General features: G+C 44.2%; 56 protein-coding genes (1 of these 56 running past the window's edge). 49 read left to right on the top strand and 7 right to left on the bottom strand.

The window, feature by feature from the left end; translation table 11 throughout:
* Both D1151_RS03995 and D1151_RS03990 read right to left on the bottom strand, forming a co-directional pair.
* Positions 1-429, bottom strand: the 5' end (the start) of a protein-coding gene (locus tag D1151_RS03995) for an amidohydrolase family protein (RefSeq protein WP_161908035.1). It extends 759 nt beyond the left edge of the window; only the first 429 of its 1,188 coding nucleotides appear in the window; the start codon lies at positions 427-429; its stop codon lies beyond the left edge, outside the window.
* A complete protein-coding gene (locus D1151_RS03990) occupies positions 423-1,292 on the bottom strand; it encodes an MFS transporter (RefSeq protein ID WP_161908034.1) in 870 nt (289 codons plus the stop codon). The genes D1151_RS03995 and D1151_RS03990 overlap by 7 nt, the downstream gene beginning before the upstream one ends.
* A 292-nt stretch (positions 1,293-1,584) precedes the next feature.
* Between D1151_RS03990 and D1151_RS03985 the strand changes: the two genes are divergently transcribed.
* The 14 genes from D1151_RS03985 to D1151_RS03930 all read left to right on the top strand — a co-directional run bounded on the left by D1151_RS03985 (position 1,585) and on the right by D1151_RS03930 (position 15,302).
* Entirely contained in the window at positions 1,585-2,265 is a 681-nt protein-coding gene (locus tag D1151_RS03985; protein ID WP_161908033.1) for a helix-turn-helix domain-containing protein, read from the top strand.
* A 25-nt stretch (positions 2,266-2,290) separates the two neighbouring features.
* Entirely contained in the window at positions 2,291-3,121 is an 831-nt protein-coding gene (locus tag D1151_RS03980; protein WP_161908032.1) for a TatD family hydrolase, read from the top strand.
* Between the two features lie 99 nt (positions 3,122-3,220).
* Positions 3,221-4,969: a SpoIIE family protein phosphatase gene (locus D1151_RS03975; protein ID WP_161908031.1), complete on the top strand. Its 1,749-nt coding sequence runs from the start codon at positions 3,221-3,223 to the stop codon at positions 4,967-4,969.
* A 51-nt stretch (positions 4,970-5,020) separates the two neighbouring features.
* Positions 5,021-6,442 carry a tRNA lysidine(34) synthetase TilS gene (gene tilS / locus D1151_RS03970; protein ID WP_161908030.1) on the top strand — a complete coding sequence of 474 codons (1,422 nt, stop codon included), beginning with the start codon at positions 5,021-5,023 and terminating at the stop codon, positions 6,440-6,442.
* A gap of 88 nt (positions 6,443-6,530) precedes the next feature.
* Positions 6,531-8,591, top strand: a complete 2,061-nt coding sequence (gene ftsH / locus D1151_RS03965) for an ATP-dependent zinc metalloprotease FtsH (protein ID WP_161908029.1) — start codon at positions 6,531-6,533, stop codon at positions 8,589-8,591.
* Between the two features lie 9 nt (positions 8,592-8,600).
* On the top strand, positions 8,601-10,184 hold the full coding sequence (locus tag D1151_RS03960) for a PucR family transcriptional regulator (RefSeq protein ID WP_161908028.1): 1,584 nt from the start codon (positions 8,601-8,603) through the stop codon (positions 10,182-10,184).
* A 22-nt stretch (positions 10,185-10,206) separates the two neighbouring features.
* Positions 10,207-11,028, top strand: coding sequence for a type III pantothenate kinase (locus tag D1151_RS03955; RefSeq protein ID WP_161908027.1), 822 nt, complete (start codon positions 10,207-10,209; stop codon positions 11,026-11,028).
* The gene (dusB, locus tag D1151_RS03950) at positions 11,021-11,983 is read left to right on the top strand and encodes a tRNA dihydrouridine synthase DusB (RefSeq protein WP_161908026.1); all 963 of its coding nucleotides are present in this window, start codon (positions 11,021-11,023) and stop codon (positions 11,981-11,983) included. The genes D1151_RS03955 and dusB overlap by 8 nt, the downstream gene beginning before the upstream one ends.
* Before the next feature lies 1 nt (position 11,984).
* Complete coding sequence (locus D1151_RS03945; protein WP_161908025.1) at positions 11,985-13,262, top strand: hypothetical protein; 1,278 nt, start codon at positions 11,985-11,987, stop codon at positions 13,260-13,262.
* A 284-nt stretch (positions 13,263-13,546) separates the two neighbouring features.
* The gene (locus D1151_RS17015) at positions 13,547-13,762 is read left to right on the top strand and encodes a hypothetical protein (RefSeq protein ID WP_306770848.1); all 216 of its coding nucleotides are present in this window, start codon (positions 13,547-13,549) and stop codon (positions 13,760-13,762) included.
* 4 nt (positions 13,763-13,766) lie between these two features.
* Positions 13,767-14,381, top strand: a complete 615-nt coding sequence (locus D1151_RS17130) for a hypothetical protein (protein ID WP_330588276.1) — start codon at positions 13,767-13,769, stop codon at positions 14,379-14,381.
* A complete protein-coding gene (locus tag D1151_RS17010) occupies positions 14,320-14,736 on the top strand; it encodes a hypothetical protein (protein ID WP_330588283.1) in 417 nt (138 codons plus the stop codon). Before D1151_RS17130 ends, D1151_RS17010 begins: the two co-directional genes overlap by 62 nt.
* 75 nt (positions 14,737-14,811) lie before the next feature.
* A complete protein-coding gene (relB, locus tag D1151_RS03935) occupies positions 14,812-15,036 on the top strand; it encodes a type II toxin-antitoxin system RelB family antitoxin (RefSeq protein WP_161908024.1) in 225 nt (74 codons plus the stop codon).
* Positions 15,037-15,038: 2 nt separating this feature from the next.
* Positions 15,039-15,302, top strand: a complete 264-nt coding sequence (locus D1151_RS03930; protein ID WP_161908023.1) for a type II toxin-antitoxin system RelE/ParE family toxin — start codon at positions 15,039-15,041, stop codon at positions 15,300-15,302.
* Between the two features lie 78 nt (positions 15,303-15,380).
* On the opposite strand, the gene D1151_RS03925 is transcribed toward D1151_RS03930, so the two are convergent.
* Complete coding sequence (locus D1151_RS03925) at positions 15,381-16,877, bottom strand: PLP-dependent aminotransferase family protein (RefSeq protein ID WP_161908022.1); 1,497 nt, start codon at positions 16,875-16,877, stop codon at positions 15,381-15,383.
* Between the two features lie 171 nt (positions 16,878-17,048).
* Between D1151_RS03925 and D1151_RS03920 the strand changes: the two genes are divergently transcribed.
* The 11 genes from D1151_RS03920 (at position 17,049) to D1151_RS03870 (ending at position 28,577) form a co-directional block, all read left to right on the top strand.
* Complete coding sequence (locus tag D1151_RS03920; RefSeq protein ID WP_161908021.1) at positions 17,049-18,242, top strand: amidohydrolase family protein; 1,194 nt, start codon at positions 17,049-17,051, stop codon at positions 18,240-18,242.
* Between the two features lie 22 nt (positions 18,243-18,264).
* Positions 18,265-19,503 carry a nitrate/nitrite transporter gene (locus tag D1151_RS03915; protein ID WP_161908020.1) on the top strand — a complete coding sequence of 413 codons (1,239 nt, stop codon included), beginning with the start codon at positions 18,265-18,267 and terminating at the stop codon, positions 19,501-19,503.
* 527 nt (positions 19,504-20,030) lie between these two features.
* Entirely contained in the window at positions 20,031-20,354 is a 324-nt protein-coding gene (locus tag D1151_RS03910) for a hypothetical protein (RefSeq protein WP_161908019.1), read from the top strand.
* A complete protein-coding gene (locus D1151_RS03905) occupies positions 20,341-22,338 on the top strand; it encodes a V-type ATP synthase subunit I (RefSeq protein WP_161908018.1) in 1,998 nt (665 codons plus the stop codon). Before D1151_RS03910 ends, D1151_RS03905 begins: the two co-directional genes overlap by 14 nt.
* The gene (locus D1151_RS03900; protein ID WP_161908017.1) at positions 22,335-22,805 is read left to right on the top strand and encodes a V-type ATP synthase subunit K; all 471 of its coding nucleotides are present in this window, start codon (positions 22,335-22,337) and stop codon (positions 22,803-22,805) included. Before D1151_RS03905 ends, D1151_RS03900 begins: the two co-directional genes overlap by 4 nt.
* An 18-nt stretch (positions 22,806-22,823) precedes the next feature.
* Positions 22,824-23,405 carry a V-type ATP synthase subunit E gene (locus D1151_RS03895; protein WP_161908016.1) on the top strand — a complete coding sequence of 194 codons (582 nt, stop codon included), beginning with the start codon at positions 22,824-22,826 and terminating at the stop codon, positions 23,403-23,405.
* Positions 23,406-23,417: 12 nt separating this feature from the next.
* Positions 23,418-24,425 carry a V-type ATPase subunit gene (locus tag D1151_RS03890; RefSeq protein ID WP_161908015.1) on the top strand — a complete coding sequence of 336 codons (1,008 nt, stop codon included), beginning with the start codon at positions 23,418-23,420 and terminating at the stop codon, positions 24,423-24,425.
* Positions 24,418-24,741 (top strand): V-type ATP synthase subunit F, encoded by a 324-nt coding sequence (locus D1151_RS03885; protein ID WP_161908014.1) that lies wholly within the window; start codon positions 24,418-24,420, stop codon positions 24,739-24,741. Before D1151_RS03890 ends, D1151_RS03885 begins: the two co-directional genes overlap by 8 nt.
* The gene (locus D1151_RS03880) at positions 24,742-26,529 is read left to right on the top strand and encodes a V-type ATP synthase subunit A (RefSeq protein WP_161908013.1); all 1,788 of its coding nucleotides are present in this window, start codon (positions 24,742-24,744) and stop codon (positions 26,527-26,529) included.
* Positions 26,513-27,880 (top strand): V-type ATP synthase subunit B, encoded by a 1,368-nt coding sequence (locus D1151_RS03875; protein WP_161908012.1) that lies wholly within the window; start codon positions 26,513-26,515, stop codon positions 27,878-27,880. Before D1151_RS03880 ends, D1151_RS03875 begins: the two co-directional genes overlap by 17 nt.
* A 10-nt stretch (positions 27,881-27,890) precedes the next feature.
* Positions 27,891-28,577: a V-type ATP synthase subunit D gene (locus D1151_RS03870; protein ID WP_161908011.1), complete on the top strand. Its 687-nt coding sequence runs from the start codon at positions 27,891-27,893 to the stop codon at positions 28,575-28,577.
* A gap of 73 nt (positions 28,578-28,650) precedes the next feature.
* Here D1151_RS03870 and D1151_RS03865 read toward each other — a convergent pair whose 3' ends face one another.
* Together D1151_RS03865 and D1151_RS03860 are read right to left on the bottom strand one after the other, a co-directional pair.
* Positions 28,651-29,247, bottom strand: a complete 597-nt coding sequence (locus tag D1151_RS03865; protein ID WP_161908010.1) for a hypothetical protein — start codon at positions 29,245-29,247, stop codon at positions 28,651-28,653.
* Positions 29,244-29,834, bottom strand: a complete 591-nt coding sequence (locus D1151_RS03860; RefSeq protein ID WP_161908009.1) for a hypothetical protein — start codon at positions 29,832-29,834, stop codon at positions 29,244-29,246. The genes D1151_RS03865 and D1151_RS03860 overlap by 4 nt, the downstream gene beginning before the upstream one ends.
* A gap of 421 nt (positions 29,835-30,255) precedes the next feature.
* On the opposite strand from D1151_RS03860, the gene D1151_RS03855 reads away from it, so the two are divergent.
* Complete coding sequence (locus tag D1151_RS03855) at positions 30,256-30,708, top strand: PaaI family thioesterase (protein WP_161908008.1); 453 nt, start codon at positions 30,256-30,258, stop codon at positions 30,706-30,708.
* Positions 30,709-30,794: 86 nt separating this feature from the next.
* On the opposite strand, the gene D1151_RS03850 is transcribed toward D1151_RS03855, so the two are convergent.
* Positions 30,795-31,541, bottom strand: a complete 747-nt coding sequence (locus tag D1151_RS03850; protein WP_161908007.1) for an EFR1 family ferrodoxin — start codon at positions 31,539-31,541, stop codon at positions 30,795-30,797.
* A 146-nt stretch (positions 31,542-31,687) separates the two neighbouring features.
* Here D1151_RS03850 and D1151_RS03845 point away from each other — a divergent pair, with 146 nt between their 5' ends.
* The 15 genes from D1151_RS03845 to D1151_RS03775 all read left to right on the top strand — a co-directional run bounded on the left by D1151_RS03845 (position 31,688) and on the right by D1151_RS03775 (position 46,412).
* Positions 31,688-32,344 carry a response regulator transcription factor gene (locus tag D1151_RS03845; RefSeq protein ID WP_161908006.1) on the top strand — a complete coding sequence of 219 codons (657 nt, stop codon included), beginning with the start codon at positions 31,688-31,690 and terminating at the stop codon, positions 32,342-32,344.
* Entirely contained in the window at positions 32,344-33,744 is a 1,401-nt protein-coding gene (locus D1151_RS03840) for a HAMP domain-containing sensor histidine kinase (protein WP_161908005.1), read from the top strand. The genes D1151_RS03845 and D1151_RS03840 overlap by 1 nt, the downstream gene beginning before the upstream one ends.
* 79 nt (positions 33,745-33,823) lie before the next feature.
* Complete coding sequence (locus D1151_RS03835; protein WP_161908004.1) at positions 33,824-34,480, top strand: hypothetical protein; 657 nt, start codon at positions 33,824-33,826, stop codon at positions 34,478-34,480.
* Positions 34,481-34,502: 22 nt separating this feature from the next.
* On the top strand, positions 34,503-35,198 hold the full coding sequence (locus tag D1151_RS03830; protein WP_161908003.1) for a hypothetical protein: 696 nt from the start codon (positions 34,503-34,505) through the stop codon (positions 35,196-35,198).
* Positions 35,199-35,212: 14 nt separating this feature from the next.
* Positions 35,213-36,088 carry a hypothetical protein gene (locus D1151_RS03825; RefSeq protein WP_161908002.1) on the top strand — a complete coding sequence of 292 codons (876 nt, stop codon included), beginning with the start codon at positions 35,213-35,215 and terminating at the stop codon, positions 36,086-36,088.
* Positions 36,075-36,917, top strand: coding sequence for a hypothetical protein (locus D1151_RS03820; protein WP_161908001.1), 843 nt, complete (start codon positions 36,075-36,077; stop codon positions 36,915-36,917). The genes D1151_RS03825 and D1151_RS03820 overlap by 14 nt, the downstream gene beginning before the upstream one ends.
* A gap of 21 nt (positions 36,918-36,938) precedes the next feature.
* Positions 36,939-37,628 (top strand): ATP-binding cassette domain-containing protein, encoded by a 690-nt coding sequence (locus D1151_RS03815; protein WP_161908000.1) that lies wholly within the window; start codon positions 36,939-36,941, stop codon positions 37,626-37,628.
* Complete coding sequence (locus D1151_RS03810) at positions 37,625-38,209, top strand: DUF5028 domain-containing protein (protein WP_161907999.1); 585 nt, start codon at positions 37,625-37,627, stop codon at positions 38,207-38,209. Before D1151_RS03815 ends, D1151_RS03810 begins: the two co-directional genes overlap by 4 nt.
* A gap of 512 nt (positions 38,210-38,721) precedes the next feature.
* A complete protein-coding gene (locus D1151_RS03805; RefSeq protein ID WP_161907998.1) occupies positions 38,722-40,278 on the top strand; it encodes a DEAD/DEAH box helicase in 1,557 nt (518 codons plus the stop codon).
* On the top strand, positions 40,205-41,734 hold the full coding sequence (rlmD, locus tag D1151_RS03800) for a 23S rRNA (uracil(1939)-C(5))-methyltransferase RlmD (protein WP_161907997.1): 1,530 nt from the start codon (positions 40,205-40,207) through the stop codon (positions 41,732-41,734). Before D1151_RS03805 ends, rlmD begins: the two co-directional genes overlap by 74 nt.
* Before the next feature lie 478 nt (positions 41,735-42,212).
* On the top strand, positions 42,213-42,524 hold the full coding sequence (locus tag D1151_RS03795; protein ID WP_161907996.1) for a hypothetical protein: 312 nt from the start codon (positions 42,213-42,215) through the stop codon (positions 42,522-42,524).
* Positions 42,525-43,036: 512 nt separating this feature from the next.
* Positions 43,037-43,216, top strand: a complete 180-nt coding sequence (locus D1151_RS17220) for a helix-turn-helix transcriptional regulator (RefSeq protein WP_306770844.1) — start codon at positions 43,037-43,039, stop codon at positions 43,214-43,216.
* A gap of 47 nt (positions 43,217-43,263) precedes the next feature.
* The gene (locus tag D1151_RS03785; RefSeq protein ID WP_161907995.1) at positions 43,264-44,772 is read left to right on the top strand and encodes a class I SAM-dependent DNA methyltransferase; all 1,509 of its coding nucleotides are present in this window, start codon (positions 43,264-43,266) and stop codon (positions 44,770-44,772) included.
* Entirely contained in the window at positions 44,756-45,805 is a 1,050-nt protein-coding gene (locus D1151_RS03780) for a PIN domain-containing protein (protein WP_161907994.1), read from the top strand. The genes D1151_RS03785 and D1151_RS03780 overlap by 17 nt, the downstream gene beginning before the upstream one ends.
* Before the next feature lie 67 nt (positions 45,806-45,872).
* Positions 45,873-46,412, top strand: coding sequence for a restriction endonuclease subunit S (locus tag D1151_RS03775; RefSeq protein WP_161907993.1), 540 nt, complete (start codon positions 45,873-45,875; stop codon positions 46,410-46,412).
* Here the strand turns inward: D1151_RS03775 and D1151_RS03770 are convergent.
* Entirely contained in the window at positions 46,409-47,080 is a 672-nt protein-coding gene (locus D1151_RS03770) for a restriction endonuclease subunit S (protein ID WP_161907992.1), read from the bottom strand. The two genes, D1151_RS03775 and D1151_RS03770, sit on opposite strands and share 4 nt — an antisense overlap.
* 15 nt (positions 47,081-47,095) lie before the next feature.
* Between D1151_RS03770 and D1151_RS03765 the strand changes: the two genes are divergently transcribed.
* From D1151_RS03765 to D1151_RS03730, 8 genes are all read left to right on the top strand, one after another.
* Positions 47,096-47,290, top strand: coding sequence for a hypothetical protein (locus D1151_RS03765; protein WP_229056766.1), 195 nt, complete (start codon positions 47,096-47,098; stop codon positions 47,288-47,290).
* Between the two features lie 90 nt (positions 47,291-47,380).
* Positions 47,381-48,367: a site-specific tyrosine recombinase/integron integrase gene (xerA, locus tag D1151_RS03760; protein ID WP_161907991.1), complete on the top strand. Its 987-nt coding sequence runs from the start codon at positions 47,381-47,383 to the stop codon at positions 48,365-48,367.
* 12 nt (positions 48,368-48,379) lie between these two features.
* Positions 48,380-49,591 carry a restriction endonuclease subunit S gene (locus tag D1151_RS03755; protein ID WP_161907990.1) on the top strand — a complete coding sequence of 404 codons (1,212 nt, stop codon included), beginning with the start codon at positions 48,380-48,382 and terminating at the stop codon, positions 49,589-49,591.
* A gap of 55 nt (positions 49,592-49,646) precedes the next feature.
* The gene (locus D1151_RS03750; protein ID WP_161907989.1) at positions 49,647-52,808 is read left to right on the top strand and encodes a type I restriction endonuclease subunit R; all 3,162 of its coding nucleotides are present in this window, start codon (positions 49,647-49,649) and stop codon (positions 52,806-52,808) included.
* 12 nt (positions 52,809-52,820) lie between these two features.
* The gene (locus tag D1151_RS03745) at positions 52,821-54,887 is read left to right on the top strand and encodes a DUF262 and DUF1524 domain-containing protein (protein ID WP_161907988.1); all 2,067 of its coding nucleotides are present in this window, start codon (positions 52,821-52,823) and stop codon (positions 54,885-54,887) included.
* Positions 54,888-54,918: 31 nt separating this feature from the next.
* Positions 54,919-55,965: a virulence RhuM family protein gene (locus D1151_RS03740; protein WP_161907987.1), complete on the top strand. Its 1,047-nt coding sequence runs from the start codon at positions 54,919-54,921 to the stop codon at positions 55,963-55,965.
* Between the two features lie 99 nt (positions 55,966-56,064).
* A complete protein-coding gene (locus D1151_RS03735; protein ID WP_161907986.1) occupies positions 56,065-56,469 on the top strand; it encodes a (deoxy)nucleoside triphosphate pyrophosphohydrolase in 405 nt (134 codons plus the stop codon).
* A 2-nt stretch (positions 56,470-56,471) separates the two neighbouring features.
* A complete protein-coding gene (locus tag D1151_RS03730; RefSeq protein ID WP_161907985.1) occupies positions 56,472-57,626 on the top strand; it encodes a DEAD/DEAH box helicase family protein in 1,155 nt (384 codons plus the stop codon).
* Positions 57,627-57,671: the final 45 nt, after the last annotated feature.

Genomic DNA, 57,671 nt, shown 5'->3' with positions numbered 1-57,671 from the left:
GCCTGCTTCTGTGGGTGAAAGAATCATGCCGCTTGCCAAAATATCAGGCGCCATGACCAGACCTTCCTTTACAGCGCGGGCAATACCGATTACTATGTTGTTCCGGTCGCCCACGTCGCGTACTGTGGTGTAACCCATCCGCAGGTTATCCTGCGCCAGACGAAGAGCCCGCATCATGCGGTAGCTTTCCTGCTGCACATTTTCTTCAAAGACGTCCATGCCGCAAAGATCTAAGTGCAGATGTGCTTCGATGAGACCGGGAATTAAAGTTTTTCCGGTTAAGTCGATGACCTCAGCCGCAGTGATATTCGCTGTTTTAGCAGGCTTGATTTCCTGAATCAAACCATTTTCTATGATTACGTCGCCAAACTGATCCGAAAAACCTTCGGTCAGCTGCGGAACAAGTCTTGCATTTCTTAAAACTAACATGCAGATGCCTCCCTGCTATTTTTTTTATTTATGCCTGCGAGATAACGATTCCAAATCAAGAGTGCGGCAATACCAACGACCATTACAATGCCGACGCCGATAAAGTAATATTTATAACCCAGCTCGGTATAAGTGTCAAGAACGTGACCTGCAAGGGTTGGGCAGATAACTTCAGGCAGATAGCCAAGGGTGCAGACAACGCCAATGGCAGTACCAGCTACGCTGGCTGGTATGCCACCTTCTTCCATCATGGAGAAAACGATGCCGTAGTTCAGATACATGCCAAGGTAGATGATAGCGCAGACGACAATGAAGAACGGTACACTCATATTTGGAAGCAGCGCGATGATAAATGTGCTGACACCCATGAGGAAAAAGCCAATAAACATAACCTTACTTCTGCCCAGTCTATCAGCTAAAATGCCGCCTCCCATAGAGCCATAGGCCTTACTTTGTTCGTGCTCAGCTGCAATACCGCGAAGGCCTTTTAACAGGGCAGGCCAGAAGGCAAACAGGGAAGTAAACCCCCAAATCAGATAGATGACAACCAGCATACCGTAGCTTGGGTGCATCAGATGGAGAAGCCCTGCGGCGCCTGTTAAAATCAGAGAAACAGACATAATCTTTCTTGGTGAAACCATGTCCGCGACGACGCCGCCAAAGAGATAAGAGATGGCGCCAAGAATTCCGAAAATGGAGCCAAAGGTTCCCATCTGCGTGTTGGTAAGATGATACGTTTCCAGATAAGCATCGTAATAGTAGGACCTGAAATACGGCAGACCGTAAATCAATGACCCGGCGATTGTAAGAATTACTAGACGCCAAATGTTGTTCTTTAATTTAGAAGTGATATTTTCGTTCATTTAAGTCTCCTTTCCATAAATTCTATCACAAAATAGAAGTTGGATATCATTTCAAAAAAATTATAAAATAATGTGCCGAAGCTGACAAATTATCAGAGATTTCTTTTTAAGATAGATTTAAAAGCTTTTTTTTTCGTGTTACGAGAAAAAATGGAGAATAGAGCAGATTACAAAAAAATATGCAAATCATCATCGCCATTTTTATAGAATTTTCAATTTATATGAGAATTTTTGCTGGTAAATGGAGAAATCTGATGATAGAATAAATGCAGCAGAGAAAGGAGAAGTGTCCGTGTCTGATAAGTTTTATCAAAATTTAGGCGCAAAACTGCGTGTCTATAGAAAAATACAGCAGATAACGCTGAAACAGCTTTCGGAAGCACTGAATAAAAGTCTTGCGACCGTTTCTAAGTATGAAAAAGGCGAGATTGTCGTAGATTTAGAAGTTTTGATTGATTGGTGCAGATATTTAAATGTTGACATAGCAACGCTGCTTCCGAGCTCGAAAGAGACGGAAACAGATAAGCAAAGGTATGCTGGGAATTATATAGACAGGCTGTATCTCTACAGCTATATGGGACACAAAAACAAGCTGCATATTGATGTAATTGAAATAGATAACACAAAGATGCGCGCCACTCTTTATTTAGATGTTGCGGATGTCTCTAATATTTACGAAAGCAGTTTTATCTATTTCGGAGAAGTGATTTATAGTGATATCAGCATTAATTTTGTGTTTTTTAATGCTTCACCGCCGTTTGATATGCTGACTTTTAGTATGCCAACGCTTTCAGAGGAACAGGATTATCGGATTGGAATGATGAGTTCCATGACCTTTACATATCAGAACATTGCCATCAAGGTACTGGCAAGCTGCGCACCGGTGACGGATAAGATGTTTTTGATAGAAAAGCTGCAGCTTTCCGGGGAAGAGTTTAGGAACATGAAACAGTTAAATTTTTTTAAGATATAAATTTAAGATATAAAGAGGTAATTTTATGTTATTTGATTCACATACCCATTTAAACAATGAACGGTACAGCGAAGCAGAAGTGCTGCAGCTGATGGAGGAAATAGAAAGCTCGGAGGTTTCTTATGTCATGGACGTGGGCTTTGACCTTGAAAGCTCTGTGCTGGCGGTAAAACATGCAGCAGAAAAGCCTTGGTGCTATGCGACAGTAGGCTTTCACCCGCATGATGCAAAAAACTTGGATGACATGACCTTGGAACTGATTCGCGGTCTTGCGAAAAAAGAAAAGGTACAGGCGATTGGTGAAATCGGTCTGGATTTTCATTATGATTTTTCAGAGCGAGATGTGCAGCGGTACTGGTTCAGAAGACAGATAAAGCTTGCAAATGAGCTGAAGATGCCTATCGCAATTCACAGCAGAGAAGCAGATCAGGAGACGATGGACATTTTGAAAGAAGAGGGCGCTTTTTCGGAGGAACGGCAAAGCTGGTTTCCGAAGAGGAAAGGACCAGACGGAGCGTTTTTACCAGACAGCAGGGTGCTGCTTCACTGTTTCTCCGGCAGTAAAGAGCTTGCTAAGCAGTATGTGAAGCTGGGTGCCACTCTTTCTATTTGCGGACCGGTGACGTTTAAAAACAATCGCAAGACCCAGGCGGTCGTGCAGGAAATTCCATTAGAATTTCTGCTAGTAGAAACCGATGCACCGTACTTAACGCCGGAGCCTTTTCGTGGACATCCCAATAAAAGCCCTTATGTGGAACACACAGCAAGACGCCTTGCTGTGTTAAAGGGAATTTCTTATGAAGAGGCAGCAAGCATTACCTGCGAAAATGCAAAAGTTTTTTACGGAATTAAATAGACACACAAAAATTTCCTGCTTCGACACCCTGCTTCGACAGCTTCCTGCACAGCTTTTGTGCTATTCTGTCATTATCAAAGGAAGCAAAGGGGAAAAAATATGGAATTTATAGGAAATCAGATTCATGTAAAGACGATTTTAGCCACTTTGACAGTGGCTTTTTTTCTTGGGAGAATCAGACTGTTTGGGGATACTTTTCCAGCCGCTATTGCGCTGATTGCGGTAATGGTAGCAGTGTCGACGGTGTATATTTATTTAATACCGGTTTTGGTTGCGGCGATACTCACAAATTCCGCTGCTACAGGAGATTTCTATGGGGACATTATCGCAGTATTTCTGTGCGGACTGTTTTTTCTGTTCTTTCACAAAATCAGATTTTCTATTCATCAGACAACGGCAGCAGCGGTCATCGCTGTGGCGGTAGGAAATTGTCTTTACTACTCGGCAGCGCACATTCTTTATTTGCTGGATTTTCAGGTTTTGCTGAAAGAAGCCATTGCGGTGATGATTTACATAAGAGTTTTTAATACAGCAGCGAAGATGATTTTTGTAGGCAAAGAGCAGCGAGCAGTTTCAACGGAAAAGGCGGAGATTGCCCTTACGATTTTAACTGTTTCTATCGTCGGCGCTGTAGAGTATTCTCTTCTGGTGATACCTCTTTGGATTTTTGTAGTACTTGTGGTGCAGTACTGCAAAGGTATGCGGCAGGCGCTGGCGTATACGGCTGTGATGGCAGTCTTTGCAGTCTGTCAGGGGCAGGAGTTAGCAAAACTCATGACAGCGATTATGACAGCTGTGGTGGTGTCATGGTTTCTGGCTGCTTTTGTCGATGGAAAATACCGAAAAGGGATTCTGGCAATGGTGATGTTTTTTACGGTCTGCAGCCTGTGCAGAGAAGAAATTTTTGGACTAGTAGCGGTGATATCGCTGTTTATCACTATCCCTCAGAGCCTTCTGGTAAAATGCTGGTGTGCTGGGGAGCAGCGGCTCATGCCGGAAGTTTTTAGCGAGGCAGATATGCAGCTTTATGCTGCCCAGGGGGATTTGAGGAAGAAAAAACAGGTTTTTACTGCGCTGAGTAAACTTTACGCTGGTGATGTGGAAAGTCATCAGATTATCTCCTACCAGTTTGCAGGCATGGCGAGAACCGTGGATAGCCTCTTGACAGATCTGCAGATACAGAGGACGCACGCCGGCGAAGCGGAACGTGTGAAGCCGGTGATCATCGGAGAGGCGTCTTATGCCTTTGAGGCGGTATCCGGAGACAGCAGTCTTTCTTTCTCCTTTGGGAAGCAAAAACAGGCTATTATTATCAGTGACGGGATGGGAAAAGGAAGCAGGGCGGCAGCGGAAAGCAATCTGGTCGTTAAGACCCTGTCTCAGCTTTTGGAAGCTGGGTTTGATGTGGATTTGGCAGTAAAGACGGTAAATGGAATTCTTATGACGGAAAATGGGGGAGACATGTTTGCTACGGTGGATCTTGCCATCATCGATAAAGTGACCGGAAGAACGCAGATTTACAAAATGGGTGCAGCTTCAACCTTTGTGAAACACGAGGGAAAGGTAGCCACGCTGAAAAGACCTGCACCGCCTGTTGGCATTGTGGAGGGGGTAAGTCTTGCGTATATTGACGTGCGGTTAAAGAAAGGCGACCTTTTGGTGATGGTTTCAGATGGTGTGACCGACTGCGACAGACAGGATACAGGATGCCAATGGCTGCAGGAGCGGCTGTCTCAGATTGGAACCAAAGACCCGGGAACCATTGCAGAGCTGATTGTAAATAAGGCGGCGGAGAAATACGGACTTAGGGAACGAGATGATTTAACGGTGGTGGTTGCAGCAATTTAGATGCTTTTCGTATTTTGCTTTCAAAATGAAGTGAAATATGATATACTTTTAATGATGAAAAAACAAATTTTAGAAACCATACAAAGACATAATTTAGTCAAACTACATCAGCACATCGTTTTAGGACTGTCAGGCGGTCCTGATTCGGTGTGCCTTTTTCACGTATTTTTAGAGCTGGCGAAGGAGATGGACTTGCACCTTTATCCGGTTCACGTCAACCACAAATTTCGTCCCGGCGCTGCGGAGGAGGATCAGGCTTATGTGGAGCAGCTTTGCGAGACGGCAGGGTTTTCTTGCAGAACTTTTGTCATCGACTGCGTAAAGCTGGCAGAAGAAGAGCATTTGACGCCGGAGGAAGCGGGCAGAAAGGCGCGCTATTGCGCTTTTGCAGAGGTGGCAGACCAGCTTGTAAAGAGAGGCATTTCCCGCAGTGAAATTGTTATTGCTGTTGGCCACAATGCGGACGATCAGGCTGAAACGATTTTGTTCAGACTTCTTCGCGGTGCGGGCACTGACGGACTTTCCGGCATGAGATACTCCCGCTTTGATGAGACGGGGAATCGCATTATCAGACCTCTTCTCGACGTAAAACGAGAAGAAATCATGGCGTACTGCAAAGTGCAGAACCTTTTACCGAGGATGGATTCCACCAATGAGGAGGAAAAATATACCAGAAACAAAATCAGACTCAGTCTAATTCCGCATCTGGAACAGGAATACAATCCGGCGGTGAAGGATACAATGATTAGGATGGGGAAAGCGGCGGCGTGCGACAGTGATTTTCTATGGCAGCAGGCACAGGACGTATACGAAAAACTGGTGAAGAAAAGCAGTGAAACCCATGTGCTGCTCGATGGCCGCAGTCTTAAGAAGCTTCATCGGGCAATCAGACAGCGGGTGCTTGCCAGAGTCTGTGCGGATTTAGGACTTTCTCAGGATTTGGCGTGGACCCATTTTGAAAATTGTGAAGCCATCGTTTTTCATGAAGGACCGTCAGCCAGCTGCAGCCTGCCGAAAGGCTATCGCCTGCAGAAGTGGTATGAGGATATTGATGTGATGCGTCCGTTTATTGAGGCGGGGGAGAATCTTCCTGCGCTGGAAGTTTATGTCCTTAGTAAAGACGCCTATGATTATTTGGCACCGGCTGAAAATCGCAGAGCGGTCTTTGACTATGATGCATTGACACAGATGTATGACAGTCAGGACTTACTGCCTGAAAAATCTATGACATTGGGCTTCCGGCAGCCGGGCGACTATATCGCCCTAAGCGAGGGAAAGACAAAGAAGCTGCAGGATTACTTTGTGGACCAGAAAATTCCTAAGTCTCAGCGTCCAGATGTTCCTCTTCTGAAAATAGGCAGAGAGGTTTTGTGGGTGCTTCCCTGCGAAGCAGACCCAAAAGGAAGATTTTCGGGAAAATATAAGCTGTGCGGGACAACAAAAAAAGTGATTTGTATTGAAATAATTTGTTAAATATGATAAAATTATAAAACTGTTTTGTTAAGAGAGAACAATTTTTTCAGAAAATTGCTATCAATAGACACGGGAGGAGAAAACTAAATTGAAAAAATTCGTAAAGAATATCAGTATTTATTTAGTGATTTTTGCACTGGTACTGGCAGCGGCTTTCTTCTATAAGGGAGGCGGCAGCGCAGAATACAAGCAAGTCAAGTTTTCGACACTGTCCAACTACTTAGAAAGCGGCAGAGTTACCGAAATCGAAATCGAGGACAGAAAGATCACTGCACAGATTGGAAAAGACAAGTATGTCTACACCTTTGCGGCAAATATTACGGATATCGACTGGATTGAGGATACGTATATTTTCCCGCAGGTACAGGAAAAGAAACTGGAATACAAGGGCGGACCGAAGCCTTCTTCTGGTTCTGTGATTCTGAATCTGCTGCCGACTCTGATTATGGTAATTGCTTTGGGATTCCTGTTCTACCTGATGATGAATCAGGGCGGAAACGGCAAAGCCTTTTCCTTTGGAAAGAGCAAGGCGAGACTTTATAAAGGTGATGGCAAACGAATTACCTTTAATGATGTAGCAGGTCTTGATGAAGAAAAAGAAGAACTTGAAGAGGTAGTAGATTTCCTCAAGGATCCTAGAAAATACAAAGAAGTCGGCGCAAGAATTCCAAAGGGAATTCTTCTTGTGGGGCCTCCGGGAACCGGTAAAACCTACGTTTCCAGAGCGACTGCGGGTGAAGCTGGCGTGCCGTTTTTCACCATCAGCGGTTCCGACTTTGTAGAAATGTTCGTAGGTGTCGGTGCGTCCAGAGTCAGAGACCTCTTTGACCAGGCGAAGAAGAACGCACCTTGCATTGTATTCATCGACGAAATCGACGCAGTAGGTCGAAAGAGAGGCGCAGGTCTTGGCGGCGGCAATGATGAAAGAGAACAGACCTTGAACCAGTTACTGGTTGAAATGGACGGATTTGGAGAAAATTCCGGCATTATCATTTTGGCAGCGACCAACAGACCGGATGTACTGGATCCGGCTCTGCTCAGACCGGGGCGTTTCGACAGACAGATTGTCATTGGCGTTCCAGATATCAAAGGCAGAGAAGAAATCATCAAGGTTCACTCAAAGAACAAGCCGTTATCCGACGAGGTTTCTCCGAAGATTCTGGCAAGAAGAACGCCGGGCTTTACTCCTGCGGATCTTGAGAACTTGCTGAATGAAGCTGCTTTGATTACGGCAAGGAGAAATGGCCGCAAAATCAGAATGGCAGAGATTGAAGAAGCTGCAACCAAGGTAATGGCAGGACCTGCGAAGAAGAGCAGAGTGATTAGCGAGGAAGAACGCAAGCTGACAGCCTATCATGAAGCCGGTCACGCAGTGGTAATGCGTACCCTGCCAAATTCCGACCCGGTACATCAGATTACCATCATTCCGAGAGGAAATGCCGGCGGATTTACCATGTCTCTGCCTGAGAAAGATAAGGCTTACGAGACCAAGAAAGGCATGCTCAATGCCATCAAACATCTTCTTGGCGGTCGTGTTGCAGAGCAGCTGACACTGGATGATATCAGTACTGGTGCCAGCAACGATATTATGCGTGCGACCGAAATTGCAAGAGGTATGGTTACCAAATACGGTTTCAGTGAAAAAATCGGACCTGTTAACTACAGCGATTCCGATGAGGTATTCCTAGGTAAGGATTTCTCCACCAGAAAGAATTACTCTGAGGGGGTTGCGGCAGAAATTGATAACGAAGTCAGAAACATCATTGAAGACGCTTACAATGAAACTGTAAAAATTTTAGAAGAAAATATGGATAAGCTGGAAAGAGTAGCGCAGGCGCTTTTAGAAGTGGAAACTCTGGACGGCGAGCAGTTCGAAGCTCTTTATACTGGAGAAGTCGACGCAAAGCAGCTGGCTGACATGGTGAGAGCAAAAGACGAAGAAATCCGCAAAATCAACGAGGAAGAGGCTGCTGAATTCGAAAGAATCCGCAAAGAAGAAGCGGAAAGAGAAGCAGCAGAGCTTGCAAAGTATGATACGGATTATATGGAAGAAGCAGAATCATCTGATTCCGATGGCGAAGAAATAAAGGAAACTGAAAGCGGCGAGGCGGAAGCTGATCCTGAAGAGGAGCATAAGGAAGAAGAATAGAGGTAATGTATGAAGATCACTGTAAATGATTGTTTGAGTTTAGAGGCATTCAGCCCCAGTATTCTTGCAGCAGGAAAGCGTAATATTGGAAATCGTGTGCGCTCTGTGTCGGTCATGGACGCAGTCAGCGTGGAAACTGCTGTTAAAAATAACGGTGTGCGTGAGCAGATTGTTCTGACATCATTTTACGGAATGCATGGCAAAGAAAAACTCCAGTGTGAGGTCATCAAGGGACTTGCCAAAAGCGGTGTCAGTGCGCTGGTTATTTTTCATGTAGAAAAGGGACTGACCAGCACTGACAGCGAGGTCATAGAAACGGCGGAAGCTGTTGGTCTGCCGCTGATTGTGATTCCTCAAAATAACAAGGCGGAATATTCTGATGCCATCGAGCAGATTATGGATAAGCTTTTATACGGAGACAATTTCAAGAACAGTCTTATCAACAACACCATCTACCATTTACTGAACTTTGAAAAACACAAGACCTTTCAGGCGGCGCTGAGAGAGGCGGCTGTCAGCAATGATTTTCAGGTAGTGCTGTTATCTAAGGATTTTAATCCGATTCTGTCTATTGAAACGAGGCAGAGAACTACCATCGCCGACGCCATTCGCCTAGGTAAGGAACGCGATGTTGAAAAAGCTGGTATTTACACTTTTATCGATGTTAACGGCGTACTGACCTATTGGGGACCAATTACGATCAATAAAGAAAAATATTTCCTGTTTATCGTAGATAATGAGGATAATTACTCAGCAGGTGAAATCACCAAGCTGTCGGAGATTATAGAGCTTGCTATGGGCATGTGGAAGTACACGCCGGAGAGGGACGTGCGGGCAGAGCTGATTAAAGCGCTGATTCGCGGCAACAAGTCTTTAGCGTATTCCCTGAAGGACGAAATGAATGTCAAAGCTGACAACATCATCAGTGTCTTTTACGCAAAGGGCATTGAGAATAATCAGGGAAACAGTGTTATCAGCGATTTTGAAAAGCGGGAAGGCATTGAAGTGCTTCGTATTACCGAAGGTGAAGAAACCTATGGTATGATTTTAAAAAACGAAGAGAAGCGGGAGGACGAGGAAGTATCCCGGAAAACCAGCTGTCTGAACCTCTTTGATAAGCTGAAAGAAGGCAGTAAGACGGTGCGCATTTTCCATGCTACGGGCATTGACGGAATCGAGGGTGCAGGAGACGCATTCCGACTGATTAGTGAAACCTGGACTTTTGTGGAGAGCGTATTCCCATATAAGAGAGTGTTCACCAAATACGAACTTGCACTCGTATCGAACTGCATTAATCTGCAGGTGCAGGGAGGTTATTTGAAGAAGAATTATATGGATCTTTTAGAGCCATTTAAAAAGGAAATGGGTGAAAACAAGGCAAAGCAGCTTCTGGAGACTTTGGAAACCTTTGTCCTTGATGCAGGCATGAACAGCGGAAAGACTTCCGAGTTCATGGGAATTCATACCAATACCGTGCAGTACAGACTGAAACGGATTAACGAAGTTTTGGGCGCAGAAATCACCGGAAACAGAGTCATTCCGGGACTTACCATGGCGCTTGCCCTAAAGCGGCTTGACCGAGTTGTGAAGTAAAATATGAAGGAGATATACGGAAATGCTTTTAGCTTTTGACGTTGGAAACAGTAATATCGTACTTGGCGTATTTAAAGACGGAAAGCTGATTACCAACTGGAGAATTAAGACTGATACGAACAAGAGTGCCGATGAATATGGCATGATTGTCAACCAGCTGTTTGCTTACGAGGGTCTGAAGACTTCTGAGGTCAAAGATGTGATTATTTCAACGGTTGTGCCGTCCGTGCTCTATACGCTGCAGCATCTTTCTGTGAAATATTTTAACAGACGTGCTATCACTGTGGAGTCTGGCATTAAGACTGGTCTAATCGTAAAATATGACAACCCTAAACAGGTTGGTGCTGACCGAATTGTCAACGCCGTTGCAGCAGTACATAAATATGGTGGACCGCTGATTATTATTGATTTTGGTACAGCGACCACCTTCTGCGCTATTACGGAAAATGCCGAGTATTTGGGAGGCACTATTGCACCGGGACTGAAGATTTCCTCTGAGGCGCTTTTTGAAAAGACCTCAAAGCTGCCGAAGGTTGAGCTGGAGGAACCAGGGCACACTATCTGCAAGAATACCATTCAAAGTATGCAGTCGGGACTTGTTTACGGTCATATGGGCATGGTGGATTACATCGTTAAGATGATGAAGAAGGAACTGGAAGTTCTGACTGAGTCGGATAAGCCTGTGACAGTTGTTGCGACGGGAGGGCTTTCCACTCTCATAGATAGTGGTGTTTCCTGTATCGACTATGTAGATAAAATGTTGACCTTAGAAGGTCTGGAACTAATTTATCAGAAGAACAAAAAGGCTAGCAAGCCATGTAAAGGAACGAAAGAAAATGAATAAATCCTTGCAGATTGGAAATGTAACTTTGGACAATCCATTTTTGCTGGCACCACTTGCAGGAATTACAGACGCTCCCACTCGCAGAATCTGCCGCGAGATGGGGGCGGCTTTGGTATATTCGGAAATGGTCAGCGGAAAGGGGCTCTTTTATCGCGGGCAGAAGAGCGAGCAGCTGCTTTATGTAGATCTGCATGAAAAGCCGGTAGCTTTTCAGGTCTTTGGCAGCGAGCCGGAGATTATGGCATTTACAGCAAAGAAGTTGGACTCCTACGAAAACGCTATACTGGATATCAATATGGGTTGTCCGGTGCCCAAAATCGTGAAGAATGGAGAGGGCTCTGCTCTTCTGAAAAATTTGGATTTGATTCACGATTTGATTGCCGCTATGGTGGCAAATACAAGCAAACCGGTTACCGCAAAAATTCGCATTGGTTTTGATTCTCACTCTATCAATGCGGTAGAGACGGCAAAGGCAGTAGAAGCTGCGGGGGCAGCGGCTATAGCAGTTCACGGCAGAACCAGAGAGCAGTATTATAGCGGAGAGGCTGACTGGAGTCAAATTGCTGCCGTCAAAGCAGCAGTGTCTATTCCTGTCATTGGAAATGGTGATGTGGTGGACGCAGCTTCCGCCATGGCGATGCTTTCTAGAACTGGCTGTGACTTTGTCATGATTGGAAGAGGTGCACTTGGAAATCCTTGGATTTTTAGAGAAGTGACCGCCGCATGGCGTGGAGAAGAAGTGCCTCCGCCACCAGAAATTACCGAAAAAAAGCAGGTGATGAAAAGGCATTTTTGTGATATGATTGAATTAAAGGGAGATCGCGTTGCAGTTCGCGAAATGCGTAAGCATATGGGCTGGTATCTGAAAGGTCTTCCGGGAAGCGCCGCCATTCGCGGGAAAATCAATCAGATTGATGACGCAGACGCTTTATTACAAATGATAGGGGAGATTTAACATGAGAAAGAAACTTTTTATCTGTTTGCTTGCGGTTATGATGGTAATCGCATCCCTTTGCCAGACCGTATTTGCAGATTTTATGGACGATGTAAAACAGTCGCCCAATGCAGTAGTCATGGTAAGTGTGGACAATGAAGATTGTCTGGAACTTGAAAATTTAAAGGATTTGAAAGTGCGCCTCACATGTCCGGGCGCAGGACTGGATATGACTGTACCTGTGGAAGAAGTGCAGATGGATGGTGAAACCATGGGACTTTGGCTGGGCTTTCCATCTGAAAAAATCAGCGATGCAATCATGAACAAGCTGGCGGAGATGCAGGGAGAACTGGATTTAGGCGAGCTGGAAGAGGACCCTAAGCTGGACATGACGAGCATGGAAGATGCAGGCGATGTCATCGAAGATATTGAGAATCTTTTGACCGAAGTGGAAATCACTGTGGAGGGACTGCCGGAGGGACACTATGTAGTGGACGGTTCTGCAGCTATTTTAACCCACGAAATCTGCAAAGCTGCAATCGACATGATTATGGAAGCGGCAAGGGAAGAGTTTGGGGAAGTAAATAGCTTTTCTGAGCTTTTTGATAAACTGATGAAGCAGCTGGGTCTTGATCTTGATGAAGTTTTAGATACTTCAGCCTGGACCCAGGAGGACTGGGAAATCCTTGAAGAGATGGGTATTACAGAAGCGGACATCGAGAACATCAAGACTTTGATTGCAAATCTCGACCCCCTGATTGAGTACATAACCAGCGAGGAATTCAGCGGTATTCTTATCGCAAACGCGTATCTTGTCTGCGAGTGTCCGCAAATTTGTGACTATACTGTGGAACACCGCTATTACGAACGTGTAGACGGAAAATTAAAGCTTGTCGGAACTGTTAACGAAGGTGAAAAAGCGAATAACTATTATTTGATGGGAACCGAAGGAGACATCATCTACGCAAAGGATTTTAAGCAGCCGGTATATCAGGGAAAGACCTACGAGTATCTGGGAAGCTACAGTGACTATGCGTTGTATGATGATTACAATTGGAAGTATTATCGTATGAAGTCGCTGACCCTTGGTGACTATGAATCCGGTTCGGGTCTGGTGCTGCGTTATGTCTATGATAAAGATGGCAGTGCAGCTGCTGGCAGCACAGCAGGTACGTCCGGCAAGGGCGATGGGCAATCCGCGCCGGCGACCGGTGATGAACTGCCGCTGGGTACCTATGTGTTGGTGCTGGCTGCAGCTGTTTCGGCAGTTGTTACAATGAAAAAAATGAAACTTCTGTAATGACGAATCTGACCGCAGAGACGAGAAATAGCATCTCTGCGGTCATGTTTTATATGTACAGGATTTTAAAAATGGTCGTAATGAGTTGCAATAGACTACGTGCAGTAACGTTGTGATTTTCCAAAGAAATATATAGCTTTTCTCTTGGAATTGTTGTTTTATGAAATATAATAAAAATTGGAAATTAAAAAAAAATAGGTTATAGAAGGGAGAACAGATACATTTGGACAAAATTTTTAAACTGAAAGAGCATGGCACCATGGTCAGGACGGAAATCATGGCGGGTGCCACTATTTTTGTATCGATGGTATATACTGGCAGTGAATCCTGCTATGCTGGCAGACGCAGGCATGGACAGTGCCGCAGTATTTACGGCAACGGCAGTTTCGGCGGCGGTAAGTACCCTGTTTATGGCGTTTTTTACCAACTACCCCATTGCGCTGGCGTCGTTTTTTGTGGAAGGTATCGTCTTTATGCAATTTCAGAGAGCGGCTCATTAACGATGTGCCAGCCAATTTAAAGTACGCCATTACCGGCGGCGTTGGGCTGTTCATTACTTTTATTGGACTGCAGGGTGCAGGGATTATTGTTGCTAGTCCATCAACGCTGGTGGATTTAGGTGATTTCAGTTCTCCTCAGCTTGTTCTTGCTATTGCGGGCACCGTTCTGGTGGCGGTACTTTACAGATTTAATGTAAAGGACTATATCCTGATTGGGATTCTGGCAACATGGGCTATGGGCATGATTGCAGAAAGCTGCGGCTGGTATACGGTGGATCCGGAGGCGGGCGTGTACTCTCTGTTCCCTAGCTTGTCAGCAGGACTGGCGCTGCCTGCTGCACTGCATTTTCTGACATTTGATTTCAGCTGGGTGGCAGACCATGTGATTCATTTCTGCTTTATTACCTTCTCATTTTTATATGTCGACCTCTTTGATACGGTAGGGGGGTCTAATCGGTATTGCATCCAAGGGAGATATGCTGGACGAAGAAGGCAATCTGCCAAAGGCAAAGGGAGCGCTTCTCGCCGATGCCTGCGGTACCGTTGCAGGCGCAGCGCTGGGAACTTCTACGGTAACCAGTTATATCGAATCCAGTGCGGGCGTTGCCAACGGCGGTAGAACAGGACTGACTTCTGTGAGGACGGCAGTTCTGTTTGTCGCAGCCTTGCTGTTTTCTCCGATTTTCCTGGCGATTCCGTCTTTTGCAACGGCACCGGTTCTGGTTTGGGTCGGACTTCTGATGATGGATTCCATTAAAAAAATTGACTTCAGCGGCGATATTGCAGACACCGTCAGCGGCTTTTTCACCATGATTATGATGCCGTTTACTTACTCCGTATCCAACGGGATTATGTTCGGCATTCTGACCTGGGTATTTCTGAAACTGGTTACAAGAAAAGGCAGAAGTATCCCGCCGGTTATGTGGATTTCAGCGGCGCTGTTTGTGCTCAGAATTGGAACGCTGGTGGCGTAATGGTTTCCTTGACAATTGGGAAGAATATGATACAATAAGGTTAACTACAAATGTATGACGTTGGAGGTGTGGGAAGTGAGTGTGATTAGCGTCAGAGTAACAAATGATGAAATGACAATGCTTGAGAATGTGAGTAAACTGTATGGATGTGGGGTATCCAGCATGATCAAACAGATTGTTTTTGATAAATTGGAAGAGGAATATGACTTGCAGATCATTGAAAGATATGAGAAAGAAAAGGCAAGTGGAACGCTGGAAACAAGACCTATTGAAGCGCTGTGGGAAGAATTGGAGCTGTAGGTATGTATAGAGTTGAGACGACTCCAACTTTTGACAAGCAATTTGGAAAGTTAGATAAATCCGTACAGCAGTTAATTGCTAAATGGATAAGGAAACACTTGATAAACTGTGAAAATCCACGAGCACAAGGAAAAGGACTCACTGCCAATTTAAAGGGATATTGGAGATACAGAATTGGGGGCTATCGATTACTGGTTGAAATTATAGATGAGCAGCTGGTAATTATTGCGGTAGACATCGGACATAGAAGAGAAATTTATAAATAAGAATCTTGTTGTCCTCAGATAATAACCAAAACACCAGCCGGAACGTTCGGCTGGTGTTTTTCGCTGCATGTTTTACTTTCATCTGCGCCCGCGCACTGCGGCAACAGCGGCGGACAGCCTGCCGACACCTTCTGCGATTTCTTCCTCGGTTACGTTGCCGTAGGCGAGACGGAGGAAGTTGTCTCCTTTGTTCATGAATGGGAAGAACAAATCGCCGGGCATATAGGAAATGCCCAGCTCATGGGCTTTGTACAGAAGTGCCTGTGGGTTGATATCTTCGTCTAGGCAGCACCAGAGGGCAGTACCGCCCTTTGGAACCTGAAACCTGTAGGCAATTTCATCGTAAGAAGAAAGTGCACTGCAGAGGCAGTCTCTGTTTTTTTTCCCGAAGTCGCAAAGAGTGTCGATGTGGTCATAGATGTAGCCTTTTTTGATAAATTCCGAAGCCAGATACTGACCGATAGGATTGACGAAGATCCGGCTGTTTTCCATCAGCATGGAAAACCTGTTTACTGTTCGCTCCGGTGCGACCATATAGCCCACCCTTACGCCGGGGCAGATGGTGGCGATAAAGGAATTGACGTAGATGACATTTCCCATGGTATCCAGAGATTTTAGGGACGGAATGGGAACTCCTTCATAGCCAAGAACGGAGTCGCAGTCTTCTTCCACGATGGGAATGTCGTATTTATAGGACAATTCCAAGAGCTCATATCGTCTGGAAAGACTCATGATGGTGTTTGTTGGAAAATGGAAGGTTGGTATGGTGTAAATCATGCGAGGTCTGTACTTTACAATGAGACCTTCCAGATACTGGGTCTGCATGCCGTTTTCATCCATGGGAATGGTGATGACATTCAGGGCGAGAGACTGCAGCACCTGCAGCATATCAGGGGAGATTGGCTCTTCGCAGATAATGGTATCACGTGCAGAGAGAAAAATTCGAGCAGCAAACTGCAGCGCTTCGTAGGTTTCGCCCACAATTTGAATTTCCTTGGGAGAAACGTGAATGTGCCGCTTTTCTAAAAGGGATTGAATGCTTTGAATCAGCTGAGGCAGCCCTTGGGAAGGTGCAAAGTCACACCAGTCGAAGCGGCCCTTTTCAGAAAGCTCGCTGAGAATCTGATTCAGCTGTTTTCTCGGATAAAGGTCAGGGGTAATGATATCAGCAGCCATGGAAATCAGCGGCACGTTGGGGCTGTCGACACCGCTGCTGTAAAACAGTTTGGCGAAAAGGTTGTCCATTTGCAGATACTCCTCTTTTAACATGAAACTCAGTGCGCCGGGATATCTGCTGCTTTTAAAGCTGCCGCCCCGTTTAAAGTCGGCAGGCTGACTGTACGTTACAAAATAGCCCCTAGGAGAGATGGAGGATTTGATTAGATCCTCGCTGATTAGTTCTTCGTAAGCCTTGACTATGGTATTTCTATGCACGCCAATATTGGCTGCCAGTGTTCGCTCCGCCGGCAGCTTGAATCCATTAGCAAGCTCACCAGAAAGAATCCTCTGCCGAATGTCATTTCGGATCTGTGCGTAGACCGGCGTGTGGGCTTTTCGATTGATAGAAATTTTCATTTGGCACCCTCCGTATAGTCCAAAAGTCGTATGATTTCTTCTTTTTTTATTATAAACCCAAAAAAACGGCAAGTAAACAGAAATTTGGACTATTTAAAAGGGTACCATTTGGAACTTTTTATTTTTGACAGGGAGTATAAACTGATAAAAACGAAACAAGGAGGTAGACCCATGATTGTCATTCGTAATTGCAGATTGGTAAATGCTTTGACAGAAGGCTATGACGGCAGTACGACAGATGTATATGTAAAGGGAAATAAGATTGCACAGATTCAGGCAGCAGGCACGCCCTATGAGGCAGATGAGCCGCTGACGGTAATTGACGGCACGGGGAAGACCCTAATTCCCGGACTGATTGAAATGCACGCGCATTTATATGGTTTTATCTTTAATTATTATGAACTGCAGTGTATGCCGGAGGGTAAGATTATTTTTGGCGTAGTGGATTTTGCTAATGAGTATTTGAAGCAGGGCTTTACTATGATTAGAGATTGCGGCAGTTCATATAATGCCGTGGCAACCGTAAGAAATGCCATCGAAGAAGGGATTATCAAAGGACCGAGACTGGTGCCTTGCGGTCTGATTATCACACCTACAGAAACAGGAAATGACTGCTTCAGTGATTTGTATTTGGAAGCGGACGGACCTTGGGAAATGAGAAAAGCGGTGCGCACAGAACTGCAGAAGGGCAACGACTTTATTAAGCTGATGGTTAGCGGTGCTTTTATGAACGAAGGCGCAGAGCCGGGTATTCAGGTTGCGGAGTTTGATGAGATTGAGGCGGCAGTGGCTGCGGCAAGGCGCAAGAATACTTATGTGTGCGCCCACTGCCACGGGGCAGGCTCTATCAAAGATGCCATCAGAGCAGGAGTCAGAACAATTGAACACGGTACTTTCCTCGACGATGAAGGGCTGCAGATGCTGAAAGAAAGCAAGGACTGCTACCTGGTGCCTACAGGTGCAGTAGGACTTTACTGTTTGGATACTAGCAACCCGGACATCACACAGGAACTTTATGAAAAGAGCAAAGCGGCGGCACAGATTGAAATCGATAACATCAACAGAGCGTATCGCGGAGGTCTGAAACTGGGTTTTGGTTCAGACATAGACCTTGAGGCGCTTCGCAAACACCCGGGCTATGAATTTATTGCAAGAAAAGAATATTACAATTTTGAAGATCTGGACATTCTGATTCAGGCGACAAAGAACAGCGCGGAGATTATGGGTTACGGCGACGAACTGGGTACAGTGGCGGTCGGAAAACTTGCGGATCTTGTGCTGGTTGACGGTAATCCTGACGAAGATATTTACGTCATGACAAAACCGCCGGTACACGTTTTGAAGGATGGAGAAATTCTAGTATAAAAAAGGAGAAATGACGATGAATATGAGAAAGAAATTAGGACTGGTCGTAATCGTGACCTTTTCCTGTATCGTACTGCTCATCCCTTATCTGGCGTACGATTTTTACAATCAGTTTTTGAATACATACGGCGTGACCGACACACAGATGGGCTGGCTTTTGACCATATACGGCGCGTCAGCTGTTCCGAGTTATTTTATCGGTGGTTGGGTTGCTGATATTTTCAACCCGAAAAAGCTGGTAATCGCATCTTGCGCACTGACAGGTCTGGTTGCCTTTGGCGTAGCCGTCAGTAGTTCTTATACCATGCTGGCGATTCTGTTTTTCCTCTTTGGAATTACTGCAATCACGCTGAACTGGAGTGCATACCTGAAAATTATCAAAATGCTTGGAGATGAAGACGAGCAGGGAAGACTTTTCGCTATGTCGGATATCGCTTATGCTGCGCTGTCGCTGGGTCTGCAGTATATCGTTCTTGCCATTATCACATGGGCGTTGGCAGACAATCCAAACGGATTTAAGGCAGCGTACATCATCTACGGCGCGCTGGCTATTATCGTTGGCGTTGTGGTACACTTTGCGATTCCGAACATGAGCTACGAAAAGGAAGGCAAGGGAATCAAAGAGGACCTACGCCTCATGGGACATGCCGTAAAGCTTCCAATCACCTGGTATTTATCCTTCTTTACACTGGGATATTTTCTGATTCGCTCTAATATTACCTACTTGAATCCTTATTTGACAGATGCTTTTGAAATCAGTATTCCTTTTGCCCAGGCATTTTCAGCAGCGATTAGAACTGGCATTCTAATGATTTTCTCGCCAATCGGAGGTACTCTCCGCGACAAAGGGCATACGGCAAGTTCCATGATTAACAAGCTGTCTATCGGTTGTATTATATTTTCTGTGGTGCTGATGTTAATTCCGCAGGGAAGACCGTACGTCATCTGGGTTATGCTTGCAGCCATTCTGCTCCTTGCCTGCAATGCGATGATGTCAAATTTCCTCTATACCCTGGTAACCACTGCAAAGGTGCCGAATCTCTATGTAGGAAGCGTATTCGGTATCGCCTCTGCAATCGGATATTCGTCCGATCTGTATCTTTACACCATTTGCGGTCATTATCTTGATACGATGGGTAACGCCGGGTATAAGGTTGTCTGGTTTGTCGGCGTCATAGGCGGACTTTTGATGTTTGCGATGGGGCATGCAATTAAGAAGACTTATGGATTTGAGCCGCTTGATGAAGAGGAAGCTCATTAAGATATCCGGTTAGACACCTGCTGCACTGCTGTCTGTTTTTTAGACACCGGTGTGGCAGGTGTCTATTTTTTTTCTGTGAAATTCTGGTAAACTGCAGATAAGTAAATCAATTAAGCCGAGCAAAGAGGAAAAAATCATCCAAAAAACATCCGAAAATAGCATATTTTAACCAATTAAAGCGCTTTATCGCATAACAGCGCGAAAGTGTTGGAATTTGGAGATTTTTGTTTTGAGCAGGAGGGTGTATTGGAAAAAGAACATGGAATTGTTAGGAACAGGCGCTTTTTTATCTTGACTTTGACAAGATGTCGGAGGTAATATGGGCAAAGATTCGCATTTTGGTGTTTTGAAAAATGAAAACTGCCAGCTGGCGCAGAAACGGGATATTTGAACTTGTTTTTGTGTATAATACAAAAAAGATATAGAAAGTTTGTAATTGCTGTGATTGTTTAGCAAATGGAATTGGTGGTATAATCAAATTAGGTAAAATCTTCCTGATGCTAGGAAGATGCTATGGAGGTGGGAGAATGTTTGTCGAAGAACTGGAAAAAATCAGGGAAAGCGAATCTTTAGCGGATAGCCTGATAAAGCAGGCAAAACAGGATGGAAAAAAGGCTTTGGAAAATGCAAGGTGCAAAGCGGAGCAAATCATCGAAGACGCAAAAAAAAGCAGCAGTTTGCGAAAAGAAGCTCTTATCGCAGAGGGAGAAAGCATTGCAGGCAGCCAGTATGAGGAGGCGCTGAATCGCTGCAGGCAGCAGTGTCAGGAAATGACAGAGCAGGCCGCTTCCCGCGAAAATAGGGCAATTGAATTGATAATAGAAAGGATTGAGAGCGGTGTCCATTGTTAAAATGAAAAAGGCTGCTGTCATCGGTCTTGATACAGAAAAGGAAAGTCTCATCGCAGATTTGATGGATTTAGGCGTGATGCAGATTACCCAGCGAGAGGAAAGAGAGGAAGCTTTAGAAAACTATTCTTCTAAAGAACTGCCGCAGGAGGTAAACGAAAGTCTTCTGGCTGCGCTGGAGCTGAAAATCAATGAGACATCTCTGGCACTGGAAACGCTGCAGAAGTTCAACACGCAGAAGGAACCTCTCTTTTTCACCCGGCGGGCGATGAAGAAGAAAGATTTTGCAGACCTCTGGGAAAATAGAGAGAAGACTTATGAAGACGTGGCGCATATTTTGGCGCTCAATGACAGACGGCATAAGCTAAGAGAACTGATTAACAAGAAGCAGGCAGACCTTGCAGCCTTGCGCCCATGGCTGGTATATGACCTGCCTCTTGAACAGCGGGCGACGACAAATACGAGAATTAATCTGGGTATGCTTCCTGCTGCGGCTGATGTGGAAAGTCTGCGGCAGAGAGTTTATGACGGCAGAGAGGCAGTATTCTTAAAGGAAATCAATCGTGATAAGGATTTGATTTATCTGGCTGTTGTCACCCTGAATGAAAATGATGAAGAAGTGCTGAATATCTTGAAACAGCACGGTTATACACCGGTTCCCTTCGAGGATTTTTCGGGGACTGCAGAGGAAAATCTCAGGCGAATTGCTGAAGAGATTGTGGCAGATGAAGGAGAATGCTCCCGCATAGAAGAGGAAATCACAAAACTTTGTCCGCTGAAAGAATCTGTCGAGGCTGTTTACGATCGACTTATTGTGGAACGTGATAAAGAAAAGGTAAAGGAGAAGCTCCTCAATACCAAACGTACTTTTACACTGGAAGGATGGGTGCCGGAGCCCTGTCAGGAAGCGGCAGCCAAGACGCTGGAAAAACACGGATGCTGCTATGCGTTCCGTGATCCGAAGGAAGACGAAAATGTGCCTGTACTGACAGAAAACAGCGGACTGGTGGATCCTTTTGAAGCCATTACGGAAATGTATTCCTTACCGGATTATCGAGGCGTAGATCCGACCAAATATTTTGCTTTTTTCTATGCCATGTTTTTTGGCATTATGCTCAGTGATGCAGGATACGGCATTGTCATTGCGATTGCCTGCTTTGTAGTGCTGCGCAGATACGCACTGGAGGGTATGACTTACCGCATGATCAAGATGTTCTTCTACTGCGGACTTTCCACAGTGTTCTGGGGTGCGCTCTTTGGCGGCTGGTTTGGAGATTTCTTCCAGGTAGCAGCACGAGTCATGTTTGGCAAAGAAATCACCATACCAGCGCTTTGGTTTAATCCGATTGAAGATCCAACCAAATTGTTGATCTGGTCGCTGATTTTCGGGGTGATTCATCTGTTCCTGGGAATGGGTATTAAAGCATCCATGCTGATAAAAAGAGGACAGTGGAAAGATGCAGTCTTTGATATTTTTTCCTGGTATATGGTTATTGGCGGTGCGGCCATGTGGCTTGCCGGCAGCAGTATCAGCCAGGCACTGGTAAAGCCGGGCATGTACATTGCTGTTTTAGGCGCAGCGATTCTGCTTTTGACTGGCGGAAGAAACAACAAAGGCATTGGAAAAATTACAGGCGGCTTAAGCTCTCTGTACAATATCACCAGTTATATCTCGGATATTTTATCCTATTCAAGGCTGTTGGCTTTAGGCCTTGCCACCGGGGTTATTGCAAACGTGGTAAACACTATGGGCTCGCTGAAAGGCAGCGGTCTTGCAGGGACTATCATACTGCTTATTGTATTCGCTTTTGGACACACTTTCAATCTGGCAATCAATGCACTTGGGGCGTTTGTCCATTCCAGCAGACTGCAGTATATTGAGTTCTTTGGAAAATTCTATGAAGACGGCGGTGATGAATTTGACCCGCTGCGTAAAAATACAAAATATGTTCGTGTAGTTGAAGACACAGATGGAGGTAGAAAATGATTACGGGAAATGTTTTTGCACTGATGGGTGCAGCAGTTGCAGCGCTGGCAGGAATTGGAAGCGCAATGGGTGTTGGTATCGCAGGTCAGGCAGCAGCAGGTGTTCTTGCTGAAGATCCGAAAAAATTTGGTAAAACCTTAATTTTACAGGCGCTGCCTGGCACACAGGGTATTTATGGTCTATTGATGGCATTTCTGATTTTTATCAGAATTGGACTTCTAGGCGGTGGCATGGTTGACCTTACAGTTTCTCAGGGACTGTATATTCTGGCTTCTGGCATTCCAATCGGTCTTGTCGGCATCTGGTCCGGTATTGCGCAGGGTAAAGCGGCAGCAGCAGGTGTCATGCTTCTGGGTAAGAGATCCGATCAGATGGCAAAGGGTATTATTTATGCTGCTATGGTAGAAACCTATGCGATTTTTGCTCTGCTGATTTCTATCTTAATGCTCTTTAACCTTGGAATTTAACGGATAGGACGTGAGATCATGAGCATAGAAAAGATTACATCAAAGATTACCGCAGACGCGAGGGAGCAGGCACTGACCATCGCGGAAGATGCGAAAATGCAGTGTGATGAAATCCTTGCAAATGCAGAGAAAGAGGCAGCAGCCATTTTAGAAGATGGCGAAAAACGCGGTCTGGAAGAAAAAGAAAAACGGATCCAGAGAAAAAAGGCGGTGGCGGATATTGACGGACGCAAGTTGGTTCTGGAAACGAAACAAAAGCTCATTGCATCTTGCTTTGAAAAGGCGGAAGAAGCGCTGCACAATATGGAGGAAGAGCGGTATATTGCTTTTCTTGCGAGGGTTATTGCCAGTACCGAAGAAGTTTCCGGCGAAGTGATTTTGAGTGCAGGCGACAGAGCGCAAATCGGCGATAAGCTGATTGCAGCGCTGAAGGAACAACTGCCCCAGGGTAATTTTACTTTGGCAGAGGAAACCAGAGAGACCGGCGGTGGACTGTTTCTGAAAAAAGGGCAGGTATATCTCAACTGCACGATTTCCGCATTTTTAGAGGAAGCAAGGGAGCAGCTGATCGGTCAGGTCGCACAGCAGTTATTTCAGTAAGGAGAACGTGCTATGGCAAAGCGAAAAATAGAAGAATACACCTTTGCAGACGCATATATTGGTAGTTTCACACGAAATCTGATGAGCCGCAAGGATATGATGAGACTGGCTTCCTGCAGGGATTTAAAGGCAGCGGAGGCAGTACTTCAGGAGTTCGGTTACGGTGAGGCCAAGGAGCTTTACGATGACGATATCGAGTGGTTTATCAGAAGAGAGCAGAACAAGCTGTTCAACCTGATTTACGACACGGTGCCGGAGAGAAAAGAACTGTCTATGTGTCTGTTTCCCTATGATTATCACAACGTAAAGGTCTGCCTGAAATCAGAGTTTCTGGGCATAACCCCAACGGAAGATCATCTGATGTCAAACGGCGATATCGACTGGAAGCACATGGTAGCTATGGTGCGAGACAGAAACTTCACGTTTATGCCTACTGTGATGAAAGAAGCGATTATTGAGGCGACAGATCTCTTTGGCAGAAGCGGCGATCCGCAGGAAATTGACATCATTTTGGATAAAGCCTGTTACAAGCAAATGCTGCAGGCAGCAGAAGAAACAGGTGAGGATTTCCTGATCGGTATTGTAAAACGGCAGATCGACATTTTGAATTTAAAGACCTTTGTAAGACTGCGCCAGATGAAGAAGCCATGGAGCTTTTTCCAGAAGGTTTATCTTGCAGGCGGAAATATCAGCGAAAGTTTTTTCTTTTCCGCATGGGAAGAAAATTACAGCCAGATTGCAGATAAGCTGACCCCGTATGGACTTTCAGAGGCGATGGCAAAAGGCGGCGCAAAGCTTTCTGAGACGGGAGATTTTGCTCTCTTTGAAAAGCTCTGCGAGGATGCGCTGATGGAATTTAACAAAAAGGCGAAATATGAGAGCTTCGGCATCGTGCCAATTGCGGGATACTGGTATGCAAAGGAACTGGAAATTGACAATCTGCGAATTATTCTGACGGGAATTTTAATCGGCTCTACGCCGGAGCAGATTGCAGAGAAATTGAGGGAGCCATATGTATAAGATAGGTGTAATTGGCGGCAGGGAATCGGTTCTGGGCTTTAAAGCTGTTGGACTTGATGTGTTTCCCGCTGCTGAAAGCGAAGAAGCAAAGAGCATCCTGCGCCGACTTGTAAAAGAGGGCTATGCGATTATTTATATCACAGAAGTGCTCGCAAAGGATATGGCGGAGGAAATTGACAAATACAAAGACAGCAGACTGCCTGCGATTATTTCCATTCCAGGAAAAGAAGGCGCAACCGGAGAAGGTATGCGCAGCGTAAGCAAGGCAGTGGAGCGTGCTGTGGGAGCAGACATACTATTTGGAGGTGAAAAATAGATGAGTCAGGGAAAAATCGTAAAGGTTTCCGGGCCGCTGGTCATCGCTTCGGGCATGGAAGACGCCGATATGTTCGACGTTGTACATGTAGGAGATCAGGGGTTAATCGGTGAAATCATAGAAATGCGCGGTGACATGGCGTCCATTCAGGTATATGAAGAAACAGCAGGAATCGGACCTGGCGCGCCGGTAGTTTCAACAGGGGCTCAGCTTTCTGTAGAACTGGGGCCGGGACTCATTGAGACCATGTACGACGGTATTCAAAGACCTCTCGTCGCCATGCGCGAAGTGGCTGGCGCAAATATCACCAGAGGTATTAAGGTACCGTCACTGGATAGAGAAAAGAAATGGGAATTTGTCCCTGCAGTCGCTGCCGGCGACAAAGTCGAGGCTGGCGACATCATCGGTACAGTGCAGGAAACCGTTATTGTAGAGCAGAAAATCATGGTGCCTTACGGCGTTTGTGGTACGGTGGAATCCATCACCGGCGGCAGTTTTACTGTAGATGAAGTGGTGTGCACCGTACGCAAGGAAGATGGAAGTCTGGCAGAGCTTACCATGATGCAGAAATGGCCGGTTCGCCGTGGCAGACCGTACAAAGAAAAACTGGTGCCTGAAATGCCGCTGGTTACAGGGCAGCGTGTGATCGACACTATGTTCCCAATTGCAAAGGGTGGCGTTGCTGCAGTACCGGGTCCATTCGGCTCCGGAAAAACTGTGGTGCAGCATCAGCTGGCAAAATGGGCAGATGCAGATATCGTAGTCTATATCGGCTGCGGTGAGCGCGGAAACGAAATGACCGACGTACTGATGGAGTTTCCTGAATTAAAAGACCCACGGACGGGAGAGTCATTGATGAAGAGAACTGTCCTCATCGCGAACACTTCAGATATGCCAGTTGCGGCCCGTGAAGCATCTATCTATACTGGTATTACGATTGCAGAGTATTTTAGAGATATGGGTTATTCTGTAGCGCTGATGGCTGACTCTACATCCAGATGGGCAGAAGCTCTTCGTGAAATGAGCGGTCGTCTTGAGGAAATGCCGGGCGAAGAAGGATACCCTGCTTATCTGGCATCCAGACTGGCACAGTTCTATGAAAGGGCTGGTAGAGTTATTTCTCTGGGTAAAGAAGGAAGACTCGGTGCGCTTTCCGCCATCGGTGCAGTATCTCCTCCGGGCGGTGATATTTCTGAGCCGGTTTCTCAGGCAACACTACGTATTGTAAAGGTGTTCTGGTGCCTGGATTCTTCTCTCGCCTACAAGCGTCACTTCCCAGCTATTAACTGGCTGCAGAGCTATTCCCTTTATGTAGATCGCCTAACTAAGTGGTATGAAGAAAACGTCAGCAAAGAGTTTCCTGCGCTGCGCGCACAGGCGCTGCTGCTTTTGCAAGAAGAGGCGGAGCTGCAGGAAATCGTACAGCTGGTCGGCGTGGACGCTTTGTCCTTTGAAGACCGCCTGAAATTGGAAGCGGCGCGTTCTATTCGCGAAGACTATCTCCATCAGAATGCGTTCCACGATGTGGATACTTATGCTTCCTTAGACAAACAGTTTAAAATGCTGAAACTGATTTTGGGTTACTACGAGATGGCGAAGGATGCAGTGGGCAAAGGTGCTGATTTTGACGCATTGACAGGGCTTTCTGAACGTGAGTCCATCGGTAGATTTAAGTATGTAGAGGAAGCTAAGGTTGACGAAACCTACGACGAAATTATGAACACCATGAAGCAGTCTATTGGGGATTTGACCAGAGGGGAGGCTGATGACGATGATGAAAGAATATAAGACTATATCAGAAGTTGCAGGGCCTTTAATGCTCGTCAAAGATGTGGAAAATGTGACCTACGACGAACTGGGCGAAATTATTCTGCAAAGCGGCGAAAAACGGTTATGCAAAGTTTTGGAAATTAACGGCACGGACGCTCTGGTGCAGCTCTTTGAAAGCGCTGCAGGCATTAACCTTGCGGAAAGTTCGGTGAAGTTTCTCGGAAGAGGCAATCAGCTTTCTGTTTCTCCGGAAATGCTGGGCAGAGTTTTTGACGGTATGGGACGCCCTGCTGATGGCGGTCCTGATATCATTGCCGAAAAAAGATTGGATATCAACGGTCTGCCGATGAATCCGGCAGCCAGAGACTATCCGGCAGAATTTATTCAGACCGGTGTATCTGCTATCGACGGACTGAACACACTGGTTAGAGGACAGAAGCTGCCTATTTTCTCAGCTTCAGGTCTTCCTCATGCTGATCTTGCGGCACAGATTGCCCGTCAGGCGAAAGTAATCGGTGGTGAAAGTAATTTTGCGGTAGTATTTGCAGCGATTGGTATTACCTACGAAGAAGCGGATTTCTTTGCATCGGACTTCCGCCGCACAGGAGCTATCGACAGAACGGTTATGTTTATGAATCTTGCCAACGACCCGGCGGTTGAACGTATCGCAACGCCGCGTATGGCGCTGACCGCAGCGGAATATTTGGCATTTGATCTGGGCATGCATGTTCTGGTTATCATGACCGATATTACCAACTATGCGGAAGCCCTTCGTGAAGTTTCGGCAGCTCGTAAGGAAGTGCCGGGACGCCGCGGCTACCCGGGTTATCTTTATACCGACCTTGCGACTATGTACGAAAGAGCTGGTCGTAAGCGGGGGCAGGAGGGCTCTATCACTATGATTCCGATTCTGACTATGCCGGAAGAAGATAAGACGCATCCGATTCCCGACCTGACCGGATATATTACCGAAGGACAGATTATTTTGTCCCGCGACCTTTACAGAAAAGGCGTACAGCCGCCGATCGATGTACTGCCGTCGCTTTCCCGTCTGAAAGATAAGGGAATCGGTGCAGGAAAAACTCGTGAAGACCATGCGGACACCATGAACCAGCTCTTTGCGGCATATGCCCGCGGAAAAGAATCTCTGGAACTGATGACTATTCTGGGCGAAGCGGCGCTTTCCGATATTGACCTGATGTACGCAAAGTTCAGTCAGGAGTTTGAAAAGCAGTACGTATCCCAAGGGTATGAAAAGGATAGAACTATCGAGGAAACACTGAATCTAGGCTGGGAGCTTCTGAAACTTCTGCCAAAGAGCGAACTGAAGAGAATCAAAGACGAGTACATTGAGAAATATTTAGGGTAGGTGAGGCGTTATGGCTGAAAGAATGAATGTAAATCCTACCCGCATGATGCTCACATCTTTAAAAAAGCGGCTGAAGACTGCCACCCGAGGTCACAAGCTCCTCAAGGATAAGCGAGACGAGCTGATGAAGGAATTTTTGGAGCTGGCGCGGGAAAACGGCAGACTTCGCAAAGAGGTTGAAGAAAGCCTGTCCGGTGTGTACCGGAATTTTTCTGTAGCCAGCGCCATGATGAGCCAGGAGGTTATGGAAGAATCTCTGATGTTTCCAAAGCAGGGGGTTCTGCTGGAAGTGGAGAATAAAAACATTATGAGCGTGGATGTTCCGGTCTTTGGATTTAAGACCACGGCGGAGGATCCGACCAATATCTTTCCTTACGGTTTTGCCAGAACTTCGGGAGAATTGGACAATGCGGTAGGAGCGCTGTCGGATTTGTTTCCGGCGCTTTTAGAACTTGCCGCAAAGGAAAAACAGACCCAGCTTCTGGCGGCGGAACTGGAAAAAACGCGCCGCCGTGTAAATGCTCTGGAATACGTCATGATTCCAAAGCTGCAGGCGACCATCAAGTATATCCAGATGAAGCTGGATGAAAACGAGCGTGGTAATCAGACCAGGCTGATGAAGGTCAAGGATATGATGCTGGAAGAAACCCTTGCTGAGAAGAGAGCGAAAGATGCGGCGGTTTTTGGCGCTAAATGAAAATGGATTAGGAATAAAGAACACCTCGGCAAGATTTTGTTGCCGGGGTGTTTTACTGCAAAAATCATATTTGTTAAAGGTAAAGTTCCAAAAAGGAAAATGAAAATGCAGAGGTCTCGAATGTTTGTGCGGCAAAGTACATTTGAGAAAATGTTTTTGATAACGCTGCAACGTGAGGATTTTTTTGCAGCTGTGTGAACGTATATCCAAAGACTGGAATAGAACATACGCCTTGTAGTAAAGCTGTCTCCTTCAGAAACTCTACAAATAAGCTCCACTCTTTTCCTTCTGCTAAAACCGGCGTTTCCGATGGAACTGTAAAAGGAATACGTTCATAGGAGTTTTCGGCTTTTTTTGCTTTTGTGGGAGTTCCTAAGCAGAGATAAGAAAGACCTTCGTTAAGGAACTTTCCGGTAGCGCAATCATCAAAGGCAGATAAATATTCCTGTTTAGGTATTCCAACAGCGTAGGGTTCATTCGCCTCGGTTTTGGAGCGGTTTACAGACAAATAAGCTTTACGTAAGGTATGGCCATCAATTGGATCTATTTTTGTCACATATACATTGTCGCACAGCATAGAAGGTACAGTGAAGGTATCTGCAAAGCGCATTTTCGCTAGTGAAAATTGAAGCGCAATATGATTTATGATAACTAAAGATTCTTGTTTCATGGTCTCTTAAATGTGCCGTTGACAGCTTCTCTGGAAATCGGACCGGCAGTTGTAGTAACTTTAATATTCTTCACTCGAATCAGTACTTCTTTTACGGAAGAACCAGTGTACATGGTTTTATCATTTACGAGCGTTTTAGTTGTGCCGATTGATGGAATGTCAATTGTTGCGCTGCTTAACAGTTTATGATTAAGCAAATTAGCATCCCAAATTTCAATGTCAGCGTGATAGCTTGTCAATATTGAATGAGAACATGTAATGCCGACTCCAAAAGTAATATTAGAGCCTTTCCAGCTATGAACTTTAAAGTAGCCTTGGTAAGTCGCAATGGAAGATGGCGTGATATCTGAAGGAAGCTTCAAATTTCCATCGAACATTGGCACAATGACAGGTGCAGCCTCATCATCTGAAATAAGGATTGCAGTTCTCATTTCGGATTCTGAGTCTGTGAAAGCAATCTCTGAAAAATTGCAATCAGTTTTTGTACATTCCTCCGTGACAGAGTCAGCAAAAGAAGTACATGTCATGCTAAGAATTAGAATAGTAACAACAGTTAAAATGATGTGGAATTTTGTTTTGTTTTTCATGATTTTAGTCCTCCTTTATCTTAATAAAATCCTTATATATAAAATATAACATTAATTTAAAATTGTCAATCGTATTTCAGAAAATATAAAATATATAGAAAGATATATAAAATTGGGAATTTGCGGTTAAAATATACCTTTTGCTGTACCTGTGACAGAGTTATCCAAAAGCGTTATTTTTGTCAACGAATTTCTTGAAATATAGTGACTATAGTGACAGGCTAGCGGAAAACTGTCGCAGTTGTCACGATTTGAGGGAAAATGGAGTTGGAATTCGTTTATTTTGGTGACAAAACGGAGGCAAATTCGAAAATCTGTCACAGACTGAGCGAGAACCGTCGAAAGCGGCCATTGAAAAAATCGCAAAGTTGTGATAGCATGGTTTAGTGATATATGAAGAGGGAAAGGCAGGGAAGTCGTTTTGAATCAGACAGAATTTGTTGAAGAATTAAAGAGTGTGACGGGAAGCGCGGCGAAGCAGCCGGAGCGGCTTAATAACAGACTGGGACTTTACTATCTGGATTGTAATATTGAGGAAAAGTGGATTGAACTGGGATTTGATGTAGGGGAGTGGAGTAAGAACCCATCAGGTGATGTTCACGGCGGTGTCATTTGTAGTCTCTTCGATACGGCTACAGGCATGGGCGCTGTGGCGCTGACCCAGAAGAATGTGACAACGATAGATCTTTCTGTCAGTTTTTTGAAACCTTTTAACGGTACGCAGTACGTGTTCCATATCGATTATAACAATGTGGGGCGGCGCATGGTCAGAACCATCGGAAAAGCATATGACAGACAGAGCGGAAAGCTCTGTGCAACTTCCATGAGCAGTTTTATGGTAATCGGAGAGCGAAGCGAAGCCATGAGAGTGTAGGCATTTTTGTCAAAATAAAAAACTCGAAGGAAATGAGAGTATCTTTTCTTCGAGTTTTCTGTTTTTTGGAGTTTCTTTGTAAAAGTTTAGTCTTCTAAGAAATATCTGCGAAGGCCAACGGTGTGCTTGCCGTATTCGATGGCTTCTTCAGGGCAGCCGCAGATACATGCCATGCAGTGGGTGCAGCTACCGCCCCAGGAAGGCTTTCCGTCTTTGATAATGATGTTATTGAGCATACAGCTTTTGGCGCAAGCGCCGCAGCCGGTACATCTTTCAGTGGTATGGAATTTTTTGTCAGAAATAACCATCTTATAAAAAGTCTTGTTGACTATGCCGCTTTTTAGCTTGTCGATGGCAGTAATATTGCATGGCGGAAAGGCTTCTCTGTGGCGAATTGTCTCTGCCGCACGGGCAATTTTCTTATCAGCGGCAGTGATAATTCTTTTCTCTGTTTCTTCATCGGGTGCACGGAAGATAGCAATGTAATTTTCTGGCATTTTTATACCCAATACCCCTCGATATTGAAATCCTTTGCGAGCGCAAAAAGCTTTGATGCCTTTCTCGGCATTTCCGATTTCATCTCCGCAGTTCATGACAAAATAGCAGTCAGTGCTTCCGGAAAAAGTACTTTTATTTAAAAATTCCTCAAAGATGTGAGGCATTTGCCACGCATAGACTGGACAGACGAAGATGTAGGCTTTTTCCGAATGGAAGTCGCCGACTTTGTTTTCTTTAATATAGGAAACGGCGGAGATGCAGTCGTCGTCCAGAATTTTTGCTAGCTGCTGCGCCAGATGGCGACTGTTTCCGGTGCCGGTGAAATATATAATCATAGTATTCGTTCCTTTCTGGGGGTTTTCTAGTATCATAACACAGGTCTTGGACTGGAACAAGTCGGACTGATTTATCTTTCTTTACAACTTTCTAACATGTTTTTGTTATAATAGATCCATAACGAGAAAGAAAGCAGGGAGGCAAGATGGCGAATATTCTCATAGTTGAAGACGAAAAGGCAATCAGCGACTTGATTGTATTGAATTTGAGGCTGGCAGGACATGTGTGCCAGCAGGCATTTGACGGCAAAGAAGCGGCTGCCGTGATGGAGCAATGGCAGCCAGCGCTGATTTTACTGGATGTGATGCTGCCTGAAAGAGATGGTTTTTCGCTGATGGAACAAAAGGTATTTGGAGAAAAACCTGTAATTTTTCTCACGGCGAAAGACTCCACCGCAGATAAGGTGAAAGGGCTGAATCTTGGTGCTGACGATTATCTGACAAAACCTTTTGAAGCGGTGGAGTTGCATGCACGGGTGGAAGCAGTTTTGCGACGGACAGGCAGTGCGCAGCGGGTATTTGAAATTGGACGAACTGTGGTTTATCTGGATCAGCGAACGGCTGCGGTGGACGGCGGGACAGTAGAACTGACCAACAGAGAATTTGAACTGCTGGAGGTGCTGATTCAAAACCGCAATATCGCATTGTCCCGCGAAAAACTTTTGAATCTGGCGTGGGGCTATGACTATTTTGGCGACACCCGCACTGTGGACGTGCACATCACAAAACTGCGGAAGAAGCTGAAACTGGAAGATTACATTAAGACGGTATATAAGCATGGGTACCGTCTGGAGGTGCGATAATGAAATTTTGGCAAAAAATCTTTTTAGGCACGCTGCTCATTTTCGTGATTGCTTTTGATGCCGGCGTATATATTTTGACCAGCCGCGTCTATGATTTTAACAGGGAGAGAGAGACGAATAACAGCATTCGTGAGCAGAACGTCATTTTATCCTCGGTTACCGGCAGAATTTCTAATGCGGAAACTGTTTATGGAGATGCCGCTTGGAACGAGGACCGGCTGACTGCCCTTTTGCAGCCTCTTGGGGAGTACTATAAACCTCAAGGGGTTGTCTTGGCATTGTATGAAGAAGATACAGCGATTTATGGGGAATTGGAAGTGCCTGCGCTAAAGCTTCTGCACCTTTCGGATACGGAACATAAAAACACCATGGACGGAATGTGGGAAGGCAGGAGATATGTCTTTGTCGCATCCAAAATTCCAGATTATCCTCATTTAACGCTGGTCTACGGACGAGATATTAGCCAGCTGGACGGATTTCGTAAAGAGGTCAGCCGCATGTTCCTGATTCTGAATCTGGCGGTTATAGCCGCAATGGCAGCTGCCATTTACTTCCTGCTGAGACACATGACAAAGCCTATCGATCAGCTACATTTAATGACAGCTGAAATTGCAGGGGGCGCCTATAACAAGAGAGTTGACCTGCGCAGAAGTGATGAGTTTGGGCAGCTTGCGCAGAATTTTAATCAGATGGCGGAATCGATTGAAGAAAATATGGCGCAGCTTGCACAGGCAGCGTCTGACAGACAGCGGTTTATCGATGATCTGACTCATGAGATGAAAACCCCAGTCACATCGATTTTAGGTTATGCGGAGTATCTGCAAAAGGTCAACACCACGGAGGAAGAGCGGGAACTTGCCGCAGAGCATCTGTATGATGCGGCGCTTAGGCTAAAGAATTTGTCGGAAAAGCTGCTGGCACTGGCTTATTTGCGCGGGGAGCAAATTCAGCTTGGGAAAGTCAATGTGGCGGAGTTGTTTGAAGCCTTAAAGGCTGCAATGAGTCCAATTCTGGCAGAGAGAGGGCTAACCTTGACGATGCAGGCAAATATTTCTGAACTTGAAGGTGATGAAGTCTTGCTTCTTTCCATGCTTGCAAATCTTGTAGAAAATGCTGCAAAAGCATCTTTGCCTCAAGGCAGAATTACGGTTTGCGCCTGCAGGCAGGCTGGCTGCCGGGTGCTTTGGGTGCGAGACGAAGGTCATGGAATGAAAGCAGATGAAATTCAGAAAATCACAGAGCCTTTTTACCGGGTGGACAAGTCTCGTTCCCGCAAATTGGGCGGCGTAGGTTTGGGGCTTAGCATTGTCTCTCAAGTTGCGGAACTTCACGGTGCAAAGCTGGAAATTGAATCTGCGCCGGGGAACGGAACCACGGTGCGGATATGTTTTACAAGTTGATAATCATTTCATATTAAAGCGGAAATCTTCTGAAGCTAGACTATTTACTGTAGAGCACAGAGGTTGGAGGAAAGGAACAATGCAATACAAAGATAGGAGCGGAAAAGCTGTCACGACTGTGCTTATATGTATCCTGCTGGGCTTTAGCTTTTTCGTAATGCCGCCGGTACTGGCGGCTGTACCCGGTAATTCAAGGATACAGTCGGTATCGTTGAATCAGACGAATTTAGGAGCAGCAGAAGCTGTACAGACTGCGGATATAAATGCAGTTTCAAAGAAAACAGCCGTGGAGTCTGCAATTGCAGCCCTGAAAGAACAAGGTTTTGATATGAGGGAACTGAAAAGCCAGCCGGTTGAGGTGCGCTATATTGCAGAAAGTGCCCCTGCGGGGGATCCCGTTTGGGCGGTCATCTTTCGCAGCGATGAAAAAGGATATGCCTACGTATTTGGCGATGATATCAACAGCGAAAGCAGGAAAAAACTTGCAGCCTTAGGAAGGGTGGAAGACTGCACTGGTGCAGATGGGACGCCGGGCATTCGTGCTTACTACAGCTATACCAGATACACGTTGGTGGAAATCAATGCATTTAGCGGTGCATATATACGCCACGGAAATTCCGTTGCAGCGTATGGAGAAGCGCTGAATTTGGAGGAAACTCACTGGTTGCCGTCCAGTGAGGAAGATTGGACGCGGCAACTAGAAAAGCAAAACGCATTGGAGAAGAGTATGGAGTAATCCTATGAGAGGGGGATTTGTGATGAAGGAGAGTAAAAATAAAAAGACTGCCTGGATTTTTCTTGTTATAGCTTTGGCATTAGGAATTTTGAGCGGATGCAGCACTTTTGACGCCGGTTTTGATAAAGCCGGCAAGACGCAAGTTATGCCAGGACTGGAAGAAGAGCAGCCGCAGAATTTCACCATAAAACCGGAGCAGCTTGGCGAGATGGGAGAGCCTGTGGGCACTTACGATGTGCAAAACGGAGAAGTCGTTACCGATGCACTGTTTTACACAGTCAATGAGGTGCAGCTAGTGGATACACCACAGGAGATAAATCTGAGCCCAGAGGAACTGCTGCTTGACGGTGTGTCGGAGGAACTGATGGATGCAAACGGGAAGCTGAAGGAAAGTGTAAAGCTTTTGATGGTTGCGCTGACTGTGCAAAATGTACGGGCAGAGCCCGAACGAAATATCACAAGCCTGGATATTCTCTGTGCAAACGGTGAGACAGAATTTTATGAACTGTATCCGACAAGTCCGGTGTATTTCTCCTGTCCGAGCGGGAAAAGAACGACAGACGGCTGGAAGGATTACTACAAATACAGATTGCCTATCGGTCGAGAAAAAAATGTGAAGGTCTGCTGGTATGTGGATACACAGTGCTATGATCCGAAAAATCTGTATTTGACATTTGGATTTGATGAACTGCAAAAGTACATCAAATTGGTTTTTTAGGGGGGGTGAAGGGGATGCTTTGGAATATAGTAAAACTGGAATGTAAAAAAGCGATTTGCAATAAGTTTTTTATTCTTGTTGTAGTCATTGGTATTGGCATCACTTTTTTGAGTCTGATCCCCAGTCTGGAGAGCTATCTGCAGGATATGGAAGCCCACCTACGGATTTCGGAGGAGTTCGGACTGCGCAATCCTCTGATGCCTATGGAGACCCTGTTTAACCACTGGATTGGCGGAGAACCGCACTCTACAGGTTCGCAGGATTATTTCTTGCTGTTTCCTCTTTTGATTTCGATTCCTTACGGGTGGTCTTACTGTGCTGAGCGGCGCAGCGGCTACGAAAAGAATGTAGTCATTAGGACGGGCAGGCTGCGGTACTACTTTGCTAAATATCTGGCGCTGTTCTTATCTGGCGGTCTTGCTATGGTGCTGCCGCAGCTGTTTAACTTTCTTCTTGCCGCTATGTTTTTTCCTGCAGTCACGCCCAGTGCAGTGTATGATACGGCGTATGGCATCAGCGCATCGTCTTTTATGTCGATGCTGTTTTATACCAGACCATTTCTATATGTGATCTTGTATCTTTTCATTGATTTTCTGCTCTGTGGTCTTATTGCGTGTCTGTGCTTTGTCCTGTCTGTTCTCGTGAAAAGGCCTGTGATGGTTACGCTGCTGCCCTTCTTTCTGCTGCTTGGCTTTAGCTATCTTTGCCAATCGTTTGTCTATCGGTCCAGCACGGTAATTTATACGGAACTGTCGCCTATGACGTTTTTGCGGGCTACTCCTGCGACATACGATACCAATGGATTTGTAGTCTTTGGCTGGGCAGCGGTGCTGTTTCTGCTGACTTTTTTACCAGTGGTACTAAGGGGGATCCGTCATGAAATATATTAGACTGCTTTGTTTTGATCTGGTGCATGGGCTTTTACAAAAGCCGCTGCTCTTTGCAGCGCCTGTTATTATCTGCCTGACCTCATGTCTGGATTTAAGCGCCCGCACTGCGGCTTTCGCCAGTATGGATTACTTCGGCGATGAAATCAAGGCGAGCTTTGGGGACTTTGTCATGTACATTTACGGAGGTCTGGGGCCATTTCCGGAGCTGAGCGATTCGCCTGTGCGCTGGGCGGCAGTATTTCTTGTCCTTTGCTTTCTGACGCTGCAGTATCCCTATCAGGACATGCAGGGCGTGGGACAGCAGATTCTCATAAGAACAAAGAGCAGAACGGCATGGTGGCTGTCCAAATGCAGCTGGAATTTGCTCAGTGCTGCTGTTTATCACAGCATGATTTTCCTCACCGCCGGCCTGTTTTGCGCAGGAAGTAAGAACGCAGTTTTCACGGGAAAAATCCATAAGGCACTACTTTACGAGGTGTTTCGAGTGGAAAAATCGCAGATGGCGCAGGATGTCGAACCATGGTCCTTTGCAATGCTGTTTGTGCCGGTTTTTGTTTCCTTTGGAGTGAGCCTTGCACAGATGGTGCTGTCACTGTATCTAAAGCCTGTGTTCAGTTTTTTCGGGGTGGCGCTGATCATGGTTTCTTCGGCGTATTGTGTTTCGCCGTACCTGATTGGAAATTATGCTATGACGATGCGCTACGAAGAGGTTGTCATATCTGGTGTCAGTCAGACGACGGGCTTAGTGCTTTGTTTGATCATGATATTTGGCTGCATAGTGATAGGATGCTGGAGCTTTCATCGCTATGATATTTTGAATAGAGATTAAAGAGCGTGGGAGGAATTTTGAATGGCAAGGATAGAATTAAAAAACGTATCGAAGATTATACATAAGCAGCCGGTGATAGAGGATGTTACCATGCTCATGGAATCGAGGCATATCTATGGGTTTCAGGGGGTCAACGGTTCTGGGAAAACTATGCTGATGCGACTTCTCTGCGGGTTAATTCGCCCAACCTGCGGCAGTATAGAAATAGACGGAAAGTGCCTGGGAAGAGATATAACTTTTCCGGAGAGTCTGGGGCTATTTTTGGAAAATGCGGCTTTTCTGGACGGCTATTCGGGATTTGAAAATTTGAAAATGCTGGCAGGGCTGCAGGGTCAAATCTGCGATGAGGAAATCAGGTGCGTGCTGGATGCTGTAGGGCTTTCTGATGCTGCAGAGAAAAAATATCGCAAATATTCTTTAGGCATGAAGCAACGGCTCGGTATTGGAGCGGCAATCATGGAGAAGCCAGATATTGTTGTTTTGGATGAGCCGACCAATGCACTGGATGCAGAAGGCATTGCACGAGTCAAAGAAATTCTGACAAGTGAAAAGGGGCGGGGCGCCCTGGTGGTCATTTCGTGCCACGATGGAGTAATTCTGCAGGAACTGGCGGATGAAATTTTTGTGTTGGAATCAGGTCGATTGAAAGCTCATCTGCACAGCAGTGATTTTAGCGATTTTGCGCAGGGGAGAAGGGAGCTTAAGCAATGAAAAAGGTTGTGATAGTGCTGCTGGCTGTTGTTTTGGCGATAGGAGGGGGACTTAGGGTTTATACAGTGAACCGGTCTGTGGATATCCCTGTGATCCAGATGTTTTCAAAGGGAGAAGAGGTGCCGGTCGGCAAGGATTTTTTTAGCTATGCCGATGAGGATATGGACGGTTATATAGTTACAGTGCTGGACGCAGAACTGCTTTCTGCGACAGATTTTCTGAAAACTTATCACGCAGAAGCAAAGGCGCAACTTCTGGGAATTTTTACCGACTATATCTATACGGTGCACGTGCGTATCGCCAACAGAGATAATCCTCATACAGGGGAAAAGGGGATTTCGCTACAGCAGTATATGCTCTGTGGAACTGACTATATTTTGAGCCTTGAGGAAAGCTGTTTTCTGATAGCAAATCCAAAGATGCCGGGGTCTTCATTTTCTATGAAAAAGGGCACTAGTATGGAATTGCTGCTGACCTTTGACGTCATGTCTCAGACGGTCAGTGTAAAGCATCTGACAGAGGATGCTCCCAAACTGCTGATTAGTCAGTATCCTCATCAGAAAATGATTGAATTGGATTAGATTTGCTTTTGAGCCGGGGATGTCTCAAAATTAGTTTTGTCGCTCCTGCACCATTTTCCTTTAAAATACTGGAAATGGTGCGGCTGTTAAGTGCACAACCCCGCCACTGCGCACCATTTATAGAGAAATAATACTTGATGGTGCAGATTTTTCTGTGAGAGCTTTAAAGTGATTGGAAGTGCTGGAAATAAATGGTGAATTATGAAAAGTATTGCTTCTGGGTTCTATATATAATTTCCAGATGAAAACGAATCACCGGTGATTTTATGTTTTTAGAGACTTTATGTGCACCATTCCATCTGTTTTAGCCCAAAATGGTGCAAAAATAAAAACTGCAAAAAAATAATTCGCACCATTCATCGCATATTTGCTTTAAATGGTGCATATGCAAAGAGGCTGTCTCATTTTATCTGCGACAGCCTTGATTTTGTTGTGTTTTCCGGCATTAATCCTGTCTTTTCGGCGGAAGGTATGGTATACTTTTATTAACGAGAAAAGAAAGAGAGAATTAAATGAATTACAACGAATCACAGATTGATAAGAGGATACTGAAAGGCCTTGCAGAGATGGGCTTTGTAGAAATGACGCCCATTCAGGAGATGGCGATTCCGGTGCTCCTTGAGGGTAAGGACATCATCGGGCAGGCCCAGACAGGTACCGGCAAAACGGCAGCTTTCGGTATCCCTATGATAGAAAACCTTCGCAGCAAGATAGGCGGCGTCCAGGGACTGATTCTTTGCCCGACCAGAGAACTTGCCATACAGGCTGCAGAAGAACTGAAGAAAATGGCAAAGCATGTGCCCGGTGTAAAAATCGGCGCCATTTATGGCGGTCAGGACATCGAAAAGCAGTTTAGACTGCTTCGTGGAAAGCTTTCCATTGTAGTGGGAACGCCGGGGCGTGTGATGGATCACATGCGTAGAGGTACTTTGAAGCTGGACGCTTTGCAAATGCTGGTACTTGACGAAGCGGACGAAATGCTGAACATGGGATTTCGCGAGGACATCGAGACTATCTGCGAGTCTATTCCGGAGGAGCGGCAGACTGCGCTGTTTTCCGCCACCATGCCCGATGAAATTCTGGAAATCACCGGAAAGTATCAACAGAATGCGCTGCACATTCACGTGCCACAGGAGGAAATGACCATTCCTCTCGTCAAGCAGACCTATTATGTGGTAAAAGGAAGGGAAAAGGATACGTCTCTCTGCAGGCTTCTGGACTATATGTCACCGAAGCGGGCGCTGATTTTCTGCAATACCAAGAGAAAAGTCGATCAGCTGACTTTGATTTTGAAGGGAAAGGGATACTCAGCGGAGGCTTTGCACGGGGATTTGTCTCAGCATCAGAGAGACCGGGTCATGGCCCTTTTCAGAAGCGGAAAGCTGGAGCTTTTGCTGGCGACGGATGTTGCGGCAAGGGGTATTGATGTGGACGATGTGGATATGGTGTTTAACTACGACATGCCTCAGGATATGGAGTACTATGTGCACCGAATCGGCAGAACCGGCCGCGCAGGCAGAAAGGGGAAGGCGATTTCCCTGATTACGCCGCGGGAGAAGTACAAAATTCGCTCCCTGGAGGATTACTGCAATACGAAGATTAAGGAAAAGGATATGCCGACGGCGGCAAGTGCTTTGACTGTCAAAGCGTACAAATCGGTGTCGGATGCTGTGGAATATTGTGAGGGCAAAGACCTGACTCCATATATGAAAATCGTATATAAACGATGTGTAGACGATGGGCTGGATCCGCTGGAAGTGGCGGCAGCCTTTTTGCGCATGAATCTGGGAGAAATTGAACCAGAGTCAGAGCAGGAACCTTCAGAAAAACGACGCCTGCGAGAAAAAAGTCACCGTAATGATAAAGGAAAAGGTGACAATGAATCGGGCGAAAAAAAGCGTCGAGGCGAAAAATCTGCGCGAGGTGTAAAGGAAAAGCGTAAGGCGGAAAAGTCCGGCAAGGGTTCTTCCGCAAAGAGCAAGAAAGGTAAAAAAGATGGAAAAAGGACAAATCGTTCAAATCAAAATAGAGGACATGACAAACGAAGGGCAGGGGCTCGGAAGAAGTAATGGCTTTGCGATCTTTGTAAAGGGCGCTGTGGTCGGCGATCTTGCAGAAGTGGAGCTTACTAAGGTAAAGAAGAACTACGCCTTCGGAAAGCTGCTTCGCCTAGTGGAGCCGTCACCGGACAGGATTACGCCAATGTGCGAATATAGCAGTCAGTGCGGCGGCTGCCCTTACAGCAATCTTTCCTATGAGGCGCAGCTTGCACTCAAGGAAAAGCAGGTGCGCGATAAGCTGGTACGGCTGGGCGGAATTTTGGAGCCAGAGATGGAGTCGATTATCGGTATGGAGGAGCCTTTTCGCTATCGGAACAAGGCTTCTATGCCTGTTTGGACCGGCGGCATTATCACCCGCAAAGGCGGTATCGTGGAGAATTTGGGCGAGCCGGCGGTGGGCTTTTATCGTGCAAAGAGCCACGAGGTAGTGGACTGCTACGACTGTCTGATTCAGTCAGCGCCTGCTATGGCAGCGGCGGAGGCTTTGCGTCAGTTTATGGAAAGCGACCATATTACGGCTTACGACCCCAAGTGGGAAAAGGGTTTAATGCGCCATCTGGTGGTGAAAACTGCCCGTGGCACCGGCGAGGTGATGGTAGTGCTGGTCATCAACGGCAAAGGGATTCCTAATGCTGCCAAGCTGGTGGAAATGCTGGATGATGTCATTTATGAACTGCCGGTATCCGATGACGGCGTGGAATACAGCTTGGAGAGCGTGGTCATCAGCGTCTGCAAAGGTAAAAACGGCGCGATGCCGGGCAGTGTTATGGGGGAGGAGTTGATTACCCTTGCCGGAAAACCTGTCATCAATGAAGAAGTGGGCGATCTGGTCTTTGAAATTTCACCTCATTCTTTTTATCAGGTGAATCCGGTGCAGATGGAGCGACTTTACGCCAAGGCGATGGAATATGCCGACCTTTCCGGCGAGGAGACAGTGCTGGACCTTTACTGCGGCGTGGGCACCATCGGGCTTTTCGCAGCGCGGCAGATGGAAGAGGCTTATATGGCGCGCCACGATGGCGTGCTGGATTATGACAAAGTGGGTCGCGTCATCGGTATCGAGTCGGTCAAAGGCGCCGTCCTCGACGCTAACCGCAATGCGGTCATCAATCACATCGTCAATGCCAGATATGTGTGCGGCCGTGCCGAAGAAGAACTGCCGAAGCTGGTCTCAGGCGAAGGCGCTGCAGCGGACGATGCCGGACTTCGGGTGGAAAAAGCCGACGTGGTGATTTTGGATCCGCCTCGGGCAGGCTGTGAGGAAACGTTACTGAAAACTGTGGTTTCTGTGGAGCCTGAGCGAATCGTCTATGTGTCCTGCGATCCGGCTACCCTGGCGCGGGATGTGAAATATCTGGGCGAGCATGGGTATCGGTTTGAGAAGGGGACGCCTGTGGATATGTTCCCTTGGGGCGTGCATTGTGAAGCCGTAACCCTGCTTACTAGGACCGAAGGGACGCGGTAAGCAGCGGTACGTCTCATGCAAAGTCTGCCCAACAAAGCGAGCGAAGTGAAGGAGGATTGGGTGCAGACGACTGCGGAAGTTGTAACGAAGCTGGTTAGGACAGAAGGGGAGCAGTAAGCAGCGGTACGTCTCATGCAAAGTCTGCCCAAGAAAGCGAGCGAAGTGCAGGAGGATTGGGTGCAGACGACTGCGGAAGTAGTGACGAAGCTGGTGAGGGAAGAAAGGGCGCGGTAAGCAGGGTGACAAAGGGGACGTTTTAAGATGATTTCATGACTTGAGAAACAGGAGGGTAAGTATGATGGAGGCTTTAACAAATTCGAGGCTGGACAGGTAAAATATATTAAATAATGAAATTGCCATAGAGGAAATACAGCAGAAGTCAGGAATTGACGGTATTTTATGGGCTGGGAAAATCTTTGTAACTCGACAAATAACAGCCAATTTTTTTGAAGTCGATATAAGAACAATTAGTCACTATTTGGAGCAATACGGAGAAGAACTTACTGAAAATGGATATCAGGTGCTCCGGGGTAAGAAATTGAAAGCTTTTTTAGAGTGTGCAAAGGATTTTGGTAAGGACATTTGTGTCCCTACCAAAACTAAGGTGCTCGGAGTATTTGATTTTCGTGCATTTTTAAATATGGAGATGCTTTTATCTGAAAGTGATAAAGCAAGAGCACTGCGACAATTGATGTTAGATATAGTTATTGACCTTATTAACCGAAAAACAGGTGGTGGAACGAAATATATCAATCAGAGGGATAAAGATTTTGTTTTTTCCTCAATATAAAAACACGATACAATAAAACCTTAACGGACGATATGATGAGAGAGTTTGGATGTATGGAATTTTGATTTCATGCAGGCACTGGGGGACAATAAACTAGTTGCAGCCAGAGATAGCTGAGATTGTGGAAATGCCGAGTGAAGTGTATTATAAACAATGCTGTTAGTACATTATAAAACTGTGTACAACTGGAAATCTAATAGGCCATGAGGTGCTACAGTATATTGAGAGATGCGGTAATATATGAATATCTTGTCATTGAGAGAAAAACTAAATTTTATTCATGTAGCGAATGATGGTACTGCTTGTGTAATTTTGAAGCGAGTGCAGATTTGTATTATACGATAATGCTGAAATGGCGAATACTATTGCATCCTAGGAAATATTGTCTTATAATAAAACAAAGATTGAGATTCAGGAAAGGTATTTTGAATATTACTAATATGATTAAAGTGTTGTATTTGAAATATAAAACAATAGACATAGTGGTTTTATATGGAAGATAATGCGACAGAATGAAACTATCATATAAAAAGTTATGGGTAAAACTGGTAGAACTAGATATGAAGAAAACAGAGCTTGCCAAGAAGGCGGGAATTAGTTCTACATTTGTAGCAAAGCTTGGCAATGGGTTTAATACCACTATATGTATGCAAGTAAGGGCATGTAAGTATCTCGATTGTGAGACATTCTAATATTGTGGAAATAGTCCTAGATTAATCTTCAAAGGAGGAAAACTAAAATGGCAGATAAAAATACAGCCGATATTGGATTTGAAAAACAAATATGGGATGCGGCCTGCGTACTTCGTGGCAATATGGATGCATCAGAATATAAGAACGTTGTCCTGGGGTTGATTTTCTTGAAATATATCTCAGATAGATTTGACGATAAATATCAGGAACTTGTTGAAGAAGGCGACGGATTCGAGGAAGATATTGATGAATATACTTCTGAGGGTATTTTCTTTGTACCAGCAGGTGCACGTTGGAGTGAGATTGCAGCAAAAGCACATACGCCAGAGATTGGTACAGTTATTGATGAGGCTATGCGTGCAATTGAAAAAGAAAATAAACGATTGAAAGACATTCTTCCTAAGAATTTCGCACGTCCAGAATTGGACAAACGAAGATTGGGAGATGTGGTAGATTTATTTACCAATATCCAGATGATTGAACACGGCAGTGAAAAAGATATCTTGGGTCGTACCTATGAATATTGTCTTTCTATGTTTGCTGAGCAAGAGGGGAAACGTGGTGGTGAATTCTTTACGCCTTCATGCGTAGTACGTACTTTAGTGGAAGTCTTGAAACCTTTCAAGGGACGAGTATATGACCCTTGTTGTGGTTCAGGAGGTATGTTTGTTCAGTCTGCGAAGTTTGTTGAGAATCGCAGTGGTAATATCAGCAATATTTCTATCTATGGTCAGGACTCAAACCCTACTACATGGAAGATGGCACAGATGAACCTTGCTATTCGTGGAATTGAACCAGATCTTGGAGCCTATGCTGCAGATACGTTTCTAGATGATCGCCATCCAACATTGCGAGCAGATTATATTATGGCTAATCCTCCGTTTAACCTTTCCGATTGGGGATTGGATAAACTAAAAGAAGATCAGAGATGGAAATATGGAACACCACCAGCAGGAAACGCCAACTTTGCATGGCTTCAACACATGATTTTTCATCTTGCACCAGCAGGTCGTATTGGTATGGTATTAGCGAACGGTTCACTATCTTCTCAGTCAGGTGGAGAGGGTGATATTCGTAAGAACATTATCAATGCCGATTTAGTTGAGTGCATTGTTGCAATGCCTACTCAGCTATTCTATACAACGCAGATTCCTGTTTCGCTCTGGTTTATCAATAAACAGAAGAAACAACCGGGAAAGACTTTATTTATTGACGCTCGCAAGATGGGAACGATGGTGAGTCGTAAGCTTCGAGAGTTGACAGATGATGATATCAAGAAGATTTCAGATACCTATGAAGCTTTTGTTGACGGAACACTTGAAGATGTTAAAGGCTTCTGCGCCGTTGCCGATTTGCAGGAAATTGAAAAGCAAGACTTTATCCTTACTCCGGGCAGATATGTAGGCATTGAAGAACAAGAAGATGACGATGAGCCATTTGAAGAAAAGATGGATCGGTTAACATCTGAACTTGCGGAAATGTTTGCAAAGTCACATGAGCTGGAGGGAGAGATCAGGAAGAAGCTGGGGGCGATCGGATATGAGCTCAAGCAATGAAATAACGTATTGTTTGATTTTTGATACGAATGCTCTGTTTCAAGCATATGAAAAGAAAGCAGATTTCACAACGTTTAGCTTTAATTCAACATTTGAAAATGTAATTGATATGATTAATCAGCTTGATATATATAATCAGGTAACCATAGCAATTCCATCAGTTGTCTGGAGCGAAATGAAAAAGCAGATTATAGAAAAGCATGATGAATTACTTATAGCTTATAAAAACACGATATCGAAGAAACGGTTCCCTGAGTATTCTATATATGAGAATCCGGAAATAAATTATCCGGAATACATACAAACTAAGATTGAGGAATATAAGAAGGAAATCTCAGAAGGGTTGAATGAAGTTATAGAGATACCGATTGCTTCTAATAATAGATTTGAAAGTATTGTAAATCGTGCATTTAGTAAGTTGCCTCCTTTTGAAGGAAAAGACAAAAAGTCTGATAAAGGATTTAAGGATGCATTGCTATGGGAAAGTGTTTTGGAATTTGCATTAAAACACCACAACTCAAAAATCATATACTATTCCAAAGATAATGCTTTTGGAGAATTTCTGCTAAAGGAGTTTGCAGAAAATGTATCAGCTTCATCACTGTTCATATGCAAAAATGAAAATGAAGTTAAGGTGCAGTTAGAAGCGTGGGCAAAGGAAATTGACAAATATTCCTATCAACCAATTGAAGATTATGATGAAAATAAGGAAATTGTTGATTGGTTAAATTCTGGAGATTTTTCTGTGCAGATAATAGAGCGAGACTTTGGCCTTGTTGAAAAAGGACGGTTGATTACTTCAACTACAGCTCATTTGATTAGCATTGATAATATTGAATCCTTGAATTCGGACGAGAATGCAATTGAATATTATATTGAGGCAGCTTTGCAGTTTATATACGAATTGAAAGATGGAGGAAAAACACAGGACACAATCAACGTAGGCATAGATGTTAAGATGCTGGATGATGCTACTTATTCGGTTGAAGATGCTTATAGAACGGATGAGGATGAAACTGAAAGTGAGAGTTAGCTTATGAATACAGGACAAGAAAGAATAAACGAATTTGTAATTCGCGAAAAACTGGAGGCGATTGGGTATGAAATCTGAATGGACAAAAAAGAAGCTCTCTGATATTGCAGATTTCAATCCGAGAGAAACAATAAAAAAAGGTGCTATAGCTAAGAAAATCCCTATGGATGTGCTTCGCCCATTTTATCGCGATGTTCCATATTATGTTGAAGAATGTTTTTCTGGTGGTACGAAGTTCCGTAATGGAGATACAATTATGGCACGAATTACGCCGTGTTTAGAAAACGGAAAAACAGCGCAGGTCTCAATCTTAAATGATGGAGAGGTCGGGTTTGGCTCAACGGAATATATAGTGTTTAGAGCAAAAGAAGGAATCGCTGATAAGGACTACTTGTACTATCTCATTTGTAGCCCGGAAGTAAGAGAACCAGCAATAAAATCTATGGTCGGTTCATCAGGGCGACAGCGTGTGCAGACGGATGTGGTAAAGAATCTTGAAATTGATGTTCCACCATTAGTCGAACAAGAAAAAATCGGCTCATTCCTGAAGGCGTTTGATGATAAAATTGCACTCAATGATAGGATAAACAAGAATTTAGCGGCTTAAATGTCAAGGTCGGAGACATCAAGCTCACCAGACATCAACTTAGGTAACAATGCATCTCGAATATCAGCAAGTCGTGAATTTTCTGCTTCAAGCACTTCTTGCTGTTGGAAGATTGGGGTACAAAAGGCATTGAACTTTTCGATAGTCTCGTTATCAGGAATTACAACAGGGACAGATTTCATCCCTGCACCTGATATTTCCTTAAAAGTTGAACCCGAAGCCATTCCCTCAATGGTCGGCAATAAAAATTTCAGAAGATAATATATAAAGGCTGTACCAATATTTTTATTTGGAACTACCGATTTGAATCCCTGATTAGTTGTTACTTCATTGGCAGCAATGGCAATGTACCCAATAGGTGCTCTAGAACTAAACAGAACTGTTCCGGTTGGCATTTTAGTTGCACTACTCTTGGAAAATCCTAATTCTGAAATATCAATTTCGCCATGAGAGATAAATTTTGACTTATTAAGAGATAAATCCTTTGGAGTAATCCATGCTATGCCTTGCTTGGAGTAATATTCTGGCTTTGTTTTGGATGGAGTTCCACCTGCGACTACAGTTCCAAGGTCGGAAAGCACACCATCTTTCCACGTTGGGTTAGCATTCTCAATAAATAATGAGTGAAAAAGAGCCTGAGCTTGCTGCTCTAAATTCTTGTTTAACATAGGGAGGAACACAAAATGATGTATTTTAAAGGTGTGCCAATTGAAAAAGTAGGCTACTGTAAATGTTCATCCATATCGTCTGTTACATCAGAAATTGAAGAATGGGGATATTGGGATGTTTGCTGTAGGTGTGGAAAACCACTCGAAGATGGATTCCATTATTATAATCATTATGATGGAGAAGATCACGATGATATAGACCTTTATTAAGAATAAAACTCCCACCAACGGCGGGAGCTAAAGCCAACGGAACTGCCGTTGAGTCGTTCTCTGGAAAATAAATTTGAAGGAGAATGACCTATGAAACAACAAATTATTTCAGAGGTGGTGCAGCAAATGCTGCCACATCTCGACAACGCCCAAATGCAGCAGCTGCAAAAGGTGCTTGAGAACACATTGTTTGGCTGTGAGATTACAGCACAGACAGAAAAGAAAGATACAGACGATAACCCAAAGCTGATAGATGCTTTTGTTTCGGCAAAGCGGATTGAAGGCTGTTCAGAGAAAACGCTGAAATATTACCGCACAACCATTGAAACGATGGTGGCTTCGATAGACAAAAGTATCCGTCATATTCAGACAGAGGATTTGCGTTCCTATCTGACGGATTACCAGAGCAAGAACCAGTCCAGTCGTGTGACGATAGATAATATCCGTAGAATTCTGTCAAGTTTTTTCTCTTGGTTGGAGGACGAGGACTATATTTTGAAAAGCCCTGTTCGCCGTATCCATAAGGTGAAAACGGCAACTAATATCAAGGAAACCTATACGGACGAGGATTTGGAGAAAATGCGTGACAGCTGCACAGAACTTCGAGACTTGGCAATAATTGATATGCTGGCCTCTACCGGAATGCGTATCGGTGAAATGGTTTTGCTGAACAAAGCGGACATCAATTTTAATGAGCGGGAGTGTGTGGTTTTCGGTAAGGGCGATAAGGAACGCATCGTATACTTTGATGCTAGGACAAAGATTCATCTGCAAAACTATATTGACAGCAGAACGGATAATAATCCGGCATTGTTCGTCACTCTGCATTCTCCGCATGAGAGAATCAAGATAGGCGGTATCGAATCTCGCCTGCGTGAAATGGGTAAGCAGTTGGACATTCCCAAAGTCCATCCGCATAAGTTCCGCCGGACGCTTGCAACGATGGCGATTGATAAAGGAATGCCGATTGAGCAGTTACAGCAGCTTTTGGGGCATAAACGAATAGATACGACCTTGCAGTACGCAATGGTCAAACAGAGCAATGTTAAGTTGGCTCACAAGAAATATATCGGTTAGGAAGGTGATAATATGACAGAGTGGAGAAAAAGATGTTTGGGAGAAATCACATCATTTATGTCTAAAGGCATTCCACCTAAATATGTAGAAAGAGAAAATGAGAATACAGTTCGTGTGTTAAATCAGAAATGTAATCGAAATTTTGAAATCAAGTATGAGGAATCAAGATTACATGACTGTTCAAAAAAGAAAGTGCCCGCTGATAAAATGCTTCAACCAGGAGATGTGCTGATTAACTCTACCGGTACTGGAACGGCTGGTCGTGTTGCTCAATTGTATGATGTGCCAATCCCAACAACAATAGATGGACATATGATACTTCTTCGTCCAACCGAGGAAATTGATTCTATTTATTATGGGTATGCGATTAAAGCGTTCCAACCTAAAATTGAAACACTTGCAGAAGGCTCAACCGGTCAGACAGAGATAAATCGAAAAAGATTGCAGGAAGAAATTGTGATTTCTTTCCCCAAAGGAAAAGAAACTCAAGAGCGTATCGCTCGTTTTCTGTTGAATATAGATGAAAAAATAAAAGTGAACGATAAGATAAACAAGAATTTACTTGAGCAAGCATTAGCAATTTATAAGGACTGGTTTTGTGATTATGCTCTTTCGGATGGGACTCTCCCCGAAAACTGGAAGATTACAACAATTGATGCAATTTCCAGCTTGGTTACCAGAGGTATCGCGCCTAAATATGATGATAGCAGCGATCAAATAGTTCTTAACCAAAAATGCATTCGTGATCACACCATTGACATTTCTCTCGCTCGACGACATCTTCCAAAGAAAATCAATGAGAAATGGATTTCAAAAGGTGATCTACTCATTAATTCTACAGGCACCGGAACGCTAGGGCGTGTTGCTCAAGTTTGGTTTGAAGCAAATAACATGACTGTAGATTCCCATGTAACTATTGTTCGCCCAAAAGATTCAATATTACAAAGCTATATCGGTTTTTGGGGACTTTCTCATGAAAGTGAAATTGAAGCTCAACACACAGGAAGCACTGGACAAACGGAACTTCCAAGAGACAGAGTTAAAGCTATGGAACTTCCTCTGCCTGATGAAGATACTCTCAGTAAATTTAATGAACTGGTCATTCCAATGACAAGTACTGTTATATCTAACCAAGAAGAGAATGCTCGTTTATCACAACTTAGAGATGCATTGTTATCTAAGCTCATGTCCTGCGAACTTGATGTCTCTGCTATCGACCTTTAAGCCGCTAAATTCTTGTTTACCATAGAAATATAACGAAAAATACAGGAGGTTGAACATGCCAAATTTATTTACAGAGGATACATATGAACAGGCAATCATTGAATTGTTTGAAAACATGGGCTATGACCACCTCTACGCTCCGGATTTTGATAGAGATTATACCAGTCCGATTCTGGATTCTATTCTGAGAGATAGTTTGGTGCGTATCAACCGTGGTCTGCCTGTAGAAGCTATTGATGAGGCAATGGCCAAATTGAAGAATTTTGATACCGGAAGCCTGCTGCAGAAGAATATGATATTTATGGATTATCTGCAAAATGGCATCACGGTTAAGTTCTTTGTGAAGGGCGAGGAGCAATCGTCGATTGTACGTTTGATTGATTATCAAAATATAAAGAACAACTCTTTCTATGTGGTAAATCAGTTTACATTCCTTGAAAACGGAAACAACCGTCGTCCGGATATTATTCTATTTATAAATGGATTGCCGCTTGTTTTGATGGAATTAAAGAGTCCGGCGAAAGATGAAGTGGGAGCGGAGAATGCATTCCATCAGATTCGCAATTATATGCAGGACATACCATCTATCTTTTATTATAACGCAATCTGTGTAATTAGCGATTTGTCTACGAATAAAGCAGGAACGATCACTTCCGGATTAGATCGCTTTATGGAATGGAAAACAAAAGACGGTAATTACGAAGATACTGCGTATGCGTCCTTTGAAACTTTCTATGAGGGTATGTTCCAAAAGGAACGTTTACTTGATATTTTGAAGAATTTTATTCTTTTCTCAGGCGTTAGCAATAGTCGTTTCAAAGTATTAGCCGGATATCATCAATATTTCGCAGTCCGCAAAGCAATCGAAAAAGCAAAGGTAGCAACTAAGACCGACGGCAAGGGTGGCGTGTTCTGGCATACACAGGGCTCTGGTAAGTCGTTATCTATGGTTTTCTATGCACATTTATTGCAGGATGCATTAGACAGTCCAACAATCGTAGTTATGACAGACCGTATTGATTTGGATGATCAGCTTTATGCACAGTTCTCACAATGCGCAGATTTTTTGCGTCAGACACCGGTACAAGCAGAGAGCAAGGAACATTTGAAGTCACTTCTTGATGGCAGAAGTGCGAATGGAATCATATTTACTACGATGTTTAAGTTTGAGCGTGGAGAGAAAGCTTTATCGGAACGTAGAAACATTGTTGTTATGGCAGACGAAGCACATCGTGGGCAGTATGGTTTTGATGAGAAAATCGTTATGTCAGAGAATGAAAACGGTGAAAAGGAAGCGCATACGGTAATTGGTAATGCCCGTGTTATTCATGACGCATTGCCGAATGCTACATTTATTGGCTTTACTGGTACACCGATCTCAGCTAAGGACAGAAATACTCGTGAGGTTTTTGGTGACTATATCGATGTTTATGATATGACACAGGCAGTGGAAGATGGTGCTACTCGTCCGGTTTATTATGAAAGTCGTGTGGTTCATCTAAAGTTGGATGAGAATACGCTGGCGTTAATTGATTCCACTTATGATGTCTTGGAGCAACAATCCGACGCGCAAACGATTGAGAAGAGCAAAAAGATGCTTGGCCAGATGGAAAGCGTACTGGGAGCAGATTCTACGATTGAATCTCTTTGTGATGATATCGTTGAACATTATGAAAAATACAGAGCAAATCTTCTGACAGGTAAAGCTATGATTGTGGCGTATTCTCGTCCGATTGCAATGAAAATTTACCGCCGTATCTTAAAAATTAGACCTACATGGATAGATAAAGTGGGTGTGGTCATGACTGGCGGTAACAATGATCCAGAAGATTGGAAAGAGATTATCGGAACCAAAGCGCACAAGGAAGAACTCGCGAGAAAATTTAAAGATAATAACGATCCGATGAAAATAGCCATCGTTGTAGATATGTGGCTTACCGGATTTGATGTACCTTCTTTGGCTACCATGTATGTGTACAAGCCAATGCATGGCTATAACTTGATGCAGGCAATAGCTCGTGTTAACCGTGTATTCAAGGATAAAGAAGGTGGATTGATCGTTGACTATGTTGGAATTGCGTCAGCTCTAAAGGCGGCGATGAAAGAATATACGAAGCGCGATCAGTCTAAATATGGTGACATGAACATTGCAAAGATGGCCTATCCGAAGTTTCAAGAAAAGCTGCAGGTCTGCAAGGATTTACTGCATGGCTTTGATTTTAGCGGCTTTGTAGGTGGATCTCCGCTTACAATGGCTAAGCTTATTACGGGTGGTGTAAACTTTATTCTCGATGCAAGTGTACCAGAAAGAAAAGATTTGTTCTTGAAGGAAGCTATGCTTTTGAAACAGTCTCATTCGCTTTGTTCCAGTATGACAACAGAACAGGAAAGGCATGAAGCAGCTTATATGGAGGCTTTGCGATCTACGGTTATTAAAATCACTTACGGTGGTACTGGTGGAAAGAGCCTGTCGCTTACCGAGATTAACGATCAAATCAATGAACTTTTGAAAGCGGCAGTACAGAGCGAAGGTGTCATCAGCTTATTTGACAGCAGCAAAAGTGGCGGTGAAAATTTCAGCTTGTTTGATCCGGCTGTCTTGGATGAAATCTCTAGAATGAAGGAAAAGAATATAGCTGTTGAGATTTTGAAAAAACTTATGGCTGAGCAGGTGGCTCTTTACAAGAGAACAAATGTGGTGCAGTCACAAAAATTCTCAGAAAAGATAGCGCAACTGATGAACTCTTATTATAACGGATTAATCACCAATGAAGAAGTTATTAAAGAACTGCTTAAAACTGCGGAGGAAATTGCAAATCTCTATAAGAATGGTCAAGAGTTGGGGCTTTCGCAAGAAGAGCTGGCATTTTATGACGCCCTTACAAAACCAGAGCATATCAAAGATTTTTATAAGAATGATGAATTGATTGCTCTGACAAGAGAACTTACAGAAATGCTTCGAAAAAATCGCACTATCGATTGGCAGAAAAAAGAAACCGCTAGAGCACAAATGCGTAAGATGGTTAAGCGACTCCTTAAGAAATATAAGTATCCGCCTGAAGATTACGATTTTGCAATAAGCACAGTAATTAGTCAGTGTGAGCTTTGGACAGATAATGTGGAACCACGAAAAGAGGAAAAACTATATAAATATGTGTCTGAAATAGAACTAAGCAAGGTGGCAGAAGATACTGTTTCTTACGGAGAAAAGAAGTAATGGAGGTGCGGTATGGATGCACGTAAAGGCAATATCTATGAGATATTAAATGGAAATAAACAGTTTTTGATTCCAGTTTATCAGCGATTTTACAGCTGGGACATTGATCAGTGTAAACGACTTTGGAACGATATTGTAGAGATGCAGAGAAAAGGTAAAGCTGGTCATTTTGTTGGATCTATTGTTAATATTGCTGAGCAGGCAATGCCAACAGGAGTTCAGAAGTATATGATTATTGATGGGCAGCAGCGAATGACTACGTTAACTCTTCTTCTCCTGGCTTTGCGCGATTATGCAATAAAGAATCCTGGTGACACAACAATTAATGCTCGTCGTATAGATAATATGCTTCTAAAAAATGAGTACGAAAATGGTGATGAACGGTATAAGTTACTGTTAACCGAAACAGATCGGGACATTCTTATAAGCCTTGTTGAGGAAAAGCCAATTGCAGAAGGTACTCGATCAAGGCTAATTGAAAATTACAACTTTTTCGCTAACAAGCTGGCCGATAAAGAAATTCAGCCTGCAGAGGTATACGAGTCAATTGGGAAATTACAGATTGTTAATATCACGTTAGACCGTACTGTAGACGATGCACAGGCAATTTTTGAAAGCTTGAACTCTACCGGTAAGGAACTTTCAGAATCTGATTTGATTCGTAACTATGTTTTGATGGGATTAGAGCCATCAGAGCAAACCTATGTATATGAGCATCTCTGGCGGCCTATGGAACAACTGTTTATTTATGAAACGCAAGGATCTGTAATGGATGCTTTTTTCCGCCATTACTTGACCATGAAGCTTTCTCGTATTCCAAAGCAAGGACGTGTATATGAAGAGTTCAAGTTGTATCACTTGAACTGCGAATTTGGAAGTATTAGAGAACTATGTCAAGATTTGCTGGACTACGCAAAATATTACACTAACATCGTATTTAAGCGAAATTCTGACACGGATTTAAAGAAGTTATATGAAGATATTATTGATTTGAGAATGGAAGTATCTTATCCGTTCTTACTGAAAATTCATCATGACTGTACCGAAGAACTGATAACATCAGATGAGTTGAAGGAAATTCTGAAGCTTTGTATTAGCTATGTCCTGAGACGTGCAATTTGCGAAATTCCGACTAATTCGATGAACAAGACTTTTGCAACGTTGAAGAATTATATTAAACCAGATGATTACCTGAATTCTGTTAAGGCATTCTTTGTAATGCAGGATACTTATAAAGAATTTCCGGATAACGATAAGTTTGAAGGCGCATTCGTAAATCGTGATATTTATAATATGCGTGCTAGAAATTATATTCTAAGTCGCTTGGAAAATTTTGAAAACAAAGCTCCAATTACTATAGAAAATTACACCATTGAGCATATTATGCCGCAAAACAAAAATCTTTCTTTGGAGTGGCAAACTGATCTTGGCCCTGAGTGGCAGGAGGTACAGAAGAAATATTTACATACAATTGGCAATCTTACTTTGACTGCATATAATTCCGAGATGAGTGACAGGCCTTTCTTGGATAAGATGGATATGCCGGGTGGATTTAAGGAAAGTGCACTTAGGCTTAATAAATATGTGGTTTTGCAGAATGAATGGAATGAGAAACACATCCAAGAGAGAGCAAATGAATTAGCAAAGAAAGCAGAAACTATTTGGCCATATCCAACTTTAACAGCTGCAGAACTAGCACCATATCAAGCAGAAGAAAAAACAGTGCAGAAGTATTCCTTAGAATCATATGATGTTAATGCTTTTACAAGAATGCTGTTTGAGTCTTTGGATAAGCGTATTATGAACTTATCTCCAGCGGTGAAGAAGGAATATAAAAAGTTGTATGTTGCTTATAAGCTGGATACTAATTTTGTTGATATTGTCTTCCAGAAACAAAGATTGCGTATTTCGATTAATATGAAGTTTTCAGAGATTAATGATCCTAACGGTATCTGCAAGGATATTACAGGTTTAGGTCGTTGGGGAAATGGTGATGTAGAATTGTTTATGGAGCATCAGGATGAATTAGATCAAATTATGGAAATTGTGAAGCAATCCTATGATGTACAGGCAGAATAATAATCTGGGAACGTTAAAGGAGGCATCCTATTTGAAAAAGAAAAAAGATGAAATAACCATCCGTTCCAGTGCAGCGGAATATTTGACCTATGTTGCCTCAGTTGGCGATCAGCAGGACAGTATTGAGATGCGCTATGAGGATGAGAATATATGGCTGACACAGAAGATGATGGCCACACTATATGATGTAGATGTTCGTACAATCAATGAGCATATTAAGAAGATTTATTCCGACTCAGAGCTTGAGGAAGAAGCAACTATCCGGAATTTCCGGATAGTTCAAACCGAAGGCTCTCGTCAGGTGAGTCGTGATACGAAACACTACAATCTTCAAATGATTATTGCAGTTGGTTTTAAGGTCAATTCTGAGCGTGCAGTGCAGTTCCGTAAATGGGTAAATCAGATTGCAAAGGACTACACCATCAAAGGCTGGGTTATGGATGATGAACGTCTGAAACGCGGCACTTATCTGACGGATAAGTATTTTGATGAACAGCTTGAACGAATCAGAGAAATACGTGCAAGTGAAAGAAAGTTTTATCAGAAAATCACAGATATTTATGCTACTGCCATAGACTATGACAAAAATTCTGCAACAACGAAAAGATTTTATGCAACAGTCCAGAATAAAATGCACTTTGCGGTTCACGGTCATACGGCTGCTGAATTGATTGTAGAACGTGTCGACCATCAAAAGGAACATATGGGACTTACTACATGGGCAGATGCTCCGGACGGCAAGATTAAAAAAAGCGATGTGACAATTGCCAAAAATTATCTGAGTGAAAATGAATTGCATCAACTGAACCGAATGGTAACTGCATATCTGGATTTTGCTGAAAATATGACCTTAAGACGTATTCCTCTTACTATGGAGGATTGGGAAAAACGACTCAATAGCTTTGTTGAAATGTTTGATTATGGTATTTTACAGGATGCTGGAAAGGTTTCTGCAGAAATCGCTAAACTTCACGCTGAAACGGAGTTTGAGAAATATCGTGTCGTTCAAGATAGATTGTTTATGTCTGACTATGACAGATATTTACTTGAGTTGGAAGAGAAAACAAAAGAAGAATAAACGGGCGATTTGAATTTGGTGGTGATGTTAAAAGAATATTAAACTTGGTAACTGAATCATGCAATACAAAGCAGTACAACACAACAATAGGAGGCCAACATGAAACCCTTAGAAGTATGCGGTGCGATTTTACTAAAAGAGAACAAAGTGCTCTGTGCACAGAGAGGTGAAAACAAATACGATTACCTTTCATATAGATGGGAGTTTCCCGGCGGAAAGCTGGAAGCAGGGGAAACTGCGGCGCAGGCTTTGCACAGGGAATTGATTGAGGAGATGGACGTGCATGTTGATGCGGAGGATATGGAACCATTCTATGTAGTGGAACACCAATATCCGGATTTTGAGCTGCGCATGCACTGCTTTATTTGCAAAGTGAGCGATTGTGAGGTAAACTTAAAGGAGCACGCGGACATGTGCTGGGCTACCATCGATGAAATCGAAAAACTGGACTGGTTGCCGGCTGACCGTCCGGTCGTTGATGCGCTGGTAAAGAGAGGATTTTAACCATGGATCGTGCAGCTGAAAAGATTGCGCAAGGGCTACATTATGGCTTCATTGATAGTGAAACCACGGCTTTGGAGCAGTATGCACCGAGACTCATTGTAAACAACTATAAAGAAGGGATAAAGGTTTTATCTACCATAGAGGCGGAGCTGCGTGAATGCACGGAGTTCTACTTTTCTGTGGCGTTTATCACAAATAGCGGGGTGCAGTCCATCGTCAATTTGCTGGACATGCTGGAAGCTCAGGGTATAAAAGGAAAAATCATTACTTCACAGTATCAAAATTTTACGCAGCCAAGGGCGCTGCGGCGACTTTTGAAATACAAGAATATTGACCTTCGGATTGTGACCGAAGGTAATTTTCATGCAAAGGGATATATCTTCCGAAAGAAAGATGGCACTTTCTCTTTTTTGATTGGAAGCAGCAATTTGACGCAGAATGCTTTGAGCGAGAACAAAGAGTGGAATATTCGCCTATCAGCTAGTGAAAATGGCTTTGCGATGCGCAGCCTGGTTAAAGAATTCAGAAACACCTTTAATGAGGCGGAAGTTGTTGATGAAGCGTGGATTCATAGGTACGAAAGAGAGTACTATTATATGAATCAGCTGCGAAAGGCTGTGGAGAAAACCCAAAAGCAAGGTCAGGTAATCAGGGTGAACCAGATTACGCCGAACAAAATGCAGAAGGAGGCTTTGAATGAGCTGGAAAAACTTCGCATGGAAGGCAAGGAGAAAGGGCTGCTGATTTCTGCAACTGGCACTGGAAAAACCTATTTAAGTGCTTTTGATGTGCAAGTCTTTGCGCCGAAGAAATTTTTATTTGTGGCACACCGTGAAAATATTGCAAGAGCGGCAAGACGTAGCTTTGAAAATGTGTTGGGATATAATCTTAATGCGGGATTTATGCTCGGCAGCAGCAAAGACTTTGACTGTGACTATATGTTTGCGACCATACAGACCATCTCAAAGCCTGACATTATGGAACGCTTTGGGAAAGAGCATTTTGACTATATTGTCATTGACGAAGTACACAAAGCTGGTGCAAGCTCTTATCAGAGAATCATTGAGTATTTTCAGCCGAAATTTTTACTGGGAATGACAGCAACACCGGAACGTACAGATGGATTGTCAACCGTAATTGAAAAAGTCCAAAAATAAGTGCAATATTAGCACCAAAAAGCAAGGGTTACCGTGAGCAGTTAA

Origin of the sequence: Emergencia sp. 1XD21-10, from assembly GCF_009936045.1 — a bacterium.
GTDB lineage: Bacteria > Bacillota > Clostridia > Peptostreptococcales > Anaerovoracaceae > Senimuribacter > Senimuribacter intestinalis.
This window is presented reverse-complemented; position numbering and strand designations above follow the sequence as displayed.

Bases quoted from the DNA above. Each gene is read 5' to 3' on its own strand.
- D1151_RS03990 (WP_161908034.1), bottom strand. From the start codon at position 1,292: ATGAACGAAAATATCACTTCTAAATTAAAGAACAACATTTGGCGTCTA.
- D1151_RS03980 (WP_161908032.1), top strand. From the start codon at position 2,291: ATGTTATTTGATTCACATACCCATTTAAACAATGAACGGTACAGCGAA.
- D1151_RS03975 (WP_161908031.1), top strand. From the start codon at position 3,221: ATGGAATTTATAGGAAATCAGATTCATGTAAAGACGATTTTAGCCACT.
- tilS (WP_161908030.1), top strand. From the start codon at position 5,021: ATGATGAAAAAACAAATTTTAGAAACCATACAAAGACATAATTTAGTC.
- D1151_RS03960 (WP_161908028.1), top strand. From the start codon at position 8,601: ATGAAGATCACTGTAAATGATTGTTTGAGTTTAGAGGCATTCAGCCCC.
- D1151_RS03955 (WP_161908027.1), top strand. From the start codon at position 10,207: ATGCTTTTAGCTTTTGACGTTGGAAACAGTAATATCGTACTTGGCGTA.
- dusB (WP_161908026.1), top strand. From the start codon at position 11,021: ATGAATAAATCCTTGCAGATTGGAAATGTAACTTTGGACAATCCATTT.
- D1151_RS03945 (WP_161908025.1), top strand. From the start codon at position 11,985: ATGAGAAAGAAACTTTTTATCTGTTTGCTTGCGGTTATGATGGTAATC.
- D1151_RS03930 (WP_161908023.1), top strand. From the start codon at position 15,039: ATGTATAGAGTTGAGACGACTCCAACTTTTGACAAGCAATTTGGAAAG.
- D1151_RS03925 (WP_161908022.1), bottom strand. From the start codon at position 16,877: ATGAAAATTTCTATCAATCGAAAAGCCCACACGCCGGTCTACGCACAG.
- D1151_RS03920 (WP_161908021.1), top strand. From the start codon at position 17,049: ATGATTGTCATTCGTAATTGCAGATTGGTAAATGCTTTGACAGAAGGC.
- D1151_RS03915 (WP_161908020.1), top strand. From the start codon at position 18,265: ATGAGAAAGAAATTAGGACTGGTCGTAATCGTGACCTTTTCCTGTATC.
- D1151_RS03910 (WP_161908019.1), top strand. From the start codon at position 20,031: ATGTTTGTCGAAGAACTGGAAAAAATCAGGGAAAGCGAATCTTTAGCG.
- D1151_RS03900 (WP_161908017.1), top strand. From the start codon at position 22,335: ATGATTACGGGAAATGTTTTTGCACTGATGGGTGCAGCAGTTGCAGCG.
- D1151_RS03895 (WP_161908016.1), top strand. From the start codon at position 22,824: ATGAGCATAGAAAAGATTACATCAAAGATTACCGCAGACGCGAGGGAG.
- D1151_RS03890 (WP_161908015.1), top strand. From the start codon at position 23,418: ATGGCAAAGCGAAAAATAGAAGAATACACCTTTGCAGACGCATATATT.
- D1151_RS03885 (WP_161908014.1), top strand. From the start codon at position 24,418: ATGTATAAGATAGGTGTAATTGGCGGCAGGGAATCGGTTCTGGGCTTT.
- D1151_RS03880 (WP_161908013.1), top strand. From the start codon at position 24,742: ATGAGTCAGGGAAAAATCGTAAAGGTTTCCGGGCCGCTGGTCATCGCT.
- D1151_RS03875 (WP_161908012.1), top strand. From the start codon at position 26,513: ATGATGAAAGAATATAAGACTATATCAGAAGTTGCAGGGCCTTTAATG.
- D1151_RS03870 (WP_161908011.1), top strand. From the start codon at position 27,891: ATGGCTGAAAGAATGAATGTAAATCCTACCCGCATGATGCTCACATCT.
- D1151_RS03865 (WP_161908010.1), bottom strand. From the start codon at position 29,247: ATGAAACAAGAATCTTTAGTTATCATAAATCATATTGCGCTTCAATTT.
- D1151_RS03860 (WP_161908009.1), bottom strand. From the start codon at position 29,834: ATGAAAAACAAAACAAAATTCCACATCATTTTAACTGTTGTTACTATT.
- D1151_RS03850 (WP_161908007.1), bottom strand. From the start codon at position 31,541: ATGATTATATATTTCACCGGCACCGGAAACAGTCGCCATCTGGCGCAG.
- D1151_RS03845 (WP_161908006.1), top strand. From the start codon at position 31,688: ATGGCGAATATTCTCATAGTTGAAGACGAAAAGGCAATCAGCGACTTG.
- D1151_RS03840 (WP_161908005.1), top strand. From the start codon at position 32,344: ATGAAATTTTGGCAAAAAATCTTTTTAGGCACGCTGCTCATTTTCGTG.
- D1151_RS03835 (WP_161908004.1), top strand. From the start codon at position 33,824: ATGCAATACAAAGATAGGAGCGGAAAAGCTGTCACGACTGTGCTTATA.
- D1151_RS03830 (WP_161908003.1), top strand. From the start codon at position 34,503: ATGAAGGAGAGTAAAAATAAAAAGACTGCCTGGATTTTTCTTGTTATA.
- D1151_RS03825 (WP_161908002.1), top strand. From the start codon at position 35,213: ATGCTTTGGAATATAGTAAAACTGGAATGTAAAAAAGCGATTTGCAAT.
- D1151_RS03820 (WP_161908001.1), top strand. From the start codon at position 36,075: ATGAAATATATTAGACTGCTTTGTTTTGATCTGGTGCATGGGCTTTTA.
- D1151_RS03815 (WP_161908000.1), top strand. From the start codon at position 36,939: ATGGCAAGGATAGAATTAAAAAACGTATCGAAGATTATACATAAGCAG.
- D1151_RS03810 (WP_161907999.1), top strand. From the start codon at position 37,625: ATGAAAAAGGTTGTGATAGTGCTGCTGGCTGTTGTTTTGGCGATAGGA.
- D1151_RS03805 (WP_161907998.1), top strand. From the start codon at position 38,722: ATGAATTACAACGAATCACAGATTGATAAGAGGATACTGAAAGGCCTT.
- rlmD (WP_161907997.1), top strand. From the start codon at position 40,205: ATGGAAAAAGGACAAATCGTTCAAATCAAAATAGAGGACATGACAAAC.
- D1151_RS17220 (WP_306770844.1), top strand. From the start codon at position 43,037: ATGAAACTATCATATAAAAAGTTATGGGTAAAACTGGTAGAACTAGAT.
- D1151_RS03785 (WP_161907995.1), top strand. From the start codon at position 43,264: ATGGCAGATAAAAATACAGCCGATATTGGATTTGAAAAACAAATATGG.
- D1151_RS03780 (WP_161907994.1), top strand. From the start codon at position 44,756: ATGAGCTCAAGCAATGAAATAACGTATTGTTTGATTTTTGATACGAAT.
- D1151_RS03775 (WP_161907993.1), top strand. From the start codon at position 45,873: ATGAAATCTGAATGGACAAAAAAGAAGCTCTCTGATATTGCAGATTTC.
- D1151_RS03770 (WP_161907992.1), bottom strand. From the start codon at position 47,080: ATGTTAAACAAGAATTTAGAGCAGCAAGCTCAGGCTCTTTTTCACTCA.
- D1151_RS03765 (WP_229056766.1), top strand. From the start codon at position 47,096: ATGATGTATTTTAAAGGTGTGCCAATTGAAAAAGTAGGCTACTGTAAA.
- xerA (WP_161907991.1), top strand. From the start codon at position 47,381: ATGAAACAACAAATTATTTCAGAGGTGGTGCAGCAAATGCTGCCACAT.
- D1151_RS03755 (WP_161907990.1), top strand. From the start codon at position 48,380: ATGACAGAGTGGAGAAAAAGATGTTTGGGAGAAATCACATCATTTATG.
- D1151_RS03750 (WP_161907989.1), top strand. From the start codon at position 49,647: ATGCCAAATTTATTTACAGAGGATACATATGAACAGGCAATCATTGAA.
- D1151_RS03745 (WP_161907988.1), top strand. From the start codon at position 52,821: ATGGATGCACGTAAAGGCAATATCTATGAGATATTAAATGGAAATAAA.
- D1151_RS03735 (WP_161907986.1), top strand. From the start codon at position 56,065: ATGAAACCCTTAGAAGTATGCGGTGCGATTTTACTAAAAGAGAACAAA.
- D1151_RS03730 (WP_161907985.1), top strand. From the start codon at position 56,472: ATGGATCGTGCAGCTGAAAAGATTGCGCAAGGGCTACATTATGGCTTC.